Genomic DNA, 44,806 nt, shown 5'->3' with positions numbered 1-44,806 from the left:
CACACCCGCGTTGAGCGGCACGGCAACCACCGGAATAGGGTGATCCCGCGCACTGCGTCCTCGCTAGTGTTATTTCAAAAGGAATCTCCAACCCCGAAACAAGTCCGAGGCCGGGGATGTCAACATATCTGGCGTTGACTTTTGGCACGCTGTTGAGTTCTCAAGGAACGGACGCTTCCTTCAGGCGGCTTTCACACCGGCCCTCCGGGCGCTTCGTTCTTTCGTGTTTCCAGATTACCAGATGTTTTCCGTGCCGTTCCCGGCGCTTCCTTCATCCAACTCGCTGGCGTCTTCTGCGGCTTGACGCCCCGTCCGACGTTTCAAACTCTAGCCGATCCCCGCTCCGAAAAGCGAATCCGGCCGCAATCCCCGAAAATGCACACGCAAAATAAACCCCGAGCGGGGCGGCGTTGTATTTCCAGAGATTGGCCGCTCCGGGACCGTCCGCGCAGATGCGTGTCCGGTGCTCCCTGTCGAGCGACTAGGGAACACTACGCCGGAACCACGCCGAAGGCAAACGTCGGGCAAACTCCCGGACACGCCGCAGGCCGGCCCGCGGGTACGCGGGCCGGCCTGGGTCGGGTTCCGGACTCAGCTGTTGGTCGGGAAGCCGAGGTTGATGCCGCCGTGCGACGGGTCCAGCCAGCGCTGGGTGACCGCCTTGCCGCGGGTGAAGAACTGAACGCCGTCCTGGCCGTACGCGTGGGCGTCGCCGAACAGCGAGGCCTTCCAGCCGCCGAAGGAGTAGTAGGCGACCGGGACCGGGATCGGCACGTTGATGCCGACCATGCCGACCTCGACCTCGTACTGGAAGCGCCGGGCCGCGCCGCCGTCGTTGGTGAAGATGGCGGTGCCGTTGCCGTACGGGTTGGCGTTGATGAGGGCGAGGCCCTCCTCGTAGGAGGCGACCCGCACCACGGAGAGGACCGGGCCGAAGATCTCGTCGGTGTAGACGGACATGCCGGGCTTCACGCGGTCGAAGAGCGTGGGGCCGAGCCAGAAGCCGTCCGCGGTGGGCGTGCCGTCGCGGTCCTCGGCGGTGACCGCGTGCTTGCGGCCGTCGACGGCCAGCTCGGCGCCGTCGGCGAGGCCGGACTCGACGTAGGAGGTGACCTTGTCGCGGTGCTGGCCGGTGACCAGCGGGCCCATCTCGGACTCGCCGTTGCAGCCGGGGCCGACGGTGAGGGTGGCCATCCGCTGCTTGATCTTCTCGACCAGTTCGTCGCCGATCGGGTCGACCGCGACCAGGACCGAGACGGCCATGCAGCGCTCGCCGGCCGCGCCGAAGCCGGCGTTGACGGCGGCGTCGGCGCTCAGGTCGAGGTCGGCGTCGGGCAGGACAAGCATGTGGTTCTTGGCGCCGCCGAGCGCCTGGACGCGCTTGCCGTAGCGGGTGCCGGTCTCGTAGACGTAGCGGGCGATCGGGGTCGAGCCGACGAAGCTGACCGACTTGATGTCGGGGTGCTCCAGCAGGCGGTCGACCGCGACCTTGTCGCCGTGCACGACGTTGAAGACGCCGTCGGGCAGACCGGCCTCCTTCCACAGCCCGGCGAGGAAGTCGGCGGCGGACGGGTCCTTCTCGGACGGCTTGACGACGACGGTGTTGCCCGCCGCGATGGCGATCGGGAAGAACCACATCGGCACCATGGCCGGGAAGTTGAACGGCGAGATGATCGCGACCGGGCCGAGCGGCTGGCGGATCGAGTAGACGTCGACGCCGGTCGACGCCTGCTCGGTGTAGCCGCCCTTGAGCAGCTGCGGGATGCCGCAGGCGTACTCGACGACCTCCAGGCCGCGGGCGATCTCGCCCAGTGCGTCCGAATGCACCTTGCCGTGCTCGGAGACGATGATCGACGCCAGCTCGTCCTTGCGCGCGTTGAGCAGCTCGCGGAAGGCGAAGAGGACCGTGGCGCGCTTGGCGACCGAGGTGGTGCGCCACTCGGCGAAGGCCGAGGCGGCGGCGGCGACCGCCTGGTCGACCTCCGCGACCTCCGCGAAGTCGACCTGGCCCGTGACCTGGCCGGTGGCCGGGTCGAAGATGTCACCGCGGCGGGGCGCGGCGCCGGCGGTGGCGACCGACCGGCCGCCGATCCAGTGGGTGATGTGCTTGCTCAAGGTCCGTCTGCCTCCGAAGTCCGGGCGGCCTGACGCCACCGGTCCCTGGTGTGGCGCCACCCGTACGGGACGGGCGGCGGGGTCACGGGGCTACCGCGCTCACCCGTCCAGTCTGCTGGCAGGACCCGACGGTCTCAACGAACAGGCTGACGGGGATCGGGGATTCAGCCTTACAGGTCGTCGGCCTCGGCCTCCTGGTCCTCCAGATAGGGGTCGTGCAGGCCGTCCTCCGCCTCCTGGGTCTCCAACAGGTCCAGCCGGAGGTCCTGGGCCCAGGCCAGTGCCCACCGCTTCAGGTCGTCGACCTCCTCCGCGGACAGGCCGCGGGCCCGGAACCGGCCGTCGGCGGCCTCGGCCAGCGTCTCCAGCCGTTCGGCGAGCGCGGTGGGCTGGAACTCGGCGTCCAGGCCGGTGGCCAGGGCGAGCAGTTCGCCCTCGCGGTAGCAGGCGGTGAGCGCGTGCGCGTCGATCAGGTCGCGCGGCAGGGCGCGGTCGACGAGCAGCGCGGTGGTGAGGGCTGCGGCGTCCTCCAGGGCGACCGCGTCCACCGCCGCCGGGGTGCCGTCCGGCCCGTCGAGGTCGATCCGGACCGGGCGGTGGCCCAGCGGCTCCTTGCGCAGCTCGACGGTGTGCGCCCGTCCGCCCAGGACGAGCCGGACCGAGAGCTGCTCCAGCCGGGGTGTGCCGGGACGCTCCGCGACGCCGCCGCCCGCCGCGCGGTAGGCGGCGGCCAGGTCGGCGGCGGCCCGGGGCAGGTCGGTGGCGCCGGCCGCCACGAGGGTGAGTCCGTCCTGGTCGCAGGCCGCGACGCCGTGGGCACGCAGCGCGTGCCCACCGGCGAGGACGAGCCCATGCCGCTCGCACGCGGGCCGGGCCAGTTCGACGAGGCGCAGCTGGGCCGGGCCCGGGTGGAGGGAGGGGCCGACGGCGTCCGGGACGGTGGTCACCCCTCCAGTCTGGCGCGCCGTCGGCGGCGGCGCGCCCGGCGGTCCGGCGCGGGCCGGACGGTCACCAGTCGCCGAGCGCGACGGCCGCCTCGTGCAGGGCGAGCTCCAGGAGGACCGGGTCGTTGAGCCGTCCGGTGCCGTCGGGCGGGACGAGCCAGCGCACGCCCCGGCCGCGGTGGCCGGGGTGGGGGACGACGATCCAGGTGCCCTCCCCCGCGCAGCGCACGCCGGTGCCGATCCATCGGGCGGCGGTGCCGGCCGGCACCAGGAAGCCGATGTACTCGTCGCCGAAGTCGGCGAGCACCGGCCCGCGGACGCCGGCGCCGAAGAGGTCGAGGGCCGGGCGGCCGAGCCGGCCGGGGACGGAGAGGACGTCCCAGTGCCGTCCGGCGGGGAGCAGCGCCAGACCGGCGCCGGTGTGTTCCCACTGCTCCCGGAAGGCCGCCGGGTCGGGTGCGGTGCGTGCCAGCCAGTCCAGTCCGGTGATCTCCATGTGCCGTCCCCGCTCTGCGCGTCGGTGCGTTCGGTGGCGGCGGGACACGCTGGGACCCGCCGTCACCAACGAGAGGCGGACGGCGGGTCTCTCTTACACGGTTCGCGTCTGTACGGCTCGCGTCTGCACGGCGCGCCTCTGCACGGCGCGCGCCGTCACCGCACCCGGGACCTCGGCGGCCGGGGTTCAGCTGTCGAAGCCGAGCCCCATCCGATCGAGGGTGCGCAGCCAGAGGTTGCGCCGCCCGCCGGTGCGGTCGGCGTGCTCCAGGGAGCGGGTGGTGATCCCGATGCCGGCCCAGCGGACCGGCTCGGGCGGGAACGGCAGCGGCTTGCGGCGGACCATCTCCAGTTCGGTGCGCTCGGTGCGCTCCCCCGCGAGCAGGTCGAGCATCACCTCGGCGCCGAACCGGGTGGCTCCGACGCCGAGGCCGGTGAAGCCGGCGGCGTACGCGACCCGGCCCCGGTGTGCGGTGTCGAAGAAGGCGGAGAACCTGCTGCAGGTGTCGATGGCACCGCCCCAGGCGTTGGTGAAGCGCAGGCCCTCCAGCTGGGGGAAGCACTGGAAGAAGTTCCGCGCCAGGGTGCGGAAGGTCTCCGGCCGCTGGTCGTACTCGTGCCGGACGTGTCCGCCGAAGCGGTAGACGGCGTCGTAGCCGCCCCAGAGGATCCGGTTGTCGGCGGAGAGCCGGAAGTAGTGGAACTTGTTGGCGCTGTCGCTGAGTCCCTGGCGGCCGTGCCAGCCGATGGCCGCGAGCTGTTCGGCGGTGAGCGGCTCGGTCATCAGCGCGTAGTCGTACACCGGGACGATGTACGGGCGGACCCGCTTGAGCAGGGACGGGAAGGCGTTGGTGCCGAGCGCGACCCTGCCGGCCAGGACCCGTCCGTAGGGGGTGCGCACGGCCATGCCGGGACCGTGCTCGCGCAGGGCGCTCGCCGAGGTGTGCTCGTAGATCCGCACGCCCTGGTCCAGGCAGGCCTGCTTGAGGCCCCAGGCCAGCTTGGCCGGGTGGACCATGGCGACGCCGTCCTTGTCCCAGACCCCGCCGAGGAAGGTCGGGGAGTCGACCTGGGCGCGCAGTTCGTCGCGGTCGAGCACGGTGACGTCCAGGCCGTAGCGGCCGACGGCCTCGGCCATCTCGTGCAGTTCGTCGAGCTGGTGCGGCTGGGTGGCGATGTCGATCTCGCCGGTCCGCTCCCACTCGGCGTCGATGCCGTGGCGCTCCAGGGCGGCCTCGATGCCGTCCAGGTTGGCGACGCCGAGGCGCTCCAGCTGCCCGAGTTCGGCGGGCCAGCGCTGCAGGCCGTTGCCGAAGCCGTGGGTGAGGCTGGCCGCGCAGAATCCGCCGTTGCGTCCGGACGCGGCCCAGCCCACTTCCTGGCCCTCGACCAGGACGACGTCCAGCGAGGGGTCGCGCTCCTTGGCGATCAGGGCGGTCCAGAGGCCGGAGTAGCCGCCGCCGACGACCAGCAGGTCGCAGCGGGTGTCGCCGACGAGGGTGGGCAGTGCCGCCGGCCGGCCCGGGTCCTCCAGCCAGAAAGGGGTGGGCCTGGCGTCACTGAGTGCGCGGGCGGAGTCCATGCATTATCAGCCACTTTCTGCACATTGGTGGTGTTCGGTCGGCCGCCTCCCGACGGTACGCCGGGCGGGCGGCCGGGTCGGTCAGGCGGTGGCCTTGCGGCGGTTCCCCAGCCACTGGCCGCCGATGGTGAGCGCGACGGCGGCGATGAACATCGCGGTGCCGATGACGTTCACCTGGACCGGGATGCCGCGCTGCGAGGCGCCCCAGACGAACATCGGGAAGGTGACCGTGGTCGGGCCGGAGTTGAACTGGGTGATGATGAAGTCGTCGAAGGAGAGCGCGAAGCTGAGCAGCGCGCCGGCCGCGATGCCGGGGGCGGCGAGCGGCAGGGTGACCCGCAGGAAGGTCTGGGCGGGGGTGGCGTAGAGGTCCTGGGCGGCCTGTTCGAGCCTCGGATCCATGCTCATCACGCGGGCCTTGACCGCCGTCACCACGAAGCTGAGGCAGAACATGATGTGCGCGATGAGGATCGTGGTGAAGCCGAACGGGATGCGCATGTTGAGAAAGAGGGTGCCCAGCGAGGCGGCCATCACGACCTCGGGCATCGCCATCGGCAGGAAGATCATCGCACTGGTGGCGGCCTTGCCGCGGAAGCGGTAGCGGGCCAGCGCGAAGGCGACCAGGGTGCCGAGGACGGTGGCGCCGATGGTGGCGGCGACCGCGATCCGCAGGCTGAGCGAGAGCGACTGGCACATGTCGGCCACGCCGCAGGGGTCGGTCCAGGCGTCGGTGGAGAACTCGTTCCACTCGTAGTTGAACTTGCCGACCGGCTTGTTGAACGAGAAGGCCAGCACGACGAGGTTGGGGAGCACCAGGTAGGCGAGGGCCAGCAGGCCGGCCAGCACCACCAGGTTGCGGCGGACCCAGGCGATCACTCGGGACATCAGACCAGTTCCTCCGTCCCGGCCTTGCGCATGTAGACCGTCACGATGCCCAGGATCAGGGCCATCAGGATGAAGCTCAGCGCGGCCGCGGTGGGGTAGTCGAGCACGTTCAGGAACTGCTTCTGGATGCCGTTGCCGACCATCTGCTCGCTCGGCGAGCCCAGCAGCTGGGCGTTGATGTAGTCGCCCGAGGCGGGGATGAAGGTGAGCAGGGTCCCGGCGACCACGCCGGGCAGCGAGATCGGGAAGGTCACCTTGCGGAAGGTGGTGAACGGGCGGGCGTAGAGGTCGCCGGCGGCCTCGTGCAGCCGCGGGTCGATCCGCTCCAGCGAGGTGTACAGCGGCAGGATCATGAACGGCAGGAAGTTGTAGGTGAGGCCGCAGACCACGGCGAGCGGGGTGGCGAGCACCCGGTCCCCCTCGGTGAGGCCGAGGGCGGCGGTGACGTCGAGGACGTGCAGGGCGTCCAGCGCACCGACCACCGGGCCGCCGTCCGAGAGGATGGTCTTCCAGGCGAGGGTGCGGATCAGGAAGCTGGTGAAGAACGGCGCGATGACCAGGATCAGCAGCACGTTGCGCCAGCGCCGGCTCACCTTGAAGGCGATGGTGTAGGCGAGCGGGTAGCCGATGGCGAGGCAGAGCACGGTCGCCGTGGCGGCGTAGCCGAACGAGCGGAGGAAGTGCCACTTGTACTCGGCCAGGGCGTCCCAGTAGGTGGCGACGTGCCAGGTGACGCGGAAGCCGTCCTCCAGCGAGCCGGTCTGCAGTGAGGTGGAGGCCTGGTAGACCATCGGCACCGCGAAGAAGACGACCAGCCAGGCGATGCCGGGCAGCAGCAGCCAGTACGGGGTGAGCCGGCGCCGGGGCTTGGGGGCGGCGCCGGGGAGGGGGACGACCTCGGGTGGCGCGGCCGGGGTGGTGGTGGTCATGCGGCGGCCTCCCCGGTGCCCGCGTCGATCGCCTGGGCGGCGTCCAGGGCGAAGGAGTGGGCCGGGTTCCAGTGCAGGACGACGGGGGCGCCGGGGACGATCCGGGCGTCGCGCTCCATGTTCTGCTCGAAGACGGTGACCTCCTGGCCGCCGTCGGTGCGGACCAGGTACTGGGTGGAGACGCCGATGAAGCTGGAGTCGAGGACGGTGCCGGCCAGCCGGTTGCGGCCGTCGGCGACCTCGGCGGAGCCGTGCTCGATGGTGATCTTCTCCGGCCGCACGCCCAGGTGGACCCGGGTGGCGCCGGTGGCGCAGCGGGCCTTGGGGACGGCGAGCCGGGCACCGGCGGCGGTGAGCAGCAGGTCCTCGCCGGCGGCGCCGGTGACCTCGGCGGCCAGCAGGTTGGACTGGCCGAGGAAGTTGGCCACGAAGGTGGTGGCGGGGTTCTCGTAGAGCTCGGCGGGGGCGCCGAGCTGCTCGACCCGGCCGCCGTTCATCACCGCGATGGTGTCGGCCATGGTCATGGCCTCCTCCTGGTCGTGGGTGACGTGCACGAAGGTGATGCCGACCTCGGTCTGGATGCGCTTGAGCTCCAGCTGCATCTGGCGGCGGAGCTTGAGGTCGAGGGCGCCGAGCGGCTCGTCGAGGAGCAGCACCTGGGGGTGGTTGATGAGCGCGCGGGCGACGGCGACGCGCTGCTGCTGGCCGCCGGAGAGCTGGTGCGGCTTGCGGCGGGCGTACTGGCCGAGTTCGACCAGGTCGAGCATGTCGTCGACCTGCTTCCTGACGTCCTTCCGGCCGCGGCGGCGCAGGCCGAAGGCGACGTTCTCGAAGATGTCGAGGTGCGGGAAGAGCGCGTAGCTCTGGAAGACGGTGTTCACCGGCCGCTTGTACGGGGGGAGCCGGGTGACGTCCTGGCCGCCGATCAGGACGGTGCCGGTGGTGGGCTCCTCCAGCCCGGCGATCATCCGCAAGGTGGTGGTCTTTCCGCAGCCCGAGGCGCCGAGCAGGGCGAAGAAGGAGCCCTGGGGGACGGTCAGGTCCAGCGGGTGGACGGCGGTGAAGGAGCCGTAGGTCTTGCCGATGCCGGTGAGGCGGACGTCGCCGCCGGCGGCCGCGGAGCTCTGCTGCTCTGTCATGGGTGGTGTCTCTCTGGTTTTCTCTGCCGTCGGTGGGGGTCAGGCGCCGATGAGCTTGGAGAACTTCTCCTCAAAGTCGCTCTCCTCGGCCTCGGTGAGGGTCCGGAAGACGTGCGCCTTGGCCGCCATCTCGGGGGTGGGGACGACCAGCGGGTTGGCCGCGCTGTCCGGGGCGATGGCGGCCAGTTCCTCCGGCATGCCGCTGACGGCGGAGACGAAGCCGATGCCCGCGGTCAGCTGCGCCGCGATCTTCGGCTGATAGTAGAAGTCGATCAGCTTCTCGGCGTTCGCCTTGTGCTGGGCCTTGGCCGGGACCAGCAGGTTGTCGGTGCTGCTCACGAAGCCCTTCTCGGGAATGACGAACTCGATGTCGGGGTTGTCGGCGCGCAGCTGGATCAGGTCGCCGCCCCAGGCGACGCAGGCGGCGATGTCGCCGGAGGAGAGCTCCTGGCCGTAGTCGTTGCCGGTGAAGCGGCGGATCTGCTTGTTGTCGACGGCCTTCTGCAGCCGGGCGACGGCGGCCGCGTAGTCGTCGGCGGTGAACTTCGCCGGGTCCTTGCCCATGTCCAGCAGGGTGATGCCGATGCTGTCGCGCATCTCGGAGAGGAAGGTCACCCGTCCCTTGAGGTCGGGGTCCTCCAGCAGCTGGGCGACGCTGGTGACCTCCTTCCCCTTGGTGGCCTTCCTGTTGTAGGCGACGACCACCTGGATGCCGGCCCACGGGTAGCTGTAGAGCCGGCCCGGGTCCCAGTCCGGGGCGCGGAAGCGGGAGTCGATGGTGGTGATGGCGGTGGTGACGTTGGCCGGGGTGAGTTTCTGCGCCCAGCCGAGGCGGATCATCCGGGCGGCCATCCAGTCGGTGAGCACCATCAGGTCGCGGCCGGTGTCCTGGCCGGCCGCGAGCTGAGGCTTGACCTTGCCGAAGAACTCGACGTTGTCGTTGACGTCCTCGGTGTACCTGACCTTGATGCCGGTGGCGGCCGTGAAGGCCTCCAGGGTGCCGTGCTTCTCCTTGTCGTTCTCGTCGGCGTCGATGTAGAGCGGCCAGTTGGAGAAGTTGACCTCCCGCTCGCTCTCCGAGAGGTCCTTGGCGGCGTTCGCGGTGGAGTCGCCGGTCCCGTTGGCGTTCCTGGCCGGCGGGATGCCGCAGGCGGCCAGTGAGCCCGCGCCGGCGGTGAGGGCGGCGGCGCGCAGCACGGTGCGCCGGCTGAGGGCGGCCCGGCCACTGGTCAGACTGCGTTCCCAGGCCTTTCGGACCGGTTCCGACAGTCCGTCGGTGAGCTCGTTGAACGCCATGGGACGGGCCTCCTGGGGGGCGAAGGGGGTGTGGGGGTCCACCCGGTCCGGTTATCTGTCTCCGAAGACGGTGCGGTGCCAGTCCTTGCGGGCGACTGCGGTGGTGTCGAACATGACGTGCTTGACCTGGGTGTACTCGTCCAGCGAGTACTGCGACATGTCCTTGCCGTAGCCGGAGGACTTGTAGCCGCCGTGCGGCATCTCGCTGATGATCGGGATGTGGTCGTTGACCCAGACGCAGCCCGCCGCGATCTCCCGGGTGGCGCGCAGCGAGCGGTGCACATTGCCGGTCCAGGCCGAGGCGGCCAGGCCGTAGGGGGTGTCGTTGGCCAGCCGCAGGCCCTCGTCGTCGCTGTCGAAGGGCAGCACGACCAGGACCGGGCCGAAGATCTCGCCCTGGACGACCTCGCTGTCCTGGGCGGCGCCGGTGATCAGGGTGGGGCGGTAGTAGGCGCCGCGGGTGAGGTCGGTGCCGTCGTGGCCCTTCCCGGAAGCGCCGCCGCCGGTGACCACGGTCGCGTAGCCGCGGGCGCGCTCGACGAAGCCGGCCACCCGGTCGCGGTGGGTGAAGGAGACCAGCGGGCCGAGGTCGGTCCGCGGGTCGAGCGGGTCGCCCAGCCGGATCGCGCCGTACAGCTCGGCCACCCCGGCCACGAAGGCGTCGTAGAGCGGCCGCTGGACGTAGGCGCGGGTGGCGGCGGTGCAGTCCTGGCCGCCGTTGATCAGCGAGGCGGCGACCGCACCGTGCACGGCGGCGTCCAGGTCGGCGTCGTCGAAGACCACGAACGGGGCCTTGCCGCCGAGTTCCAGGTGGGTGCGCTTGACGGTCGCGGTGGCGAGTTCGGCGACCCGCTTGCCGACCGCGGTGGAGCCGGTGAAGGAGACCATCGCGACGTCCGGGTGCGAGACCAGGTGCTCCCCGGCGGTCCGCCCGTCGCCGGTCACGACGTTGACCACGCCGTCCGGGATGCCGGCCAGGGTGCAGGCCCGGGCGAACATCAGCGAGGTCAGCGGGGTCAGCTCGGCCGGCTTGAGGACGATGGTGTTGCCGGCCGCGATGGCCGGGAGGATCTTCCAGGCGGCCATCTGCAGCGGGTAGTTCCAGGGCGAGACGGACCCTACGACGCCGATCGCCTCGCGCCGCACGTAGGAGGTGTGGTCGCCGGAGTACTCGCCCGCCGCCTTGCCCTCCAGGTTGCGGGCGGCCCCGGCGAAGAAGGCGGCGTTGTCGATGGTGCCGGGGACGTCGAACTCGGTGGAGAGCTTGACCGGCTTGCCGGTCTGCGCGGTCTCGACCCGGGCGAGGTCGGCGGCCGCTCCGGTGAGGACGCCGGCCAGCCGGGTCAGCGCCTCGGAACGGGCGCCGGGAGTGGCGCCGGCCCACTCGGGCAGGGCGGCCCGGGCGGCGGCCACGGCCTCGTCGACCTGGTCGGTGGAGGCCAGGGTGACCTCCTCGACGACGCTGCCGTAGGCCGGGTTGACGACCTGGAAGGGAGCGCCGCTCCCCCGGCTCCACCGGCCCGCGATGTACTGCGCGCCCGCGCCGAAGTCGGTCAGGTCCATGTCTTCCTCCAAGTCCCGGTGGTTCGTGTGCCGCACGGACGGCCGCGCCGGCCCCGCCATGCTGCACGTGCCGGCGGGCCGAGGGCCGCACCGGCGCCGTCCGCGGCCGCCCGGGCGTACGGGCCGGGCGCGGGGCGCCGGACGCGGTACGGGGCGTCCGGCCGGTTGATCACCGGTGACGTCCGGGGTCTCGCCACTGCCGACCCGCTGACCATGCCCGTTGCCGCCGGGGCGTGACAAGGGCCACTGCGACAATCTCGGCGTGAAGCGCCTTACAGGGTGCAAGGCGTCGGCCAGGGCAACAGGTCGTCGCCGCGATGGATGATTTCCTTGACACTCTGAACCCTGGAGGCCGCGATGCTCCCCACCGTCGCCCGTGTGCTCGACCTGGAGGTGATGCGCCGCGGCCTGCCCCAGGTGGTGGCCGGCGGCGATCACCTGGAACGCCCGGTCCGCTGGGTGCACGTCAGCGAGCTGCCCGACGTCGCGGGCATGCTGCAGGGCGGCGAACTGGTGCTGAGCACCGGCATCGCGCTCCCCGAGGACCGCGAGGGCCTGGCCCGGTACGTGCGCGAACTCGCCGACATCGGGGCGGCCGGGCTGGTCATCGAGTTCGGCCGGCGCTACTTCGACACCCTGCCGCGCGCCCTGGTGCACGCCGCCGAGCAGCGCGGCCTGCCGCTGATCGCGCTCCGCCGCGAGCTGCGCTTCGTCGCCGTCACCGAGGCGGTGCACGCCCTGGTGGTCAACGCCCAGCTGGAACAGCTGCGCACCTCCGAGGCGATCCACCAGGTCTTCAACGAGCTGGTCGTGGAGGGCGCCGAACCGGCCGAGGTGGTCCGCCAGGTGGCCCGCCTCGCCGGCGCCCCGGTCGTCCTGGAGAACCTCGCCCACCAGGTGCTCGCCCACGACCCCGCCGGGCGGCCCGAGACGGAGCTGCTGGAGGACTGGGAGCGCCGCTCGCGCGGGGTCCGCCCGCCCGGGCGCACCGGCCACGACCCGCGCAGCGGCTGGCTGGTCACCACGGTCGGCGCCCGCGGCCAGGACTGGGGGCGGCTGGTCCTGGTGCAGGAGCCGGGGCAGTTGCCGGAGGGAGGCCCGCACCCGTTCACCATGCTGCTGGAGCGCGGCGCCTCCGCGCTGGCGCTCAACCGGCTGGTGGTCCGCGACCGGGAGAGCCTGGAGCGCCAGACCCACCGCACCCTGCTCTCCGGCATCCTCACCCACGCGCTGACCGTCTCCGAGGTGGCGCTGCGCGCCCAGGCGCTCGGCGTCCCGCTGGAGGGCAGGCGGCTGGTCGGCGCGGTGCTGCGCCAGCGGCGCGGCCCGATCCCCGCCGCGCTGGAGGCGCAGGCCCGGCTGCGCGACTTCACCGAGCTGGCCGCGAGCGCCGTGCGCGCCTGCCGGCTCTCCGCGCTGGTCGGCGCGCTGGACGACGACGGCGTCGGCGTGCTGATCGCGCTCGGCCCCCAGCAGGACGAGCACGCCGCGCTGGACGCCTTCGCCGCGGCGCTGCGCCGGCTGGCCGCCGAGGCGGCCAGGGACCCGGCCGCGCCGGCGCCGGTGGTCGCGGTCGGCTCCTCGGTGGGCTCGGTCCGCGACGCCCGGCGCACCCTGCTGGAGGCCACCCAGGTCGCCGACGCCGCGCTGCACGACGTGCCCGGCGGCCGGACGGCGTCGTACTACCGGCTGCCCGACGTGCGGCTGCGCGGTCTGCTGCACCTGCTGCGCGACGACGCCCGGCTGCAGACCTACGTCGAACGGGAGCTGGGCCCGCTGCTCGCCTTCGACGCCGAGCACAACGGCCAGCTGGTGCAGATGCTGCGGATCTACCTGGAGCAGGGGCGCAACAAGTCGGCCGCCGCGGACGCCGCGCACCTGTCCCGGCCGTCCTTCTACGACCGGCTGCACAAGGTCGAGCGGATCCTCGGGGTCGACCTCGACCAGGTGGAGTCCTGCCTCTCGCTGCACGTCGCCCTGCTCGCGCTGGACGCCGTGCGCCGCTAGCCGACGGCCGGTCGCGGGTCAGACGCCGGTGATGCGGGTCCACACCTTGTGCAGGCCGGGCCGCTCGGCGGAGGTGACGTCGCGCATGGTGCGCAGCCGACCGCGCATCTCCTCGGTCGGGAAGACCAGCGGGTGCTCCGCCAGCTCGGCCTTCTCCCGGTCCCCGCCGGCCGCCAGTACCTCGCGGGCGGCCGGCACCGGGCAGATGTACTGCACGGCGGTGGCCAGCTCGGCGGCCACCTCGGGCCGGTAGTAGTGGTCGATCAGCAGCTCGGCGTTGCGCTTGTGCGCGGCCCGGTTGGGGATCAGCAGGCTCTCGGCCCAGAGCTCGCCGCCCTCCTCGGGCACCACGAAGGCGATGTCCGGGTTCTCGGCCGTCAGCTGGACGGCGTCGCCCGAGTACGCCTGGCAGGCCAGCGCGGCGCCGGAGGCCAGGTCACCGGTGTAGTCGTTGCCGGTGAACCGGCGGACGTGCCGGCCGTCGACCATCCGCTGCACCAGGTCCATCGCCCGGTGCGCGTCGTCCTCGGTGAAGGCCGTGATGTCGGCGCCCTGCGAGAGCATCAGCAGGCCGAGCGCCTCGTCCAGTCCGGCGAACAGGGTGACCCGGCCCTTCAGGTCGGGTGCCCAGAGGTCGGAGACGGACTTCAGCTCGCGGCCGAGCTCCCTGCGGTTGTAGGCGATGCCGGTGATCCCGGACTGCCAGGGCACGCTGTGCCGGCGCCCCGGGTCGACCGCCGGGTCGGCGAGCTGGGGGTCGAGCTGCGCGGTGACGTTGGGCAGGTTGGCCCGGTCCATGGCCTGCACCCAGCCGAGCGCGATGTACCGGCCGACCATCCAGTCGCTGACCACCATGAGGTCGCGCCCGGGGTCGGTGCCCTGGGTGAGCACCGGCCCCATCTTGCCGAAGAACTCGTCGTTGTCGTTGATGTCCTCGGTGTAGGTGACCTTGATCCCGGTCCGCTCGGTGAAGTCGTCCAGGGTGGGGCGCCCGCCGTCGTCGTCGGTGTCGATGTACTGGGTCCAGTTGGAGAAGCCCAGCCGCTTCTCGCCCTCCGAGCGGTCGGGGGCGGAGCGGCGGTCCTCGTCGACGTAGGCGGACGGGATGCCGCAGCCGGTCAGGGCGGCGGTCCCGAACAGTCCGGCGGTGGCGCCGAGCACCCGGCGGCGGCTCGGCCGGCGGGCCCCGTTCGGGCGGCGGGTCTGGATGGTGCTGGGCATGCTGGGGCCTCCGGGGCGTGGAACGGCCCCGGGCGCACGGGGGGAGCGCCCGGGGCCGTCCTGTCGGGGTGTCAGACGGTGTGCGCGTCGGTGAGCGACAGCACCTCGTCGAGGACGGCGAGGCCGGTCTTCGCCTCCTCCTCGGTGACGGTGCACGGCGGGACGACGTGGAAGCGGTTCATGTTGACGAACGGCCACAGCCCGCGCTGCTTGCAGGCGGCGGCCAGCTCGGCCATCGGCGCGTTGGCGGCACCGGCCGCGTTGTACGGCACCAGCGGCTCGCGGGTGGCACGGTCGCGGACCAGGTCGAGCGCCCAGAAGACGCCGAGCCCGCGCACCTCGCCGACGGACGGGTGGCGCTCGGCCAGTTCGCGCAGGCCGGGGCCGAGCACGGTCTCGCCGATGTGCCTGGCGTTCTCGACGATGCCCTCCTCGGCCATCGTGTTGATGGTCGCCACCGCGGAGGCGCAGGCCAGCGGGTGGCCGGAGTAGGTGAGGCCGCCGGGGAAGGGCCGCTCCGCGAAGGTGGCGGCGATCTCGGCGCTGATCGCCACACCGCCGAGCGGGACGTAGCCGGAGTTGACGCCCTTGGCGAAGGTGAGCAGGTCGGGGGTGACGCCCCAGTGGTCGGCGGCGAACCACTCGCCGGTGCGGCCGAAGCCGGCCATCACCTCGTCGAGGATGAAGACGATGCCGTGGCGGTCGCAGATCTCCCGCACGCCGGCCAGGTAGCCGGGCGGCGGGACGAGGATGCCCGCGGTGCCGACCACGGTCTCCAGGATGATCGCCGCGACGGTGCCGGGGCCCTCGAAGGCGAGCACCTGCTCCAGGTGGGCCAGCGCGCGCTCGCACTCCTGCGCCTCGTTCTCGGCGTGGAAGTTGGAGCGGTACGGGTAGGGGCCCCAGAAGTGCACGATGCCGGAGACGCCGGTCTCGTTGGCCCAGCGGCGCGGGTCGCCGGTCAGGGCGATCGCGTTGGCGGTGGCGCCGTGGTACGAGCGGTAGGTGGAGAGCACCTTCTGCCGGCCGGTGTGCAGCCGGGCCAGCCGGATGGCGTTCTCGTTGGCCTCGGCGCCGCCGTTGGTGAAGAAGATCTTGTCGAGGTCGCCCGGGGTGCGCTCGGCGATCAGCCGGGCGGCCTCGCTGCGCGACTCGACCGCGAAGCCGGGGGCGATGGTGCAGAGCTTCGCCGCCTGCTCCTGGATCGCCGCGACCACCTTCGGGTGCTGGTGGCCGATGTTGGTGTTGACCAACTGGGAGGAGAAGTCGAGGTAGCGGTTGCCGTCGTAGTCCCAGAAGTACGAGCCCTCGGCGCCGGCCACCGCGAGGGGGTCGATCAGCGCCTGGGCGGACCACGAGTGGAAGACGTGCGCGCGGTCGGCGGCCTTGACGGCCTGGCCGGCGGCTGAGTCAGCGGTGGGGATGCTCATGCGGCAAGGCTAGGGACTCCTCCGGCCGAAATGGAGGTCCATCCTGTCAGCCGGTCACGCCAACGGCCGACAGGGTGCAAAGACACGGGCCCGGGCCCTTGCAGGCCCGGGCCCATGGCCCGATCAAGCGATCAGCAGCTCATCAGATCGCGGTCATGACGTGCTTGACCCGGGTGTAGTCCTCGAAGCCGTAGGACGACAGGTCCTTGCCGTAGCCGGACTTCTTGAAGCCGCCGTGCGGCATCTCGGCGACCAGCGGGATGTGGGTGTTGATCCAGACGCAGCCGAAGTCCAGGCGGCGCGACATCCGCATGGCACGGGCGTGGTCCTTGGTCCACACCGAGGAGGCCAGCGCGAACTCGACGCCGTTGGCGTAGCCGACGGCCTGGTCCTCGTCGGTGAACCGCTGGACGGTGATGACCGGGCCGAAGACCTCGTTCTGGACGATCTCGTCGTCCTGGCGCAGGCCGGAGACGACGGTCGGGGCGTAGAAGAAGCCCTTGTCGCCGACCCGGTGGCCGCCGGCCTCGACCTTGGCGTGCTCCGGCAGGCGCTCGATGAAGCCGGAGACCTGCTTCAGCTGGTTGGCGTTGTTCAGCGGGCCGTAGAGCACGTCCTCGTCGTCCACGCCACCGGTCCTGGTCTCGGCGGCGGCCTTGGCCAGCGCCTCGACGAAGGCGTCGTGGATCGACTCGTGCACCAGCACGCGGGTGGCGGCGGTGCAGTCCTGGCCGGCGTTGAAGAAGCCCGCGACCGAGATGCCCTCGACGGCCTCGGCGATGTCGGCGTCCTCGAAAACCACGACCGGGGCCTTGCCGCCCAGCTCCAGGTGGACGCGCTTGACGTCCTTGGAGGCGGACTCGGCGACCTGGATGCCGGCGCGCACCGAGCCGGTGATGGAGGCCATCGCCGGGGTGCTGTGCTCGACCATCAGGCGGCCGGTCTCGCGGTCGCCGCAGATCACGTTGAAGACGCCGGTCGGCAGCTCCAGCTCGTTGAGCACGCCGCCGATGATCTCGGCCAGCAGCACGGTGGAGGCCGGGGTGGTGTCGGAGGGCTTCAGCACCACGGTGTTGCCGGCGGCGATGGCCGGGGCGAACTTCCAGACCGCCATCATCATCGGGTAGTTCCACGGCGCGACCTGGGCGCAGACGCCGACCGGCTCGCGGCGGACGATCGAGGTCATGCCGTCCATGTACTCACCGGCGGCCTTGCCCTCCAGCAGGCGGGCGGCACCGGCGAAGAACCGGATCTGGTCGACCATCGGGCCGATCTCCTCGGAGAGGGTCAGCGCCCGCGGCTTGCCGGTGTTGCGACACTCGGCGTCCACCAGCTCGTCGGCGCGGGCCTCGACCGCGTCGGCGACCTTGAGCAGAACCTTCTGCCGGGTGCTCGGGGTGGTGTCCCGCCAGATCGGGAACGCGGCCGCGGCGGCGTCCATGGCGGCGTCCACGTCGGAGGCGCCGGACAGCGGGGACGTCGCGTAGACCTCGCCGGTGGTGGGGTCGACGATGTCGAGCGTGCGGCCGTCGGCCGCATCGACGAACTCACCGTTGATGTAGTTGCGCAGCGTGCGAAGGTCGCTCACGGGTCTCTCCTCGGTCTCGGCCTGCGGCGTTGCAGAATCCGGCGCCATGGTACGTCGACCGGACCGGCCGACGAAGGGCGCCGAGTGGCCGCGCCGCAAGTGCCGCGGTCCACTGGTTCGGCGGAATGCGCGCGGCGCTGCGGGGCCGCGCGCGTACCGCAGCCAGGGTAGCCCGACCACTGCTGGTATCGACAGGCTCGCAGCTCCGAGACGATGAAATCCGCATGCGTTTTCCAAGATCACGACGAAATCAGCAGATGCCGCGCTTGCGAACACGGGACCGATCGGGCACAGTGGCGACGTGGCCAACCGCGACCGGAACGCCAGCGTTCCCCTCGACGCCGCCTCCAAGGCGATCATCGAGCAGCTCCAGGAGGACGGGCGCCGCCCGTACGCCGCCATCGGCAAGGCCGTCGGCCTGTCCGAGGCGGCCGTGCGGCAGCGCGTCCAGAAGCTGCTCGACCAGGGCGTGATGCAGATCGTCGCCGTCACGGACCCGCTCACCGTCGGCTTCACCCGCCAGGCGATGGTCGGAATCCGGGTCGAGGGCGACATCGAACCCGTCGCCGACGCGCTGGCCGCCCTCGACGAGGTCGACTACGTCGTCTGCACCGCGGGCTCGTTCGACCTCCTGGCCGAACTGGTCTGCGAGGACGACGAGCACCTGCTCGAAATGATCAACAAGCGCATCCGCGCGCTTCCCGGCGTGCGGAGCACCGAGAGCTTCGTTTACCTGAAGCTCCGGAAACAGACCTACACCTGGGGCACCCGATGACAGCCGACCCGGCGCAGAAGGACCTTTCCAAGACCGCCTACGACCACCTGTGGATGCACTTCACCCGCATGTCGTCGTACGAGAACTCCCCCGTGCCGACGATCGTCAAGGGCGAGGGCACCTACGTCTGGGACGACAAGGGACGCAAGTACCTCGACGGCCTCGCCGGCCTGTTCGTCGTCCAGGCCGGCCACGGCCGTGAGGAGCTCGCCGAGGCCGCCGCCAAGCAGGCCAAGGAGCTCGCCTTCTTCCCGGTGTGGAGCTACGCCCACCCGAAGGCCGTCGAGCTGGCCGAGCGCCTGGCCAACTACGCCCCGGGCGACCTGAACAAGGTCTTCTTCTCCACCGGTGGCGGCGAGGCCGTCGAGACCGCCTGGAAGCTCGCCAAGCAGTACTTCAAGCTGATCGGCAAGCCGACCAAGTACAAGGTCATCTCCCGCGCCGTCGCCTACCACGGCACCCCGCAGGGCGCGCTGTCCATCACCGGCCTGCCGGGCCTGAAGGCCCCGTTCGAGCCGCTGGTGCCGGGCACCCACAAGGCCCCGAACACCAACATCTACCGCGCCCCGGCCTTCCTCGCGGGCCCCGACGGCACGGTCGACCCCGAGGCCTACGGCCGCTGGTGCGCCGACGAGATCGAGGTGGCCATCCTCAACGAGGGCGCCGACACCGTCGCCGCCGTCTTCGTCGAGCCGGTGCAGAACGCCGGTGGCTGCTTCCCGCCGCCGCCCGGCTACTTCCAGCGCCTGCGCGAGATCTGCGACCGCCACGACGTGCTGCTGGTCTCGGACGAGGTCATCTGCGCCTTCGGCCGCCTGGGCACCATGTTCGGCGCCGACAAGTTCGGCTACCAGCCCGACATGATCACCTGCGCCAAGGGCATGACCTCGGGCTACTCCCCGATCGGCGCCACGATCGTCTCGGACCGCATCGCCGAGCCGTTCTACAAGGGTGACAACACCTTCCTGCACGGCTACACCTTCGGCGGCCACCCGGTCTCCTCCGCGGTGGCGCTGGCCAACCTCGACATCTTCGAGCGCGAGGGCCTGAACCAGCACGTGCTCGACAACGAGGCCGCGTTCCTGGGCACCCTGGGCAAGCTGCGCGACCTGCCGATCGTCGGCGACGTCCGCGGCAACGGCTACTTCTACGGCATCGAGCTCGTGAAGGACAAGGTCACCAAGGAGTCGTTCAACGACGAGGAGGTCGAGCGCGTCCTCTACGGCTTCCTGTCGAAGGCCCTCTTCGACAACGGCCTGTACTGCCGCGCCGACGACCGTGGCGACCCGGTCATCCAGCTGGCCCCGCCGCTGATCTCCGACCAGTCGACCTTCGACGAGATCGAGCAGATCCTGCGGACCAGCCTCACCGACGCGTGGGCGAAGCTCTGACCCTCCGGCTTTTCTTCCCACCCTCCGTCACAGGGCGGTCCCGCTTCGGCGGGGCCGCCCTGCGGCGTTCCCCGGATTTCACACCGCTCTTCGGATCAAACACGCCTGATTGCGGGTGATTTGCCCTGGATGGAGCAGTGTGCCGCGCCCGCGCCCAGGCCCGATCGTTCTAATCTGACGACTGTCATATCCCTGCGGCCCCCAGGACGGAACCTCATGGCAGCGGCCCCTCCTGACAACGACGTGCTGTGGGCCCGGGGGATCGTCAAGTCCCATCACGGCACCCCCGCGCTGCGCGGCGTCTCGATCGGGGTCCGGGAGGGCGAGGTCCTCGCCGTCACCGGCCCGCGCGGCTCCGGCAAGAGCACCCTGCTCGGCTGCCTGTCCGCGCTGCTCCCGGTCGACGAGGGCGAGGTCTGGTTCAACAGCGCCCCCGTGCACACCCTCGGCCGGGCCGGCCGGGAACGGCTGCGCCGCGACCGCTTCGGCTTCGTCGGCTCCGAGCCGCACCTGGTGCCCGAACTGACCGCCCGGGAGAACGTCGCCCTGCCGCTGCTGCTGGCCGGCGCCGGTGGCAAGGCCGCCCACACCGCCGCCGACGAGTGGCTGGACCGCCTGGACATCGGCGACCTCGCCAAGGTCAGGCCCGACCGGCTGGTGCAGAGCCAGCGCCAGCGGATCGCCGTCGCCCGGGCCCTCGCCCCGCTCCCCCCGATCGTCTTCGCCGACGACCCCACCGCGCCGCTGCACCGCGAGACCGCCGAGCAGGTCCTGCGGATACTGACCAGCGCGGCCCGCTCCCACCAGCTCACCCTCGTGCTGGCCACCCACGACCCCGAGCTCGTCCGGTACGCGGACCGCGCCGTCGCCCTCGTCGACGGACGCCTCACCGGCCCCGCCGCGCCCGTTCCGCGCGGCCCCGCCGCCCCCGGACCGGCCGGGGTCACCGCCGTCCCGGCCGCCGGCCGCTGAGAGGGTCGACGTGTTCTACCTCCGCCTGGCCCGCGGCTACCGGGCCCTCGACCTCGGCCGCTGGCTGCTGACCGCATTGGCCGGCTCGGTCGTCGCCGCCTTCCTGCTGCGCGCCCTCGGCCGCGCCATGAGCGACCCGGCCGCCGGCTCCGACGCGCTGGTCCGGCTGCTGTGGTGCCTGCCGCCGCTGGCCGCGGTCGCCTGGTTCGCCGCCGTCGCCGCCCGCGCGCTGCCCGCCCGGCGGGCCGAACGGATCACCGGCCTCACCACCGCCGGAGCCGGGGCCCGCCGGATCCGCGCCCTGATCGCCGGCGAGGTCGCGCTCGCCTGCGGCACCGGCGCCAGCCTCACCCTGCTGCTCTTCCTGATCCTGCGCAACGACATCGCCGGGCCACGGCTCGCCGACGAACTCGGCATGGGCGTGGCCCTCCCGGCCGCCGCCCCGGTCGTCCTGCTCGCACTCGTCCCGCTCACCGCCGGCCTCGCCGCGGCCGGCGCCGTGCCGCACGCCGAGACGCTGCCCGGCCGCACCCGGCCCGAGCCGACCGGCTTCGGCCCCTGGCGGCTCGCCCTGCCGATCGGCCTCGTCGTCAGCGGCCTCGCCCTGGAACTCATCGCGCTGCGCCCCGGCGCCGCGGCCGACGGCCGCCCGATCCACCTGCCGGCCGGGCTCGGCACCACCAGCACCGCCGCGCTCGGCGGATGGGCCGCCTCCGCGCTCGGCCTCGCCCTGCTCACCGGCCCGCTGCTCGGCTGGGCCGGACGGCTGCTGGCGCTCGGCCGGCCGACCCCGCTGCGACTGCTCGCCGGGCGCGGCCTCACCGCGCAGGCCCGCCGGCTCGGGGCGCCGCTGGCCGTGCTGGCCCTGGTGCTGGCGATGGTGCTCACCACCGTCCGCTACTGGCTCGGCGAACCCGGCAGTGCGGATGTGCTGCCCGCGGTCGAGGCCGGGCTGGTGCTGGGCTGCACGGCCGGCGCGGTGGCCGTCCGGCTGGCCGAGCTGCGCAGCGCCCGCCAGGGCGTCGCCGAGGCGCTGCTGCGGCTCGGCGCGGCGCCCCGGCTGCTGTTCGGAGCCGTCGTGCTGCGGACCCTGATGGCCGGCACCGTCCTGCTGGTCACCGGCGGGGTGACCGCGGCGCTGGCCGCCGCCGGACTCCGCTGACCCGCGCGCCTCTCCTGCCCCGGCCGCCCTCCTACCGTCAGCCGGCCGCCGCGAGCTGGCCGCAGGCACCGTCGATCTCCTGGCCGCGGGTGTCGCGGACCGTGGTCGGCACGCCGTGCGACTGGAGCCGCCGGACGAACTCGCGCTCGTCCTCGGGCCGGGAGGCCGTCCACTTGGAGCCCGGGGTGGGGTTCAGCGGGATCAGGTTGACGTGCACCCGGTGGTTCTTGATCAGCCGGCCGAGCAGGTCGGCCCGCCACGCCTGGTCGTTGATGTCCTTGATCAGCGCGTACTCGATGGAGATCCGGCGGCCGGACTTCTCGGCGTAGTTCCACGCCGCGTCCAGCACCTCGGCGACCTTCCAGCGGGTGTTGACCGGCACCAGCTCGTCGCGCAGCTCGTCGTCCGGCGCGTGCAGCGACAGCGCCAGGCGGCAGCTGAGCCCCTCGTCGGCGAGCCGGTTCATCGCCGGGACCAGGCCGACGGTGGAGACGGTGATGCCGCGCTGGGAGAGGCCGAAGCCGTCCGGCGCCGGGTCGGTCAGCCGGCGGATCGCGGCCAGCACCCGGTTGTAGTTGGCCAGCGGCTCGCCCATGCCCATGAAGACCACGTTGGAGAGCCGGGCCTCGCCGCCGGGGATCTCGCCGGCCTTGAGCGCCCGCATCCCGGCGGCGATCTGCTCGACGATCTCGCCGGTGGACAGGTTGCGGGTCAGCCCCGCCTGGCCGGTGGCGCAGAACGGGCAGTTCATGCCGCAGCCGGCCTGCGAGCTGATGCACATGGTGACCCGGTCCGGGTAGCGCATCAGCACCGACTCGACGAGGGTGCCGTCGAACAGCTTCCAGAGCGTCTTGCGGGTGGTGTCGTCGTCGCAGGACACGTGCCGCACCACCGACATCAGCTCGGGCAGCAGGCTCCCGGTGAGCTTCTCCCGGCTGGCGGCGGGGATGTCCGTCCAGTTCGCCGGGTCGTTCGACATCCGGCCGAAGTAGTGGTTGGAGAGCTGCTTCGCGCGGAACGGCTGCTCGCCCAGCTCGGCGACGGCCTCCTTGCGCTCGGCGGGGCTCAGGTCGGCGAGGTGTCGCGGGGGCTTGGCGCCGCGCGGCGCGACAAAGGTGAGTTCTCCGGGCTTAGGCATGGTTGTTCCAGTGTCGCAGACGCGCGGGGGCCCCGGACGCCGGGCGTCCGGGGCCCCGGTGCGCGGGGTGGCGGTCTCAGCTGCCGACGAAGGCCGCCAGCAGCAGCCAGACCACCGGGGCGGTCGGCAGCAGCGAGTCCAGCCGGTCCATGATGCCGCCGTGGCCGGGCAGCAGCGTGCCCATGTCCTTGATGCCCAGGTCGCGCTTGATCATCGACTCGCCCAGGTCGCCCAGGGTCGCGGTGACCGCCGCGCAGCCGCCCAGGATCAGGCCCTGCCACCAGCTGCCGCCGTCGATGATCAGCTCCATCAGCAGCGCGCCCGCCAGCATCGACAGGCCGATGCCGCCGGCCAGGCCCTCGCGGGTCTTGCCCGGGCTGATCGTCGGCGCCAGCTTGGTCCTGCCGAACTTGTAGCCCACCGCGTACGCCCCGGTGTCGCTGCACACCGTGACGATGAGGAAGAGCACGATCCGCTGCGGACCGTCGTCGGCCGCCAGCATCATCGCCACGAAGGTGGCGAGGAACGGGACGTAGAAGGCGGTGAAGATGCCCGCCGTTATGTCCCGCAGGTAGTTCTCCGGCGGCTCGGCCATCCGCCAGACCATCACCGCGAGCCCGGTGAGCGCCAGCGAGGCCGCCGCCCACTGGATCCCCGACCAGTAGCCGGTGGCGACCATCGCGATGCCGCCCGCGACCAGCGGCACCAGCGGCGCCTTGATCTCCTTGCGCTCGGCCAGCCGACTGGTCAGCTCCCAGACTCCGACCGACACCGCCGCGATCACCACGACCAGGAACAGGGCCTTGACGACGAACAGCGAGGCGACGATCACCGCGCCGAGGCCGACGCCCACGCCTATCGCGGCCTGGAGGTTGCGGCCACCGCGCTGTTTGCGCTGCGGCGGCTGAGGCTGCGGATCGGCCTGGGCCACGGGTGTCTCCTGCCCTGGGTGGGACGACGGCACGACGAAGGGCTGCCCCGCCGCCGGTCCGCCCGGCGCGCCGGGGTGCGGCCCGCCCGCGGGGGCGGGCGGCGGGGTGTCGTCGGTGATCGCGCGCAGCACGACCGTCTCCGACGCACCCGGCTCCGCCGCCCCGGGCTGCTCGTCGCGGAACAGCGGTCCGCTCAGCCGGCCCGACTCCCGGGCCGGCCCCTCGGCGGGGTCGGTCCCGGGCGGGGGCACGGGCTGCGGGCCCGGGTCGGCCGGAACGGGAGGCATGACCTGAGTCTCCTCCGCGTCCGGGTCCCAGTACACCGGAGGCTGCTGGGAGTGACCCGTTCGGTGGCCGGGGTCGTTCGCGCCGTACGGCGGTCCGTACGGCGCGGGCTGCTGCGCCGGGTGCCCGGGTACGCCGGCAGCCCGCGCAGGGGCGGCGGGTCCCTGCGCAGGCTGGTACGGCGGATACGGCTGGTACTGCTGGTCGGACGGGCCCCAGTAGCCAGGGGCGTCAGGGGCGTCGTTCATCAGACCTCGAGCAGCTCGGCTTCCTTGTGCTTCAGCAGCTCGTCGACGGAGGCCACGTACTTGGCCGTGGTGTCGTCGAGCTCCTTCTCGGCGCGGCGGCCGTCGTCCTCGCCGACCTCGCCGTCCTTGACCAGCTTGTCGATGGCGTCCTTGGCCTTGCGGCGCACGGCGCGGATCGAGACCTTGGCGTCCTCGCCCTTGCCGCGGGCGACCTTGATGAACTCCCGGCGGCGCTCCTCGGTGAGCTCGGGGAGCACGACCCGGATGATGGAGCCGTCGTTCGACGGGTTGACGCCCAGGTCGGAGTCGCGGATCGCCTGCTCGATGGCCTTCAGCGCGGTCTTGTCGAACGGCGAGACGACCGCCATCCGGGGCTCCGGCACGGAGAAGGACGCCAGCTGGTTGATCGGCGTCACGGCGCCGTAGTACTCCGCGACGATCTTGGCGAACATCGCCGGGTGCGCGCGGCCGGTGCGGATGGCGGCGAAGTCGTCCTTGGCGTGGGCGACGGCCTTCTCCATCTTCTCCTCGGCGTCGAGGAGGGTCTCTTCGATCACTGTGATCTCCCTGTCCGGTTCATCTGCGGTTGTTCCGACCGGTTCCGGCGGCGCGGCCTCGCGGCGGCGGCTCCGTCCGGTGCGGCTGGTTGCTGCTCAGGCCCGGACAGAATCCTGGCTGATGAGTGTGCCGATCTTCTCACTCTTCACCGCGCGCGCGATATTGCCCTCCGCGAGCAGCTCGAAGACCAGCATCGGGAGGTTGTTGTCCTTGCACAGCGTGATCGCGGTGAGGTCGGCGACCTTGAGGTCGCGCGCGATGACCTCGGAGTACTCCAGCGCGTCGAACTTGACCGCGTCCGGGTTGGTCCGGGGGTCGGCGTCGTAGACGCCGTCCACGCCGTTCTTGCCCATCAGCAGGATGTCGGCGTGGATCTCCAGGGCCCGCTGCACGGCGGTGGTGTCGGTGGAGAAGTACGGCATGCCCATACCGGCGCCGAAGATCACCACACGGCCCTTCTCCAGGTGCCGCACCGCGCGCAGCGGCAGGTACGGCTCGGCGACCTGGCCCATCGTGATGGCGGTCTGGACCCGGGTCTCGATGCCCTCCTTGACCAGGAAGTCCTGGAGTGCGAGGCAGTTCATCACGGTGCCGAGCATGCCCATGTAGTCCGAGCGGGCCCGGTCCATGCCGCGGACCTGGAGCTCGGCGCCGCGGAAGAAGTTCCCGCCGCCGATCACCACGGCGACCTCGGTGCCAGCGCGGACGACGGTGGCGATCTCGCGGGCGATCGCGTGCACGACGTCCGGATCGACGCCGAGCCCGCCGCCGCCGGCGAAGGCCTCACCGGACAGCTTCAGCAGCACCCGGCGGCGCGTGCCGTCGTGGGTGTCCTGCGCGGTCTCCTGCGTCTCCTGCATGGACTTCTCCTTCTACACCTACTGGTTCACAGGCGCGGACGTGCGGATCCCCGGCCTGCGCGTACACGCGAGGAGGCCACTGCCGCGGGAACCGGTTCGGTGTCCTGCACGGCAATGGCCTCCTCGTCGTTCATGCTGCCGACGCGGCTCGCCCATGGACGGATGGCGCTGGGTGAGCCCGTACGGCGCGTTCCCCACCGCCCTGGTCAGCGGGCGGGGGCGGTTTCCAGCCTACGGCCGGAAGCCCGGGTGGAACGTGGCTCAGGCGCCGACGCGGAAACGGGCGAAGCGCTTGAGGGCGACGCCGTTCTCCTCGAGGACCTTGGCGACGGTCTTCTTGTTGTCCTTCGCGAAGGCCTGCTCCAGGACGGAGTGCTCCTTGACGAAGCCGGTGACGCGGCCCTCGACGATCTTCGGCAGGGCGGCCTCGGGCTTGCCCTCCTCGCGGGCGGTGGCCTCGGCGACGCGGCGCTCGTTCTCGAGGTCCTCGGCCGGGATGTCCTCGCGGGACAGGTACTTCGGCGCGAAGGCGGCGATGTGCTGCGCGACGTCCTTGGCGACCTCGGCGTTCTCCTTGTCCAGCTCGACCAGGACGCCGACGGCCGGCGGCAGGTCGGGGCTGGTCTTGTGCAGGTAGACCGCGACGTAGCCGTCGCCGTCGAACTGCGCGAAGCGACGGAAGACGATCTTCTCGCCCAGGGTCGCGTTGGCCTCGTCGACGTACTGCTGGACGGTCTTGCCGGCCTCGATCTCGGAGGCGAGGGCGGTGTCCAGGTCGGCCGGGGCGGTGGCGGCGACGTGGGCGGCGATCGCGTCGGCGACCTTGACGAAGTTGTCACCCTTGGCGACGAAGTCGGTCTCGCAGTTCAGCTCGACCAGGACGCCGGACTTCTTGTCCTCGGCGATCAGCGAGGCGACGGCGCCGTTGGAGGCGTCGCGGCCCTCGCGCTTGGCAACGCCCTTCTGGCCCTTGATGCGAAGGATCTCGACGGCCTTCTCGACGTTGCCCTCGGCCTCGTCCAGGGCCTTCTTGCAGTCCATCATGCCGGCGCCGGTGAGCTCACGGAGCTTCTTGACGTCCGCGGCGGTGAAGTTCGCCATGGTGTGAATCTCTTCTCGCGTCTCGCGTGTCTGCGTGGGGTAGCACCGGGGCCAGTGGTTCGGCCCAGGCACGGGAGAGAGGGGCACCGACCGGTGTCGTACCGGCGGGTGCCCCTCACCCTTGGTACGTCAGGCCTGCTCGGCCGGAGCCTCGTCGGCCGGCGCCTCGGTGGCCGGAGCCTCGTCGGCGGCGGGGGCCTCAGCGGCGGGGGCCTCGTCGGCCTTCTTCTCGCCCTCCAGGAGGTCCTTCTCCCAGTCGGCGAGCGGCTGGTCGGCGCCCGGCTCGGCCTTGACGTCGCCCTTGGCGACACCCGCGCGGGCCTTGAGGCCCTCGGCGACGGCGTCGGCGATCACACGGGTCAGCAGGGTGACGGAGCGGATCGCGTCGTCGTTGCCCGGGATCTTGTAGTCGACCTCGTCGGGGTCGCAGTTGGTGTCGAGGATGGCGACGACCGGGATGTTGAGCTTCCGGGCCTCGCCGACCGCGATGTGCTCCTTCTTGGTGTCCACGATCCAGACAGCGCTGGGAACGCGCTGCATGTCGCGGATACCGCCGAGGGTCTTCTCCAGCTTGTCGTGCTCGCGCTGGAGGACCAGGAGCTCCTTCTTGGTGAGACCGGAGCCGGCCACATCCGAGAAGTCGAGCTCGCCCAGCTCCTTGAGGCGCTGCAGGCGCTTGTAGACGGTCGAGAAGTTGGTCAGCATGCCGCCGAGCCAGCGCTGGTTCACGTAGGGCATGCCCACGCGGGTGGCCTGCTCGGCGATGGCCTCCTGGGCCTGCTTCTTCGTGCCGACGAAGAGGACGCTGCCGCCGTGGGCAACGGTCTCCTTGATGAACTCGAAGGCGCGGTCGATGTAGTTCAGCGACTGCAGGAGGTCGATGATGTAGATGCCGTTGCGCTCGGTGATGATGAAGCGCTTCATCTTCGGGTTCCAGCGGCGGGTCTGGTGACCGAAGTGGACGCCGCTCTCCAGCAGCTCCCGCATCGTGACGACGGCCATGGCCGTGCTCCTCAGGTGTTACGCCCGGCTCTGGCGCGACGGCGTCGCGGTCGGCGCACGGTGGCGCTCCCCGCTCGGCGCGTGCGAACGGCCGGGTCAGGCTCGGTTTGTCCGTGGCGGCCAGGTGACAGCCACGCCTGACGCCCCGAACGTGCCGAGCCGCTTCCACCCGGCGGTCCGGGGACCGGCCGGGCTCGGCGGACCGAGCGGCACTCGCACCTGGCGGAGGTGGCGGCGGAGCCGCTTCAGTCCACCGGTGGCGGGGCGTGCGAAGTCGACCCGGCGGACCGGGTCGCGTGTGAAGTGTACGGGAAGCGCCGAGCACCGGGCGACTCCGCGGGCGGCGGGCGGCCGGGGACACGCCTGGTCCGGGGCACCCGGACGACCCTGTTGGGGCCGCGTCAACCCGGCAGGGCACACCCGTTCGAGGGACGGCCACCGTCCACAGGGGCCGGTTGTCCACAGGACCCGGGCAGACGGTGGCGGGGCCGGCGCGGGCCGGGGAACCTCGGCGCCATGACTGGCGCGACTGGTGTGAGTGCTCCTGCCGCCCGGGTTCCGGCCGGGCCGCGGCCCGGCCGGCGGGCGCTGCCGGTGGTTCTGGCGGCTCTGGTGGTTCTGGTGGTGATTCTGGTGGTTGCTCTGGTGATGCCGGGCGCGCTGCTGCCGACGGGGTGGGGCGGGGTGCCCGTGCACGCGGCGGGACGTGGTGTTCGTGACGGCGGGGGTGTTCGTGACGGCGGGGGCGGTGAGGGTGGTGGGGAGGGTGGTGATTCCGGGAGCGGTGACGGCGGGCGGGCGTGGCCGGTGGACGGTCCGGGTGGCGGGCCGGGCGCCGTGGTCCACCGTTTCGAGGCGCCGGCGCGGCCCTGGAGCGCGGGACACCGGGGAGTCGATCTGGCCGCCGCGCCCGGTGCGGAGGTCCGGGCGGCGGCGCCCGGCGTGGTGACGTTCGCCGGACCGGTGGCCGGGCGGCCGGTGGTCACGGTCACCCATCCGGCGGTGGGCGCTCCCCCGGCCCCGCCACTGCGGACCACCTATCTGCCGGTCGACGGCACCGTCCCGGTCGGCACCGCCGTGGCGGCGGGCCAGGCGATCGGCCGGCTCGCGGCCGGGGGCGGCCACTGCACCGACGGTTCCTGCCTGCACTGGGGCCTGCTGCGCGGGCGGCGCTACCTCGACCCGCCGGCCCTGTTCGGCACCGGCCGGGCCCGGCTGCTGCCGCTCACCGACCCGCTCCCCCAAGGTCCGGCAGAGCGGATCAGCCCGGACCGAGACCGTGCAGCGCGAGGGCGACGGCGGCGTCCGCGATCACCTCAGGGCTCTCGGCCCGGCCACCCGCCGCCCGCTGCTCCGATTGGCGAACGGCCGCCTCGACGATGCCCTGCAGCAACGCGGCGGCCAGCCGGGGCTGCTCGTGGCCGAGGTCCTCCAGGGCCTGGACCACAAGCCCGACCAGCGCGCCGTGCGCCGCCCGGATGCGCTCACGGGCCGCGTCGTCCAACTCCAGCGCGGAGATCGCGGCGACCGCCCGGTGGCGCGGGTCGGCGGCCAGCGCGAGCTGGCCGCGTACATAGGCCTCGATCCGCTCGGCCGCGGTGTCCCGGACCGCCATCCCGGCCTCGATCTCGGCGGCCCAGAGCGGGAAGTCGCTCTCGCAGAGCGCCTCGACCACGGCCGCCCGCGAGCGGAAGTACTCGTACACCGAGGACCGCGCGAGCCCCGTGCGCGCCGCGAGCGCGGGGAAGGTCAGGGCCTCCATGCCTCCCTCGGTGAGGAGACTGCGGGCAGCGTCGAGGAGGGCTGCCCGCTGCATCTGACGGTGCTCGGCCACACTGGCTGCTCGGATCTTCGGCACGCCCTCCACTGTACGGAGCCCTACATCCCACCGGTACGGTGCCGCGCACCTGCCCGATGCGGAGGGTTGCGTACCGGGGCGCGGGGCGCGGACCGGGTGTACGGGGCGCACCCCTCCGGAGCCCTCCGTCCCGAGCCCTGGCCCGCTACCGGATGTCCGACAGCTTGGCGCGCAACTGGAGCACCGACTTGGTGTGGATCTGGCTGACCCGGCTCTCCGTCACCCCGAGCACCTGGCCGATCTCGGCGAGGGTCAGGCCCTCGTAGTAGTAGAGCGTCACCACGGTCTTCTCCCGCTCGGGGAGCGTGTTCACGGCCTGCGCCAGCAGCCGGCGCAGCTCGCGGTCCTCGGCCACCTCGACCGGGTCGTCGGCGCCGTGGTCCTCCAGGGTGTCCATCAGGCTGAGCCGGTCGCCGCCCTCACCGACGGGGTGCAGCAGTTCGTCGAGCGCCACCACGTTGGCGAGCGAGAGCTGGCTGAAGATGGCGTGCAGGTCCTCGATGGCGATGCCCATCTCGGCCGCCACCTCGGGCTCGTTCGGCGTCCGCCGCAGCCGGGCCTCCAGCGTCGCGTACGTCCGCTCGACCGCCTTCGCCTTCTGCCGCACCGAGCGCGGGATCCAGTCCAGCGCCCGCAGCTCGTCGATGATCGCGCCGCGGATCCGGCTGATGGCGTAGGTCTCGAACTTGATGGCGCGTTCGATGTCGAACTTCTCGATCGCGTCGATCAGCCCGAAGACCCCGGAGGAGACGAAGTCGGCCTGCTCGACGTTGGAGGGCAGGCCGACCCCGACCCGGCCCGCCACGTACTTGACGAGCGGTGAGTAGTGCAGGATCAGCTGCTCCCGCAGCCGCTGGTCGGCCGTCTCCTTGTAGGCGCGCCAGAGCTCCTCGAGCGCCGTGCGCTCCCGGACGCCCGCCTCCCGGCGGAGGCCCGGCGCCTCGGCCGGCGCGGGGGCGCCCGGGTCTGCGGAAGCGCCGGGCGCGTCCGGACGGTCGTCATGCGCCCCGGGGTGCGCCGGACGGCCGCCCTGCCGTGCGAGGGCCCCCATCCCGCCCGTGGCCTTGGGCGGGAACTCGGTCACGGTGCGCCGCTCGGTGCGCGGCCCTCCCGAGGACCGGGCGCCACCGGTCACTCGGTGTCCGGGAATGTGTGTGGGCATACGTAGGTCTGCGCCGTTCTGCCGAGTCATGTGCTGATAGGGAAGGCAGGGCGAGCGTAGCGTGACCGACTCGCTGCGCAGTGCTACCGCCACTCGGTCGTCCCCCGATCCGGTGGCGTTCGTGTCACCGCCCCGGGGTAGTGGAGGCGAACGCATCCGACGCCGGGCCCCGCCGCGCCCGCCCGTGCCGTCAACCGCCCGCCCGCCTCCCACTCGTCCGTGTGGCCGTCCCCTCGCCGTCCCCTCGCCGTCCCCTCGCCGTCCCCTCGCCGTCCGCCGTCGGGCCCCGCGATCACCTCCTCCGCACCAGGCGCCAGTGCGCACCGTGCCGCTCGACGTGGCCCAGCGAGCCCAGCTCGTAGAGCCGCTGGAGCACCTCGTCCGGCGGGAGCCCGGACTGCCGGGCCAGCCGCTCCACCGGCGCGCCGTCCGGGGTGCCGGGCACCGCCTCCAGGACCCGGGCCGCCGCCGGCTCCAGGAGGTCCCTGGGCAGCACCGGCCCACCGCGCTGCGGCGCCAGGTCCTCGCCGATCGCCCCGATCAGCTCGATGACCTCGGCGGCGTCGGTGACCACGGTCGCGGCGCCGCTGCGGATCAGGGCGTGCACCCCGGCGGACAGCTCCGAGGTCACCGGGCCGGGCACGCCCATGGTGTGGCGGTTGAGGTCCCGGGCGCGTCTGGCGGTGCTGAGCGCACCGCTGCGCAGCGCCGCCTCGACCACCACGGTGCCCCGGGTCAGCGCCGCGATCACCCGGTTGCGCAGCACGAACCGGAACCTGGTCGGGTGCTCCCCCGGCGGGAGTTCGCTCAGCAGCAGCCCCTGCTCCCCGATCCGCCGGATCAGCCCGGTGTTGCCCCTCGGGTAGGCCACGTCCACCCCGCAGGCGAGGACGCCGACGGTCGGGCCGCCGACCGCCAGCGCACCCCGGTGGGCGGCCGCGTCGATGCCGTAGGCGCCGCCGGAGACGACCACCCAGCCGCGTTCGGCGAGCTGGGCAGCGAGGTCCCCGGCGACGTGCGCGCCGTAGGCCGTGCACGCCCGGGCGCCCACCACCGCGACCGAGCGCAGCGCGAGCAGGCGCAGCGAGCCGGTACCGACCACCCAGAGTCCGGTGGGCCGGGTCTCGCCCAGGTCGTCCAGTTGGCTGGGCCACTCCGTGTCGCCCGGAATGATGAAGCGTCCACCGGCCGCCCGTACCCGTTCCAGGTCGGCGACCGGGTCGACGCCGGGCAGCCGGGCCCGGTAGGCCGCCAGCCGGGAGTCGTCCGGACCGGGGCGCTCCGGTGCCGTGCCGTCCCGGATCGCCCGGACGACGTCGAGGGCGTCGGTGTCGGCGAGCCAGCGGCCGAGCGCGGCGTCCCCGGGTTCGGCGAGCCGGCTGAGCGCCGCCCGGGCGAGGCGTTCGGGTTCGGCGGTGGGGCGAGGTTCGGGCGGCGCCCCCGGCTGCGGGACGGCGCCGGGGTCGGCGGGCGGGTTCTGGGGGAGCTCGTTCGCGGCGAGGTTCACGTGGCGGCCTCCTCGGGCTCGGGTTGCGGATCGGCCGTCCGGCGCGCGGCCCGGGGCCGGGGCGGGCGGCGCTCGGCCTTGGCGCCGGCCCCGTCGCCGACCCGGTCGTCGGCCCGGTCGCCGGCCTGGTCCGGGACGAGGTCCGGGCGGCCGAAGAAGCGATCGGTGAGCGGGAGCCCCTGTTCGACCCCGGTGCGCAGCACGAGGGCCGTCCGGAGGTCGCGCTGTTCGGGGCGGTCCCGGCCGGCCAGGTCGGCGACCGTCCAGGCGACCCGCAGCACCCGGTCCAGGCCGCGGGCGGTCAGCAGGCCCCGTTCGAGCTGGCGCGCCGCGTCGTTCAGCGCGCCCGGCGCCAACTGCCAGCGGGTGCGCAACTCGTGGCCGGGGACCTCGGCGTTGGTCCGCCACGGGGTGCCGGCCAGCCGGGCCGCCGCGCGTTCACGGGCCGCCAGCACCCGGGCGGCGACGATCTCGGTGGTCTCGGCCGAGCTGTCGCGCTGCATCAGCTCGGCCCTGGTCACCGGGGCGACCTGGACCTGGAGGTCGACCCGGTCGAGCAGTGGCCCGGAGAGCCGCCCCTGGTACCGGCTGACCATGGCGGGCGTGCACTCGCAGCCCTCGCCCCGCCGCGAGTGGCGCCCGCACGGGCAGGGGTTGGCGGCCAGGCAGAGCAGGAACCTGGCGGGCAGCCGCATCGACCCGGCCGACCGGGCGATCACCACCTCGCCCGATTCGAGCGGCTGGCGCAGTGCGTCCAGCACCCGGACGGGGAACTCGGGCGCCTCGTCGAGGAACAGCACACCCCGGTGGGCCAGCGAGACCGCACCCGGTCTCGGGAGCCCGCTGCCACCGCCGACGATCGCCGGCATGGTGGTCGAGTGGTGGGGGGCGCAGTAGGGCGCGCGGTCGACCAGCGGGCGCCCTACCGGGAGCAGCCCCGCCACCGAGTGGACCGCCGTGACCTCCAGCGCCTCCTTCTGGGTGAGCGGCGGGAGAAGCGCCGGCAGCCGCTCCGCCAGCATCGTCTTGCCCGCGCCGGGCGGTCCCTTGAGGTAGAGGTGATGACCGCCGGCGGCGGCGATCTCCAGCGCCCGGCGGGCCTCGTACTGGCCGGCCACGTCGGCGAGGTCCATCCGGGCGGCCGCCTCGTCGGGCAGGCCGCGCACCCCCGCGCTGGGGAGCATCAGGCCCGCCATCAGCGGGTCGGGGTGCCCGCCGGGGCGGTCGGCGGGCTCCTCAGGTTCGGGGGCGCCGGTGAGGATCGCCATCAGCTGGCGCAGGCTGCGCACGCCGAGGACGGTCACCCCGGGGACCAGCTCGGCCTCGGCTGCGGTCTGGTCGGCGACCACGACCCGCCGGTAGCCGGCGTCGGCGGCGGCCAGCACTGACGGGAGCACCCCGCGCACCGGGCGCACCCGCCCGTCCAGTCCGAGTTCGCCGATGAGCAGCAGGTCGGCGATCGCGGACGGGTCGAGCCGCTCGGCGGCGGCCAGCACGGCGCAGGCCACCGCGAGGTCGAAGCCGCTGCCGCTCTTGGGCACCGAGGCCGGGCTCAGCCCGACGGTCAGCTTCCGCTGCGGCCAGGCCTCGCCGCTGTTGACGACCGCCGCGCGCACCCGGTCGCGGGCCTCGGAGAGCGCCTTGTCGGGCAGGCCGACCAGGGTGAACGCCGCCACCCCGGGCTCCAGGTCGGCCTGCACCTCGACGATCACCCCGTCGACGCCGACCAGTGCCACGGAGCAGGTACGGGCGAAGGCCATCTCAGACCACCCCCCGCAGGTGGTCGACCGAGGCGGCACCACGGGTCCGGTTGATGACGGCGACCAGGTCGATCCGGACGCCGCCGGGCGGGACGGGCGCCCACGGCGGGTCGGTGGCACCGGGCCGGTACCCGGGGCCGGCCAGCCGGGCGAAGTGGCCGGGCCAGCGTTCGGCCATCCAGCGCTCCGCCAGTCGGCGCAGCCGGTCGGCCTTGGTCGGGCCGATGGCCTCGCTGGGCTGCTGGAAGCCCCGCTCGGAGCGGGTCTTGACCTCGCAGACCGCGACGGTGTCGCCGTCGAGGGCGACGATGTCCAGCTCGCCCTCGACGCAGCGCCAGTTGCGGTCGAGGATGCGCAGCCCGTCCTCGACGAGCCGGCGGGCGGCGACCTGCTCGCCGTAGCGGCCGAGGCCGTTGTTGGTCGGCCGCTCCGGCGCGCCCGGCGGCGGCGGGCCTCCCACGGGGGCCCGCGTCCTCCTCCGGCGCGGCTGCCCGTCCTGCCGGGCCTTCGCGGTCTGCTTGCGCGTGGCGCGCTCGATCTCCTGCACGGTGACCACCTCCGCCGTGGAGGTTGCCGCGCGCTGCGGGAGCGGACCAGGGAGTTGTTTTTCCCTGTGGAAAACTCGGGCCTGTGGATAACTCCTGTCACCCTCGGGAGTGATTATCCCGGAATACCCGGAATTCCCCTGGACATCAGGGGACCGGGCGGTCCAACGTCAGTTCCCGAAGCCGGACTCGTCCGAGGGCAGCTCCAGGTCGCTCTTCGCGAGCTCCTCGATGTTCACGTCCTTGAAGGTCAGCACCCGGACCTTGCGGACGAACCGGGCCGGCCGGTACATGTCCCAGACCCACGCATCCGCCATCGACACCTCGAAGAACACCTCGCCCTGCACCGAGTGCACCTGCAGCTCGTAGTCATTGGTGAGGTAGAACCGTCGCTCGGTCTCGATCACGTACTTGAACAGGCCGACGACGTCCCGGTACTCCCGGTAGAGCTTGAGCTCCATCTCGGTCTCGTACTTCTCGAGATCTTCGGCACTCATCCAGGCGTCCCCTCAACTTGTCACGTCCACCCATTGTGGACCACCGCGCTCACCCTCAGAGCCTGACCGGAGCGGCCGGCGGCCCCTCGGCCAGCAGCCGCTCCAGAAAGTCCACCAGTCCGACCGGATAGACCGTCTCGGCGGTGGCCCGCAATTCCCCGACCGTCCACCAGCGCGCCCCGAGCAGCTGGGCGTGTTCGTCCTCGCCCATGTCCGAGTGGTCCAGCACCGTCTGCTCGGTGCGGGCCAGGTGGAACCACTGTTCCTGCTCGTAGCGCCGGCCCCGATAGGAGAACGAAGCCTTGCCGTACGCCACCACCGGTCCCAGCTCCACGCCGCGCAACCCGGTCTCCTCCCGGAGTTCGCGCTCGGCGGCGTCCCGGGCGTCCTCTCCCGGTTCCAAGCCGCCGCCCGGGGTGAACCACCAGGTCACGTCGGGGACCGCCGGATCCGAGCCGTGGAAGAGCAGCAGCCGGTCCTGCCCGTCGAGCAGCAGGATCCGCGAAGCCCTGCGCCGCTGTGCCGCCATGGCGAGCCTCCACGTTCCCTTCGTCCGCCCCGGTCGCTCCCCCGATCCTGCCACCCGGCGCGGTCGTCCGGGGCGAGGTTGGGCAGAGCGGTACCGGCTCGGAACATGCCGGCCGGGATCAGGCCGCGCGGCGGCGACGGCGCACCAGGCCCGCCACCCCGCCCACCGCGCTGGTCACGAGGATCGTCGCCGCGCCTACAACGCATGCCCCGAAGGCGGGTTCCAGCGGCCCCGGGCCGACCGGACGGCTTCCGTCGACGGCCTCGAACGCCGTGGTGCCGGCCAGCAGGCCCGCCCGGCCGAGCGGAAGCACGGTGGCCTCGACCCGGGCCTCCACCTCGGAGGCCGGGACGGTCCCGCCGTCGACCTCCAGGTGGACGCGGGAGTCGAGCGAGCCGAGCCGGTTGTCGCCGAGCAGGAAGAGACGGCCGGGCGGAACCTCCACGCTGAAGGCGGCGCCCTGGGCGCCCTGCGCCTCGAGGTAGGGCTCGTCGACCGCCTTGCCGTTGACGGTCAGCCGCTGGTCGCCGGTCCCGACCGCGACGGTGTCGCCGCCGACCGCGACCACCCGCTTCACCATGAGCCGGCCGCCCCAGGCCTGGTCACGGAAGACCACCACGTCACCTCGCCGGACGTCCGCCCCGTCGGTCTTCCGGGCCAGGACGGTGTCCCCGGCCTGGACGGTGGGCGCCATCGAGGCGGTCGGGACGCCGTACGGCCGGTAGCTCGCGGCGATCACCGCGAAGCCGCCGATCAGCAGCACCAGCCCGAGGCCGAGCAGCACGCCCTGGACCACGGCCCCGGGGGCGCGCCGGCGGCGGGCGGCGGGCGGCTGATCGCCGGCCGTCCGTTCCACGACACTGCTCATCGACACCGTCCTACCCCTGACCGACCCGGAAAGACCCACGGCGGCGCGCCGGGGCCAGGAGCGGAAAACCCGGCGGGCCGTGGCACGTCCGAGCAGATTACTCGTCGGTACCACGGCCCGCGCAAGACCCGGGAGCCCCCGGCCGGGGTCAGGACCGCCGGTCGCGGTCCGGCCGGTTCCGCAGCCGACGGACCAGCGGGAGCAGGGCGACGGCGCCCACGGCACCGGCCGCGGCCGGCACCGCCGGCGCGGCCGCCGCCAGGCCCTTCTGGTCGAAGGTGTCCGGCACCGGCAGCGTCGACCAGCGGTTGACCGGCCAGGCCACCACGAAGGCACGCCCGATCACGTCGTCCACCGGAACGGCGCCGCCGCCCGGCTGGTCCATGTGGAAGCGCGAGTCGAGCGAGTCCGCGCGGTGGTCGCCCATCACCCAGATCCGGCCGTCGGGGACCTTCAGCGGGCCGAACGGCTTCGTTCCGCACGGAGTGTTGCCGGGGTAGACGTACGGCTCGTCGAGCGCGATCCCGTTGACCTTCACCGGGCCCTCGCCCTCGCACTCGACGGTGTCCCCGCCGACCGCGATGACCCGCTTGATGAGGTCCTTCTCGTTGTCGGAGGGCATCAGGCCGACGAAGCTCAGCACGTTCTGGACGCCGCGGACGAAGGAGTTGCTGCTCTCCTGGGTGGGTTCGTCGGCCAGCCAGCCGCCCGGATCGTGGAACACCACGACCTCGCCGCGCTCGGGCTCGGCACCGAACCACGGGGTGAGCTTGTCCACCAGGACCCGGTCACCGACCTGCAGCGTGTTCTGCATCGATTCCGACGGAATGGAGAACGCCTGGACGAAGAACGTCTTGATCACCAGCGCCAGGACGAGGGCGATGCCGATGAGGATCGGCAGCTCCTTCCAGAACGAACGCGGCTTGCGCTCGTTCCGCTGCGGCTGCTCCTCGGTACCGTCCGCCGGTCCGGAGTCGCCCGGGAGGGGCGGCGGGGCGTCACCCGTGCCGTCGCCGTGCCCGTCCGCGGACTGGGCTGCCGTCTCCTCGGCCGAGGCCGAGGGCGTCACGGCATCCGCGGACCGGGCCGCCCGGCCGCCGGGGCCCTCGGGCTCGCCGGCGCCTGAGCGGGCGCCGATCACCAAATCCCCCACAACGTCTCCTCCCTGCTGTGCGGACGCCCGTGCGCCCGCGCTCAGAGTGCCGCACAGCGGGCACCACGCTCCACCACCGACCGCGCCCGCCAGGACCGGCCCCGGACGGGTCCGACTGGCACTCGCACAGCCTTCGGGTGCGACCCCTCGTCACGAGCCCGGCCGCACCCAGCACTTCTCTATCACTCCCGGGCATCCGGCTCGCGGTCCCACACGCGCGGTCCGGCCCGCGACCGGGCCACCCGGGCCTACAGCCGGTCCCGCACCACCCGGCGGCCGATGAGCGGAAGGATGCCCAACACACCCATAACGAGCGGAGGTTCCTCAGGAACCGGCCCACCGCCCGCCGAACTCGGCGCGGTTCCAGCTCCCGCCGGAGCCCGCGCCACCGAGGAGAGTGAAACCGGCACCTCAAGTTGATGAACCCGGCCCGGCGGCCACGCGATCATGAACGCCCGCCCCACCACACCGCTCACCGGGATGGTGCCCTGCCCCGGATTGCCCATGTGGAAACGGGAGTCGGCGGAAACGTCGCGGTGGTCGCCCATCACCCAGAGCCGCCCCTGCGGCACCTTCACCTTGAACGGCTGCCGGGACGGCGGATTGCCCGGCACCAGGTAGGGCTCGTCCAGCGGCTTGCCGTTGAGGCTGACCCGGCCCTGCTCGTCACAGCACTCGACGGTGTCGCCGCCGACCCCGACCACCCGCTTGATGAGGTCCTGCTCGTTGTCGGAGGGCAGCAGCCCGACGAAGGTCAGCACCTGCTTGGCCCCGCGCAGGACCGGCCCGTCCGCCGAGGAGCCGTGCGCGCCCTCCAGCCAGCCGCCCGGGTCCTTGAACACCACCACCTCGCCGCGCTCAGGCTCGGCCCCGAACCAGGGGGTGAACTTGTCCACCAGCACCCGGTCCCCGACCTGGATGGTCTGCTCCATCGAGCCGGAGGGGATCACGAAGACCTGCACCAGGAAGGTCTTCATCACCAGCGCCACGATCAGCGCGACCACCACGATCAGCGGAATCTCGCGCAGCCTGGAACGCCTGCGGCGGCGGGCGGCCCGGCGGGCGGTGCGCCGACGCTCGGCGCGCCCGCGCCCGCGCCCGCGCACCGCCGGAGCCGGGACGGCGGGATCGGCCGGGACCTGATCGGCCGGGGCGGGGTCGGCAGCGACCTCTGCGGCAAACTCGGCGACGGGTCCGGCGGGTCCGGCGGGCGGACGGTCGGCGAGCCGCCCCCTACCTCTGGTCCCCATGGCCACCGGTCCCCCCTGTCGCGGCAAAGGCCGCCGGCCGGTCGACGGTGGTCCAACGCCCGACCGGGTAGACCACCCAGGCGGCCCGGCCGATCACCTTGGACTCGGGGACGAACCCGCCACCAGGGTCGCCGAGGTGGTCACGGGAGTCCCGGGAGGCGCTGCGGTGGTCGCCCATCACGAAGAGCTTGCCGGGCGGCACCACCACGTCGAAGGCCACGGCGGACGGCTCGTCCCCGGGGAACAGATAGCCGGACTCGTCGACCGGCACGCCGTTGACGGTGAGCGGGTGACCCGGTCCGGCGCTGGTGACCCGGTCACCGCCGAGCCCGATCACCCGCTTCACGTAGACCGAGTCACCGGCCGGGACCAGGCCGATGTCACGGCCGAAGGAGCGCAGCGAGGTCCAGAGGCCGGGGCGCTCCAGCGGCTTGCGCAGAAAGGAGCCCGTACCGTCGAACACCACCACGTCACCACGCTGCGGATGGCCGCCGAAGGCGTAGGACAGCTGGTTCACCACCAGCCGGTCACCCGGGCGCAGGGTGTTCTCCATCGACCCGGAAGGCACCGAGAACGGGCGCACCACGAAGGCATTCACCAGCAGCAGTACGAACAGGCAGGTCCCGGCGAGCAGCAGCAGGTCCCGCGAGCGCGAGCGCCCACCCTCGGGCTCGGGCTTCACGCCTTCACAGCCACCCTCGCAGCCGCAGCCGCCCTCGCAGCCGCCCTCATCCCCGGGGCCTTCCGCCGGAGCTGCCGCGGAAACGACCGCGGACCGCGTCGGCGAGTCCGCACCGGTGGGTGCGGGACGGCCGTCGCGGTCCGCGGGTGGTTCGTGCGTGCTCATCGGGGGCTGAGCTTACCGTGCGGCAACTCGGCCCCCCAGAGCGATCCGATCCCCCGGCAGCGCCGGGGGCCGGTGGATCAGCGGTCGCGCTTCTCCTTGATCTTCGCGGCCTTGCCGCGGAGGTCACGCAGGTAGTACAGCTTGGCGCGGCGAACCGCACCGCGGGTCACGACCTCGATCTTCTCGACGACCGGGGTGTGCACCGGGAAGGTGCGCTCGACACCGACGTTGAAGCTGACCTTGCGAACGGTGAAGGTCTCACCGACGCCGGCGCCGTGGCGGCGGATGACGACACCCTGGAAGACCTGGACACGGGAGCGGTTGCCCTCGATGACCCGGACGTGAACCTTCAGGGTGTCACCGGCGCGGAACGCCGGGATGTCGCTACGCAGCGAGGCCGCGTCGACAGCAGCGAGCTTGTTGCTCATGTTGCTCTCCATCGCAGGCGCCACGGGCCGCCCACGGAAGTCGTCACAAATGGGGTCTGCTGCGGGCCGCACCGGCTACCGACGATCCCCCCGTGGCGGGGGCGCCGAACCACGTGACCCCTACGGGAGGAGCCCAGCGACAGACAGCAGCGGCCTATTCTTCCACATCACCGGCCGCGGACCGAAATCGGCCGAGCCCCTCGTCCCAGGCGAGGCCGAGCACCGAGAGCGCCTCGCGGTCCTTCTTGTCGAGGTCGGCGTGCCGCCAGCGCGCCACCAGGTCCGGCCGGTTGGCCAGGGTGCGGGAGAAGGCCTGATCACGACGCCAGCGGGCGATCCTGCCGTGGTTCCCGCTCAGCAGGACGTCCGGCACCGTACGGCCGCGCCACTCGGCGGGCTTGGTGTAGACGGGGCCCTCCAGCAGGTCGGCCATCGCGCCGGGCGCGAAGGAGTCGTCCCGGTGGGACTCGGCGTTGCCGAGCACGCCGGGCAGCAGCCGGGCGATCGCCTCGACCATGACCAGCACGGCGACCTCGCCGCCGGCCAGCACGTAGTCGCCGATCGACGCCTCGACCACCGGCATCCGGGTGGCCGCCTCCTCGATCACCCGCCGGTCGATGCCCTCGTACCGGGCCGGGGTGAACGCCAGCCACGGCCGGCCGGCCAGCTCCTGCGCGAGTTCCTGGGTGAACGGCCGGCCGCTGGGGGTGGGCACCACCAGGGTCGGCACCTCCCCCGCCGGCCCGGCGGCTAGCACCGCGTCGAGGGCCTCGCCCCACGGCTCGGGCTTCATCACCATGCCCGGGCCACCGCCGTACGGGCTGTCGTCGACGGTGCGGTGCACGTCGTACGTCCAGTCGCGCAGGTCGTGGACGTGCACGTCGAGCTGGCCGCGGGCGCGCGCCTTGCCGACCAGCGAGATGTCCAGCGGCTCCAGGTACTCGGGGAAGATCGACACGACGTCGATCCGCATCCCGTGCCGTACGGCGGCCACCCCTGCCTCAACGGACACGACGGTCTCAGCGGTCTCAGCGGCCCCGACGGTCTCAGCGGCCTCAGCGGCCCCGACGGTCTCAGCGGCCTCAGCGGCCCCGACGGTCTCAGCGGCCTCAGCGGCCTCAACGGACCCCGGGGCCTCCCCGGCCGTCACGGCGTCGCCGGCGGCCACGGTCTCCTCGGAGCTCACTGCGACTCCTCCCCGGTACCCGCGACCTCGGCCCGGTCCGGGTCGATCAGCCCGGGCGGCGGGTCGATGACGGCGCGCTGGTTCTCCAGGTCGATGGTCGGCACGATCCGCGAGACGAACGGCACCAGCACATCCGTCCCGTCCGCCTTCTTCACGCTGAGCAGGTCCTGGTAGGGCAGGTGGATCACCTCGGTGAGCTCACCCACCGGGGTGCCGTCGAGCAGCACCACGTCCAGACCGATCAGCTGGTGGTCGTAGTACTCCTCCGGGTCCTCCGGACGCTCCTCCGGGTCGACCTCGGCGATCAGGAGGGTGCCGCGCAGCGCCTCGGCGGCGTTGCGGTCCTTGACGCCGGCGAACCGCAGCAGCAGCCGCCCGCTGTGCACCTTGCCGGACTCGACGGTCAGCGGACCGGCCGAGGCCGGGTCGGTGAGCAGGACCGCACCGGGGCCGAGGCGGAGCTCGGGCTCGTCGGTGCGAACCTCGACGCTGACGTCCCCCCTGATGCCGTGGGCGCGGCCGATCCTGCCGACGACGAGCTGCACGGTGATCGTTCTCCTGGATGAGTGCTACGGAGTGTTACGAAGTGCTATCGGACGCAGCGAACGTGCTGTGCGGACGCTGCGAGGGTGCCGGTGAGAACGGCGAAGGCCGGTCGGGACGACATGCGTCCCGACCGGCCTCGAAAACCCTGACGGCTGAACGAGCAGCCTGGTCAGCGAATGTTGTCCACGTCGACCAGGTCGACCCGGACGTTGCGACCGCCGAGGGCGCCGACCACGGTGCGCAGGGCGCGCGCCGTGCGGCCTCCCCGGCCGATCACCTTGCCGAGGTCATCGGGGTGCACCCGCACCTCGATGGTGTTGCCCCGACGCAGGTTGCGCGAGCGCACCTGCACCTCGTCGGGGTGCTCGACGATGCCCTTCACCAGGTGGTCGAGGGCGTCCTCGATCACGCTCAGGCCTCGGCGGCGGCGTCGGCCTCAGCCTCGGCCTTGTCCGACTTCTTGGCCTTCGGGGTGATGGCGACACCGGTGGTGGCGTCCTCGAAGCCGGCGACGGCCTTGGCGAACAGGTGCGAGAAGTCCTCGACCTTCGGCTCGGCGACCTTCAGCGGCTCCGGAGCCGGCAGGCCCTTGAACTTCTGCCAGTCGCCGGTCAGCTTCAGGATGGCGAGCACCGGCTCGGTCGGCTGGGCGCCGACGGACAGCCAGTACTGGGCGCGGTCGCCGTCGACCTCGATCTTCGAGGGGTTGTAGGTCGGCTGGTAGATGCCGATCTCCTCGATCGCGCGACCGTCACGCTTGGTGCGGGCGTCGGCGACGATGATGCGGTAGTGCGGGGAGCGAATCTTGCCGAGACGCTTCAGCTTGATCTTGACTGCCACGGGAGTGGAATCTCCTGGTGTTGACGTGGGTGAGCGGCCGCGCCCTCGCGTGGGGTTGCGCGGTGGGCCGTTCAAGGGACACGCCAGCCGAAGGAGAGAGGGGTCCTGCCCGGCTGCCGAGTACTCAGCGGTCCATTCTGCCACACGGGGCGCCGACCCCCGAAAACAGGTCGACCGGGAGCCCCCGCTCCCGGTCAGCCCAACACGCACCTACGCGGTGCACCTCACTGGCAAATCATCGATGGATCGGATGGATCTGGTGGTTCATGCGATCCGTACGGGATACCGCACTGGATCGTTACTGGGTCACTACTGCGTCGCCCCGGCCGGGCCACTGCCCGCAAAGCCGCCCGCCGGTTCCCCTCGGTTCCCCGAGCCGTGAGGCTCCCCGAGTTGTGCGACGAGTCGCGAGCCGGGCTACGCGATCTTGAACGGCTGCTGGCACGCACCGCAGACGATGGACGCCTGCGCGAGCACCGACGGCACGACCCGGACGTTGCGCCCGCAGCCGCAGACCGCCTTGACCCGGACGCCGCCCCCGGAGGAGCCGTGCCGCGCCGCCGGTCCGCGGAAGGCGCGCGAGGCCCCTTCGCCGGCCACCGCCTCCTGGTGCGCGCCGAGGGCGCGGTCCAGGCGTTCGATGGTCTCGGCGTACCGCTCGCGGGTCTCCTTGAGCATGGTCACCTGGGAGAAGCCGCTACTGGCGTGCGGTTCGACCGGGTGCGCCAGGCCCAGCTCGGAGGCCAGGAGCAGGAAGCGCCGGTTGTGGTAGCGGCCGGCCCGCGAGGTGTCCCGGATGTCCCGGGCCGCGGCCAGACCATGGGCAGCCTCGTGGAGGAGCCGCTCGAAACCGAGCCGGGTGCCACAGGCCGAGGAGGACTCGCCGATCAGCGCCTCGGGCGAGGCGAGGTCGGGGAGGTCCTGATGGTAGGCCTGGATGTCACTCCAGGCGGCGGCCAGTTCGGCCGCGAGAACGAGGGGCTGTGTCGTGCTCACGCTAGACCAACGATGGAGCAGGAGCCGATGTTCCGCGTGTTCCGGTTCCCCGGGAATTCCCAGGAAACTCTCAGGAATGTGCGACTACGCGCGAAATGCGCGTTCCGGATCTGACGCAAGACCAACCCCCTGCCGGTTTGGGCCCGCCGCCGCGGCGGGCGCCTCGTCATTTCCGTCCGGGGGGCGGGCTGTCGCCCCCAGGACGTACGGCCCGTGGTCCTGTCGAGTTGACAGGGCCACGGGCCGTACACCGTACCGCTATTCCGTTAATACTGGCAGTTGACCGGCCAGTAGGGATGTCGGCATGTGAGACATACGCGGAACAAGGCCGGTCACCGGGCGTACGAATTTCCCGTCAGGCAGGTCGACAACCGTCAGAACGCGTCACCGCACCTCGTTTTACGGCAACATCCTTCGTGATCGTCCCGCATCCGGGAAGTCCACCGAACGGTCAGTAGGCGCGCGCGACGAGCGCGACGTTGCCCTCCTGGTCGTCCGTCTGCGGCACCGAGCCGTCGGCGGCCACGATGCAGCGCACCGAGACGCCCTGCTCGGCCAGCTTGGCCTCGCCCTCCGCGCCCAGCTCGGCCCAGGAGATCCGGCCCCAGCCGGTGGCGGCGGCCTCGACGGCCTCCTCGATGGTCTTCACGTCGACCGTGCGGGCCTCGCGGCGCTCGCGCGACTGACGCAGCAGCAGGGCCTGGTCCTCCTCCAGGATTCCGGGGACGGTCGCGGCCAGGCCGTCGATCGAGACCGGCTCCTTGCCGCCCGGAATCCGGCGGGCCAGCATCGCGGTGCCGTTCTCCAGGTCGCGCGGGCCGACCTCGATGCGCAGCGGCACGCCCTTGAGCTCCCAGTCGACGGCACGGCGGCCGAACGGGGTGTCGGTGCGGTCGTCGACGACCACCCGGACGCCGGCGGCCTCCAGTGCGGCGCCGATCTCGCGGACCTTGGCGATCACCGCGTCGTCGCCCTTGATGGCCAGGACCACGGCCTGGACCGCGGCCAGCCGCGGCGGGACGCGCAGACCGCTGTCGTCGCCGTGGGACATGATCAGGCCGCCGAGCATGCGGGTCGAGACGCCCCAGGAGGTCTGCCAGACGTACTCGCGCTCGGCGCCCTGCAGCTGGTAGGTGGTGTTGAACGCCTTGGCGAAGTTCTGGCCCAGCTCGTGGCTGGTGCCCAGCTGCAGCGCCTTGCCGTCGCCCATCATGCC

Annotated in this window: 41 protein-coding genes and 1 pseudogene (1 of these 42 running past the window's edge); 6 read left to right on the top strand and 36 right to left on the bottom strand. The window is 72.4% G+C overall.

Annotated features, from left to right (window positions below; translation table 11 throughout):
- Positions 1-591: 591 nt before the first annotated feature.
- From ACFZBX_RS31730 to ACFZBX_RS31690, 9 genes are all read right to left on the bottom strand, one after another.
- Positions 592-2,115, bottom strand: a complete 1,524-nt coding sequence (locus ACFZBX_RS31730; RefSeq protein WP_391537246.1) for a CoA-acylating methylmalonate-semialdehyde dehydrogenase — start codon at positions 2,113-2,115, stop codon at positions 592-594.
- A gap of 170 nt (positions 2,116-2,285) precedes the next feature.
- A complete protein-coding gene (locus tag ACFZBX_RS31725) occupies positions 2,286-3,062 on the bottom strand; it encodes a hypothetical protein (protein ID WP_391537245.1) in 777 nt (258 codons plus the stop codon).
- Positions 3,063-3,123: 61 nt separating this feature from the next.
- Positions 3,124-3,555, bottom strand: coding sequence for a hypothetical protein (locus ACFZBX_RS31720; protein WP_391537244.1), 432 nt, complete (start codon positions 3,553-3,555; stop codon positions 3,124-3,126).
- 186 nt (positions 3,556-3,741) lie between these two features.
- The gene (locus tag ACFZBX_RS31715; protein ID WP_391537243.1) at positions 3,742-5,136 is read right to left on the bottom strand and encodes an NAD(P)/FAD-dependent oxidoreductase; all 1,395 of its coding nucleotides are present in this window, start codon (positions 5,134-5,136) and stop codon (positions 3,742-3,744) included.
- Between the two features lie 81 nt (positions 5,137-5,217).
- The gene (locus ACFZBX_RS31710) at positions 5,218-6,021 is read right to left on the bottom strand and encodes an ABC transporter permease (RefSeq protein ID WP_391537242.1); all 804 of its coding nucleotides are present in this window, start codon (positions 6,019-6,021) and stop codon (positions 5,218-5,220) included.
- A complete protein-coding gene (locus ACFZBX_RS31705; RefSeq protein ID WP_391537241.1) occupies positions 6,021-6,950 on the bottom strand; it encodes an ABC transporter permease in 930 nt (309 codons plus the stop codon). The genes ACFZBX_RS31710 and ACFZBX_RS31705 overlap by 1 nt, the downstream gene beginning before the upstream one ends.
- Positions 6,947-8,089 (bottom strand): ABC transporter ATP-binding protein, encoded by a 1,143-nt coding sequence (locus tag ACFZBX_RS31700; RefSeq protein ID WP_391537240.1) that lies wholly within the window; start codon positions 8,087-8,089, stop codon positions 6,947-6,949. Before ACFZBX_RS31700 ends, ACFZBX_RS31705 begins: the two co-directional genes overlap by 4 nt.
- A gap of 39 nt (positions 8,090-8,128) precedes the next feature.
- Complete coding sequence (locus tag ACFZBX_RS31695) at positions 8,129-9,385, bottom strand: spermidine/putrescine ABC transporter substrate-binding protein (RefSeq protein ID WP_391537239.1); 1,257 nt, start codon at positions 9,383-9,385, stop codon at positions 8,129-8,131.
- Positions 9,386-9,436: 51 nt separating this feature from the next.
- Positions 9,437-10,948, bottom strand: coding sequence for a gamma-aminobutyraldehyde dehydrogenase (locus ACFZBX_RS31690; protein WP_391537238.1), 1,512 nt, complete (start codon positions 10,946-10,948; stop codon positions 9,437-9,439).
- Positions 10,949-11,305: 357 nt separating this feature from the next.
- On the opposite strand from ACFZBX_RS31690, the gene ACFZBX_RS31685 reads away from it, so the two are divergent.
- Positions 11,306-12,955, top strand: coding sequence for a PucR family transcriptional regulator (locus ACFZBX_RS31685; RefSeq protein ID WP_391537237.1), 1,650 nt, complete (start codon positions 11,306-11,308; stop codon positions 12,953-12,955).
- An 18-nt stretch (positions 12,956-12,973) separates the two neighbouring features.
- On the opposite strand, the gene ACFZBX_RS31680 is transcribed toward ACFZBX_RS31685, so the two are convergent.
- The 3 genes from ACFZBX_RS31680 to ACFZBX_RS31670 all read right to left on the bottom strand — a co-directional run bounded on the left by ACFZBX_RS31680 (position 12,974) and on the right by ACFZBX_RS31670 (position 17,242).
- Positions 12,974-14,176, bottom strand: a complete 1,203-nt coding sequence (locus ACFZBX_RS31680) for a spermidine/putrescine ABC transporter substrate-binding protein (protein WP_391537236.1) — start codon at positions 14,174-14,176, stop codon at positions 12,974-12,976.
- 71 nt (positions 14,177-14,247) lie between these two features.
- On the bottom strand, positions 14,248-15,606 hold the full coding sequence (locus ACFZBX_RS31675; protein ID WP_391537235.1) for an aspartate aminotransferase family protein: 1,359 nt from the start codon (positions 15,604-15,606) through the stop codon (positions 14,248-14,250).
- Positions 15,607-15,748: 142 nt separating this feature from the next.
- Positions 15,749-17,242 (bottom strand): gamma-aminobutyraldehyde dehydrogenase, encoded by a 1,494-nt coding sequence (locus tag ACFZBX_RS31670; protein ID WP_391537234.1) that lies wholly within the window; start codon positions 17,240-17,242, stop codon positions 15,749-15,751.
- A 253-nt stretch (positions 17,243-17,495) separates the two neighbouring features.
- Here ACFZBX_RS31670 and ACFZBX_RS31665 point away from each other — a divergent pair, with 253 nt between their 5' ends.
- From ACFZBX_RS31665 to ACFZBX_RS31650, 4 genes are all read left to right on the top strand, one after another.
- Positions 17,496-17,969: an Lrp/AsnC family transcriptional regulator gene (locus ACFZBX_RS31665; protein ID WP_030306695.1), complete on the top strand. Its 474-nt coding sequence runs from the start codon at positions 17,496-17,498 to the stop codon at positions 17,967-17,969.
- Positions 17,966-19,360 carry an aspartate aminotransferase family protein gene (locus tag ACFZBX_RS31660; protein ID WP_391537233.1) on the top strand — a complete coding sequence of 465 codons (1,395 nt, stop codon included), beginning with the start codon at positions 17,966-17,968 and terminating at the stop codon, positions 19,358-19,360. The genes ACFZBX_RS31665 and ACFZBX_RS31660 overlap by 4 nt, the downstream gene beginning before the upstream one ends.
- 216 nt (positions 19,361-19,576) lie before the next feature.
- Entirely contained in the window at positions 19,577-20,332 is a 756-nt protein-coding gene (locus ACFZBX_RS31655; RefSeq protein WP_391537232.1) for an ABC transporter ATP-binding protein, read from the top strand.
- Between the two features lie 10 nt (positions 20,333-20,342).
- Entirely contained in the window at positions 20,343-21,494 is a 1,152-nt protein-coding gene (locus tag ACFZBX_RS31650; protein ID WP_391537231.1) for a hypothetical protein, read from the top strand.
- 37 nt (positions 21,495-21,531) lie between these two features.
- On the opposite strand, the gene rlmN is transcribed toward ACFZBX_RS31650, so the two are convergent.
- From rlmN to rpsB, 6 genes are all read right to left on the bottom strand, one after another.
- On the bottom strand, positions 21,532-22,632 hold the full coding sequence (gene rlmN, locus ACFZBX_RS31645) for a 23S rRNA (adenine(2503)-C(2))-methyltransferase RlmN (RefSeq protein ID WP_380755450.1): 1,101 nt from the start codon (positions 22,630-22,632) through the stop codon (positions 21,532-21,534).
- A 76-nt stretch (positions 22,633-22,708) separates the two neighbouring features.
- Positions 22,709-23,851, bottom strand: a complete 1,143-nt coding sequence (locus ACFZBX_RS31640) for a phosphatidate cytidylyltransferase (RefSeq protein WP_391537230.1) — start codon at positions 23,849-23,851, stop codon at positions 22,709-22,711.
- A gap of 245 nt (positions 23,852-24,096) precedes the next feature.
- Positions 24,097-24,654 (bottom strand): ribosome recycling factor, encoded by a 558-nt coding sequence (gene frr, locus ACFZBX_RS31635; RefSeq protein WP_380755447.1) that lies wholly within the window; start codon positions 24,652-24,654, stop codon positions 24,097-24,099.
- 96 nt (positions 24,655-24,750) lie between these two features.
- Positions 24,751-25,515: a UMP kinase gene (gene pyrH, locus ACFZBX_RS31630; protein WP_350568694.1), complete on the bottom strand. Its 765-nt coding sequence runs from the start codon at positions 25,513-25,515 to the stop codon at positions 24,751-24,753.
- Positions 25,516-25,776: 261 nt separating this feature from the next.
- Positions 25,777-26,616, bottom strand: coding sequence for a translation elongation factor Ts (tsf, locus tag ACFZBX_RS31625; protein WP_391537229.1), 840 nt, complete (start codon positions 26,614-26,616; stop codon positions 25,777-25,779).
- Between the two features lie 129 nt (positions 26,617-26,745).
- Positions 26,746-27,618 carry a 30S ribosomal protein S2 gene (rpsB, locus tag ACFZBX_RS31620; protein ID WP_391537228.1) on the bottom strand — a complete coding sequence of 291 codons (873 nt, stop codon included), beginning with the start codon at positions 27,616-27,618 and terminating at the stop codon, positions 26,746-26,748.
- Positions 27,619-28,134: 516 nt separating this feature from the next.
- Here rpsB and ACFZBX_RS31615 point away from each other — a divergent pair.
- Positions 28,135-28,791: pseudogene (locus ACFZBX_RS31615) on the top strand (murein hydrolase activator EnvC family protein); the annotation flags it as partial.
- A gap of 88 nt (positions 28,792-28,879) precedes the next feature.
- Here ACFZBX_RS31615 and ACFZBX_RS31610 read toward each other — a convergent pair.
- From ACFZBX_RS31610 to proS, 18 genes are all read right to left on the bottom strand, one after another.
- Complete coding sequence (locus tag ACFZBX_RS31610) at positions 28,880-29,452, bottom strand: TetR/AcrR family transcriptional regulator (protein ID WP_380755483.1); 573 nt, start codon at positions 29,450-29,452, stop codon at positions 28,880-28,882.
- Positions 29,453-29,621: 169 nt separating this feature from the next.
- Positions 29,622-30,527: an RNA polymerase sigma factor WhiG gene (gene whiG / locus ACFZBX_RS31605; protein ID WP_391537250.1), complete on the bottom strand. Its 906-nt coding sequence runs from the start codon at positions 30,525-30,527 to the stop codon at positions 29,622-29,624.
- Positions 30,528-30,930: 403 nt separating this feature from the next.
- Positions 30,931-32,145 (bottom strand): DNA-processing protein DprA, encoded by a 1,215-nt coding sequence (dprA, locus tag ACFZBX_RS31600; RefSeq protein WP_391537227.1) that lies wholly within the window; start codon positions 32,143-32,145, stop codon positions 30,931-30,933.
- Complete coding sequence (locus ACFZBX_RS31595) at positions 32,142-33,905, bottom strand: YifB family Mg chelatase-like AAA ATPase (RefSeq protein WP_391537226.1); 1,764 nt, start codon at positions 33,903-33,905, stop codon at positions 32,142-32,144. The genes dprA and ACFZBX_RS31595 overlap by 4 nt, the downstream gene beginning before the upstream one ends.
- 1 nt (position 33,906) lies before the next feature.
- On the bottom strand, positions 33,907-34,365 hold the full coding sequence (locus ACFZBX_RS31590) for a YraN family protein (protein WP_391537249.1): 459 nt from the start codon (positions 34,363-34,365) through the stop codon (positions 33,907-33,909).
- A gap of 255 nt (positions 34,366-34,620) precedes the next feature.
- A complete protein-coding gene (locus tag ACFZBX_RS31585) occupies positions 34,621-34,947 on the bottom strand; it encodes a DUF2469 domain-containing protein (RefSeq protein ID WP_030056781.1) in 327 nt (108 codons plus the stop codon).
- A gap of 55 nt (positions 34,948-35,002) precedes the next feature.
- Positions 35,003-35,476, bottom strand: a complete 474-nt coding sequence (locus tag ACFZBX_RS31580; RefSeq protein ID WP_391537225.1) for an NUDIX hydrolase — start codon at positions 35,474-35,476, stop codon at positions 35,003-35,005.
- Positions 35,477-35,594: 118 nt separating this feature from the next.
- Positions 35,595-36,344 carry a signal peptidase I gene (lepB, locus tag ACFZBX_RS31575; protein ID WP_391537224.1) on the bottom strand — a complete coding sequence of 250 codons (750 nt, stop codon included), beginning with the start codon at positions 36,342-36,344 and terminating at the stop codon, positions 35,595-35,597.
- 148 nt (positions 36,345-36,492) lie between these two features.
- Positions 36,493-37,497, bottom strand: coding sequence for a signal peptidase I (gene lepB, locus ACFZBX_RS31570; protein WP_391537223.1), 1,005 nt, complete (start codon positions 37,495-37,497; stop codon positions 36,493-36,495).
- A 248-nt stretch (positions 37,498-37,745) separates the two neighbouring features.
- Positions 37,746-38,747 (bottom strand): signal peptidase I, encoded by a 1,002-nt coding sequence (gene lepB, locus ACFZBX_RS31565; RefSeq protein ID WP_391537222.1) that lies wholly within the window; start codon positions 38,745-38,747, stop codon positions 37,746-37,748.
- The gene (gene lepB, locus ACFZBX_RS31560; RefSeq protein WP_391537221.1) at positions 38,731-39,594 is read right to left on the bottom strand and encodes a signal peptidase I; all 864 of its coding nucleotides are present in this window, start codon (positions 39,592-39,594) and stop codon (positions 38,731-38,733) included. The genes lepB (ACFZBX_RS31565) and lepB (ACFZBX_RS31560) overlap by 17 nt, the downstream gene beginning before the upstream one ends.
- A 77-nt stretch (positions 39,595-39,671) precedes the next feature.
- On the bottom strand, positions 39,672-40,022 hold the full coding sequence (gene rplS, locus ACFZBX_RS31555) for a 50S ribosomal protein L19 (RefSeq protein ID WP_063347674.1): 351 nt from the start codon (positions 40,020-40,022) through the stop codon (positions 39,672-39,674).
- 154 nt (positions 40,023-40,176) lie between these two features.
- Positions 40,177-40,995, bottom strand: a complete 819-nt coding sequence (gene trmD, locus ACFZBX_RS31550; protein ID WP_391537248.1) for a tRNA (guanosine(37)-N1)-methyltransferase TrmD — start codon at positions 40,993-40,995, stop codon at positions 40,177-40,179.
- 209 nt (positions 40,996-41,204) lie between these two features.
- Complete coding sequence (gene rimM, locus ACFZBX_RS31545) at positions 41,205-41,753, bottom strand: ribosome maturation factor RimM (RefSeq protein WP_391537220.1); 549 nt, start codon at positions 41,751-41,753, stop codon at positions 41,205-41,207.
- Positions 41,754-41,923: 170 nt separating this feature from the next.
- Entirely contained in the window at positions 41,924-42,163 is a 240-nt protein-coding gene (locus tag ACFZBX_RS31540) for an RNA-binding protein (protein WP_030056773.1), read from the bottom strand.
- 2 nt (positions 42,164-42,165) lie between these two features.
- Complete coding sequence (gene rpsP, locus ACFZBX_RS31535) at positions 42,166-42,594, bottom strand: 30S ribosomal protein S16 (protein WP_344337896.1); 429 nt, start codon at positions 42,592-42,594, stop codon at positions 42,166-42,168.
- Between the two features lie 417 nt (positions 42,595-43,011).
- Positions 43,012-43,590: a hypothetical protein gene (locus ACFZBX_RS31530; RefSeq protein WP_030306744.1), complete on the bottom strand. Its 579-nt coding sequence runs from the start codon at positions 43,588-43,590 to the stop codon at positions 43,012-43,014.
- A gap of 451 nt (positions 43,591-44,041) precedes the next feature.
- Positions 44,042-44,806, bottom strand: the 3' portion of a protein-coding gene (gene proS, locus ACFZBX_RS31525) for a proline--tRNA ligase (protein ID WP_391537219.1). Its footprint extends 648 nt past the window's final position; only the last 765 of its 1,413 coding nucleotides appear in the window; its start codon lies beyond the right edge, outside the window — the gene reads right to left on this strand; its stop codon occupies positions 44,042-44,044.

Origin of the sequence: Kitasatospora sp. NPDC008115, from assembly GCF_042957205.1 — a bacterium.
Taxonomy (GTDB): domain Bacteria; phylum Actinomycetota; class Actinomycetes; order Streptomycetales; family Streptomycetaceae; genus Kitasatospora.
This window is presented reverse-complemented; position numbering and strand designations above follow the sequence as displayed.

Bases quoted from the DNA above. Each gene is read 5' to 3' on its own strand.
- ACFZBX_RS31720 (WP_391537244.1), bottom strand. From the start codon at position 3,555: ATGGAGATCACCGGACTGGACTGGCTGGCACGCACCGCACCCGACCCG.
- ACFZBX_RS31715 (WP_391537243.1), bottom strand. From the start codon at position 5,136: ATGGACTCCGCCCGCGCACTCAGTGACGCCAGGCCCACCCCTTTCTGG.
- ACFZBX_RS31710 (WP_391537242.1), bottom strand. From the start codon at position 6,021: ATGTCCCGAGTGATCGCCTGGGTCCGCCGCAACCTGGTGGTGCTGGCC.
- ACFZBX_RS31705 (WP_391537241.1), bottom strand. From the start codon at position 6,950: ATGACCACCACCACCCCGGCCGCGCCACCCGAGGTCGTCCCCCTCCCC.
- ACFZBX_RS31700 (WP_391537240.1), bottom strand. From the start codon at position 8,089: ATGACAGAGCAGCAGAGCTCCGCGGCCGCCGGCGGCGACGTCCGCCTC.
- ACFZBX_RS31695 (WP_391537239.1), bottom strand. From the start codon at position 9,385: ATGGCGTTCAACGAGCTCACCGACGGACTGTCGGAACCGGTCCGAAAG.
- ACFZBX_RS31690 (WP_391537238.1), bottom strand. From the start codon at position 10,948: ATGGACCTGACCGACTTCGGCGCGGGCGCGCAGTACATCGCGGGCCGG.
- ACFZBX_RS31685 (WP_391537237.1), top strand. From the start codon at position 11,306: ATGCTCCCCACCGTCGCCCGTGTGCTCGACCTGGAGGTGATGCGCCGC.
- ACFZBX_RS31680 (WP_391537236.1), bottom strand. From the start codon at position 14,176: ATGCCCAGCACCATCCAGACCCGCCGCCCGAACGGGGCCCGCCGGCCG.
- ACFZBX_RS31675 (WP_391537235.1), bottom strand. From the start codon at position 15,606: ATGAGCATCCCCACCGCTGACTCAGCCGCCGGCCAGGCCGTCAAGGCC.
- ACFZBX_RS31670 (WP_391537234.1), bottom strand. From the start codon at position 17,242: ATGGCGCCGGATTCTGCAACGCCGCAGGCCGAGACCGAGGAGAGACCC.
- ACFZBX_RS31660 (WP_391537233.1), top strand. From the start codon at position 17,966: ATGACAGCCGACCCGGCGCAGAAGGACCTTTCCAAGACCGCCTACGAC.
- ACFZBX_RS31655 (WP_391537232.1), top strand. From the start codon at position 19,577: ATGGCAGCGGCCCCTCCTGACAACGACGTGCTGTGGGCCCGGGGGATC.
- rlmN (WP_380755450.1), bottom strand. From the start codon at position 22,632: ATGCCTAAGCCCGGAGAACTCACCTTTGTCGCGCCGCGCGGCGCCAAG.
- ACFZBX_RS31640 (WP_391537230.1), bottom strand. From the start codon at position 23,851: ATGCCTCCCGTTCCGGCCGACCCGGGCCCGCAGCCCGTGCCCCCGCCC.
- pyrH (WP_350568694.1), bottom strand. From the start codon at position 25,515: ATGCAGGAGACGCAGGAGACCGCGCAGGACACCCACGACGGCACGCGC.
- tsf (WP_391537229.1), bottom strand. From the start codon at position 26,616: ATGGCGAACTTCACCGCCGCGGACGTCAAGAAGCTCCGTGAGCTCACC.
- rpsB (WP_391537228.1), bottom strand. From the start codon at position 27,618: ATGGCCGTCGTCACGATGCGGGAGCTGCTGGAGAGCGGCGTCCACTTC.
- whiG (WP_391537250.1), bottom strand. From the start codon at position 30,527: ATGGGGGCCCTCGCACGGCAGGGCGGCCGTCCGGCGCACCCCGGGGCG.
- ACFZBX_RS31595 (WP_391537226.1), bottom strand. From the start codon at position 33,905: ATGGCCTTCGCCCGTACCTGCTCCGTGGCACTGGTCGGCGTCGACGGG.
- ACFZBX_RS31585 (WP_030056781.1), bottom strand. From the start codon at position 34,947: ATGAGTGCCGAAGATCTCGAGAAGTACGAGACCGAGATGGAGCTCAAG.
- ACFZBX_RS31580 (WP_391537225.1), bottom strand. From the start codon at position 35,476: ATGGCGGCACAGCGGCGCAGGGCTTCGCGGATCCTGCTGCTCGACGGG.
- lepB (WP_391537224.1), bottom strand. From the start codon at position 36,344: ATGAGCAGTGTCGTGGAACGGACGGCCGGCGATCAGCCGCCCGCCGCC.
- lepB (WP_391537222.1), bottom strand. From the start codon at position 38,747: ATGGGGACCAGAGGTAGGGGGCGGCTCGCCGACCGTCCGCCCGCCGGA.
- lepB (WP_391537221.1), bottom strand. From the start codon at position 39,594: ATGAGCACGCACGAACCACCCGCGGACCGCGACGGCCGTCCCGCACCC.
- rplS (WP_063347674.1), bottom strand. From the start codon at position 40,022: ATGAGCAACAAGCTCGCTGCTGTCGACGCGGCCTCGCTGCGTAGCGAC.
- trmD (WP_391537248.1), bottom strand. From the start codon at position 40,995: ATGCGGATCGACGTCGTGTCGATCTTCCCCGAGTACCTGGAGCCGCTG.